The sequence below is a fragment of the Streptomyces sp. NRRL S-340 genome (genome assembly GCF_000720185.1).
GTDB lineage: Bacteria > Actinomycetota > Actinomycetes > Streptomycetales > Streptomycetaceae > Streptomyces.
The window spans coordinates 55,470-109,537 of sequence record NZ_JOIY01000031.1 but is presented as its reverse complement, the minus strand read 5'-3'; the positions used below and the strand labels follow the sequence as shown (position 1 = coordinate 109,537).

45 protein-coding genes and 1 pseudogene are annotated in these 54,068 nt (G+C 72.0%); 10 read left to right on the top strand and 36 right to left on the bottom strand.

All coding sequences use genetic code 11. From position 1 onward, the window contains the following. Nucleotides 1–335 precede the first annotated feature (335 nt). Nucleotides 336–1,538, top strand: a complete 1,203-nt coding sequence (locus IG64_RS23925) for an amino acid deaminase/aldolase (RefSeq protein WP_037859668.1) — start codon at nucleotides 336–338, stop codon at nucleotides 1,536–1,538. 110 nt (nucleotides 1,539–1,648) lie between these two features. Here IG64_RS23925 and IG64_RS23920 read toward each other — a convergent pair whose 3' ends face one another. From IG64_RS23920 to IG64_RS23910, 3 genes are all read right to left on the bottom strand, one after another. Continuing rightward, the gene (locus IG64_RS23920; protein WP_037859666.1) at nucleotides 1,649–2,461 is read right to left on the bottom strand and encodes a 3-oxoacyl-ACP reductase; all 813 of its coding nucleotides are present in this window, start codon (nucleotides 2,459–2,461) and stop codon (nucleotides 1,649–1,651) included. 80 nt (nucleotides 2,462–2,541) lie between these two features. Next, nucleotides 2,542–3,933, bottom strand: a complete 1,392-nt coding sequence (locus tag IG64_RS23915) for an aldehyde dehydrogenase family protein (protein WP_037859664.1) — start codon at nucleotides 3,931–3,933, stop codon at nucleotides 2,542–2,544. 11 nt (nucleotides 3,934–3,944) lie between these two features. Then, complete coding sequence (locus IG64_RS23910; RefSeq protein WP_037859661.1) at nucleotides 3,945–5,309, bottom strand: glutamine synthetase family protein; 1,365 nt, start codon at nucleotides 5,307–5,309, stop codon at nucleotides 3,945–3,947. Between the two features lie 147 nt (nucleotides 5,310–5,456). On the opposite strand from IG64_RS23910, the gene IG64_RS23905 reads away from it, so the two are divergent. Beyond that, nucleotides 5,457–6,197: a FadR/GntR family transcriptional regulator gene (locus IG64_RS23905; protein WP_037859658.1), complete on the top strand. Its 741-nt coding sequence runs from the start codon at nucleotides 5,457–5,459 to the stop codon at nucleotides 6,195–6,197. A gap of 193 nt (nucleotides 6,198–6,390) precedes the next feature. After that, entirely contained in the window at nucleotides 6,391–7,149 is a 759-nt protein-coding gene (locus tag IG64_RS23900; protein ID WP_051813289.1) for a gamma-glutamyl-gamma-aminobutyrate hydrolase family protein, read from the top strand. Between the two features lie 257 nt (nucleotides 7,150–7,406). On the opposite strand, the gene IG64_RS23895 is transcribed toward IG64_RS23900, so the two are convergent. From IG64_RS23895 to IG64_RS23875, 5 genes are all read right to left on the bottom strand, one after another. Beyond that, entirely contained in the window at nucleotides 7,407–8,360 is a 954-nt protein-coding gene (locus IG64_RS23895; RefSeq protein WP_037859656.1) for a LysR family transcriptional regulator, read from the bottom strand. Nucleotides 8,361–8,540: 180 nt separating this feature from the next. Next, nucleotides 8,541–9,263, bottom strand: coding sequence for a helical backbone metal receptor (locus IG64_RS23890; protein WP_037859653.1), 723 nt, complete (start codon nucleotides 9,261–9,263; stop codon nucleotides 8,541–8,543). Next, on the bottom strand, nucleotides 9,263–9,838 hold the full coding sequence (locus tag IG64_RS23885) for a helix-turn-helix domain-containing protein (RefSeq protein WP_037859651.1): 576 nt from the start codon (nucleotides 9,836–9,838) through the stop codon (nucleotides 9,263–9,265). The genes IG64_RS23890 and IG64_RS23885 overlap by 1 nt, the downstream gene beginning before the upstream one ends. Nucleotides 9,839–10,239: 401 nt before the next feature. Beyond that, the gene (locus IG64_RS23880; RefSeq protein ID WP_037859649.1) at nucleotides 10,240–12,858 is read right to left on the bottom strand and encodes an ABC transporter permease/substrate binding protein; all 2,619 of its coding nucleotides are present in this window, start codon (nucleotides 12,856–12,858) and stop codon (nucleotides 10,240–10,242) included. Then, the gene (locus IG64_RS23875; protein ID WP_037859685.1) at nucleotides 12,851–13,942 is read right to left on the bottom strand and encodes a quaternary amine ABC transporter ATP-binding protein; all 1,092 of its coding nucleotides are present in this window, start codon (nucleotides 13,940–13,942) and stop codon (nucleotides 12,851–12,853) included. The genes IG64_RS23880 and IG64_RS23875 overlap by 8 nt, the downstream gene beginning before the upstream one ends. Before the next feature lie 189 nt (nucleotides 13,943–14,131). On the opposite strand from IG64_RS23875, the gene IG64_RS23870 reads away from it, so the two are divergent. The 3 genes from IG64_RS23870 to IG64_RS23860 all read left to right on the top strand — a co-directional run bounded on the left by IG64_RS23870 (nucleotide 14,132) and on the right by IG64_RS23860 (nucleotide 17,233). Further along, complete coding sequence (locus IG64_RS23870) at nucleotides 14,132–15,037, top strand: 5'-3' exonuclease (RefSeq protein WP_037859683.1); 906 nt, start codon at nucleotides 14,132–14,134, stop codon at nucleotides 15,035–15,037. Between the two features lie 77 nt (nucleotides 15,038–15,114). Continuing rightward, complete coding sequence (locus IG64_RS23865; protein ID WP_037859646.1) at nucleotides 15,115–15,960, top strand: siderophore-interacting protein; 846 nt, start codon at nucleotides 15,115–15,117, stop codon at nucleotides 15,958–15,960. Between the two features lie 319 nt (nucleotides 15,961–16,279). Beyond that, nucleotides 16,280–17,233 carry an RluA family pseudouridine synthase gene (locus IG64_RS23860; RefSeq protein ID WP_078884187.1) on the top strand — a complete coding sequence of 318 codons (954 nt, stop codon included), beginning with the start codon at nucleotides 16,280–16,282 and terminating at the stop codon, nucleotides 17,231–17,233. Here IG64_RS23860 and IG64_RS23855 read toward each other — a convergent pair. From IG64_RS23855 to IG64_RS23780, 16 genes are all read right to left on the bottom strand, one after another. Beyond that, a complete protein-coding gene (locus IG64_RS23855) occupies nucleotides 17,227–18,828 on the bottom strand; it encodes a cytochrome P450 (RefSeq protein WP_037859642.1) in 1,602 nt (533 codons plus the stop codon). The genes IG64_RS23860 and IG64_RS23855 overlap by 7 nt on opposite strands. Before the next feature lie 96 nt (nucleotides 18,829–18,924). Further along, on the bottom strand, nucleotides 18,925–19,545 hold the full coding sequence (locus IG64_RS23850) for a GTP-binding protein (protein ID WP_037859639.1): 621 nt from the start codon (nucleotides 19,543–19,545) through the stop codon (nucleotides 18,925–18,927). Then, a complete protein-coding gene (locus IG64_RS23845) occupies nucleotides 19,526–19,933 on the bottom strand; it encodes a DUF742 domain-containing protein (RefSeq protein WP_037859636.1) in 408 nt (135 codons plus the stop codon). Before IG64_RS23845 ends, IG64_RS23850 begins: the two co-directional genes overlap by 20 nt. After that, entirely contained in the window at nucleotides 19,930–20,337 is a 408-nt protein-coding gene (locus tag IG64_RS23840; RefSeq protein WP_037859634.1) for a roadblock/LC7 domain-containing protein, read from the bottom strand. The genes IG64_RS23845 and IG64_RS23840 overlap by 4 nt, the downstream gene beginning before the upstream one ends. Beyond that, the gene (locus IG64_RS23835; RefSeq protein ID WP_199811648.1) at nucleotides 20,334–21,950 is read right to left on the bottom strand and encodes a sensor histidine kinase; all 1,617 of its coding nucleotides are present in this window, start codon (nucleotides 21,948–21,950) and stop codon (nucleotides 20,334–20,336) included. The genes IG64_RS23840 and IG64_RS23835 overlap by 4 nt, the downstream gene beginning before the upstream one ends. Before the next feature lie 363 nt (nucleotides 21,951–22,313). Beyond that, nucleotides 22,314–25,166, bottom strand: a complete 2,853-nt coding sequence (locus tag IG64_RS23830) for a DEAD/DEAH box helicase (protein WP_037859630.1) — start codon at nucleotides 25,164–25,166, stop codon at nucleotides 22,314–22,316. Nucleotides 25,167–25,364: 198 nt separating this feature from the next. Continuing rightward, nucleotides 25,365–26,309 carry a twin-arginine translocase subunit TatC gene (tatC, locus tag IG64_RS23825; RefSeq protein WP_199811647.1) on the bottom strand — a complete coding sequence of 315 codons (945 nt, stop codon included), beginning with the start codon at nucleotides 26,307–26,309 and terminating at the stop codon, nucleotides 25,365–25,367. Between the two features lie 49 nt (nucleotides 26,310–26,358). Next, on the bottom strand, nucleotides 26,359–26,652 hold the full coding sequence (gene tatA, locus IG64_RS23820; protein ID WP_037859629.1) for a Sec-independent protein translocase subunit TatA: 294 nt from the start codon (nucleotides 26,650–26,652) through the stop codon (nucleotides 26,359–26,361). 278 nt (nucleotides 26,653–26,930) lie between these two features. After that, nucleotides 26,931–27,125, bottom strand: coding sequence for a hypothetical protein (locus IG64_RS23815; RefSeq protein ID WP_037859627.1), 195 nt, complete (start codon nucleotides 27,123–27,125; stop codon nucleotides 26,931–26,933). Between the two features lie 309 nt (nucleotides 27,126–27,434). Further along, entirely contained in the window at nucleotides 27,435–27,695 is a 261-nt protein-coding gene (locus IG64_RS23810) for a hypothetical protein (RefSeq protein ID WP_051813287.1), read from the bottom strand. Nucleotides 27,696–27,724: 29 nt separating this feature from the next. Continuing rightward, a complete protein-coding gene (locus tag IG64_RS23805) occupies nucleotides 27,725–28,846 on the bottom strand; it encodes a helix-turn-helix transcriptional regulator (protein ID WP_078884186.1) in 1,122 nt (373 codons plus the stop codon). Between the two features lie 18 nt (nucleotides 28,847–28,864). Beyond that, nucleotides 28,865–29,866 (bottom strand): helix-turn-helix transcriptional regulator, encoded by a 1,002-nt coding sequence (locus tag IG64_RS23800; protein ID WP_037859623.1) that lies wholly within the window; start codon nucleotides 29,864–29,866, stop codon nucleotides 28,865–28,867. Between the two features lie 161 nt (nucleotides 29,867–30,027). After that, entirely contained in the window at nucleotides 30,028–30,399 is a 372-nt protein-coding gene (locus tag IG64_RS23795; RefSeq protein ID WP_037859621.1) for an FKBP-type peptidyl-prolyl cis-trans isomerase, read from the bottom strand. A gap of 60 nt (nucleotides 30,400–30,459) precedes the next feature. Then, nucleotides 30,460–31,473, bottom strand: a complete 1,014-nt coding sequence (locus tag IG64_RS23790) for an FKBP-type peptidyl-prolyl cis-trans isomerase (protein ID WP_037859618.1) — start codon at nucleotides 31,471–31,473, stop codon at nucleotides 30,460–30,462. A gap of 173 nt (nucleotides 31,474–31,646) precedes the next feature. Then, on the bottom strand, nucleotides 31,647–33,008 hold the full coding sequence (gene pafA, locus IG64_RS23785) for a Pup--protein ligase (RefSeq protein ID WP_037859616.1): 1,362 nt from the start codon (nucleotides 33,006–33,008) through the stop codon (nucleotides 31,647–31,649). A gap of 9 nt (nucleotides 33,009–33,017) precedes the next feature. Then, on the bottom strand, nucleotides 33,018–34,286 hold the full coding sequence (locus tag IG64_RS23780; protein WP_037859613.1) for an MFS transporter: 1,269 nt from the start codon (nucleotides 34,284–34,286) through the stop codon (nucleotides 33,018–33,020). A 145-nt stretch (nucleotides 34,287–34,431) separates the two neighbouring features. On the opposite strand from IG64_RS23780, the gene IG64_RS23775 reads away from it, so the two are divergent. Continuing rightward, on the top strand, nucleotides 34,432–35,448 hold the full coding sequence (locus IG64_RS23775; RefSeq protein WP_037859612.1) for a LacI family DNA-binding transcriptional regulator: 1,017 nt from the start codon (nucleotides 34,432–34,434) through the stop codon (nucleotides 35,446–35,448). A 67-nt stretch (nucleotides 35,449–35,515) separates the two neighbouring features. On the opposite strand, the gene prcA is transcribed toward IG64_RS23775, so the two are convergent. From prcA to arc, 6 genes and pseudogenes are all read right to left on the bottom strand, one after another. Further along, complete coding sequence (gene prcA / locus IG64_RS23770) at nucleotides 35,516–36,283, bottom strand: proteasome subunit alpha (protein ID WP_037859610.1); 768 nt, start codon at nucleotides 36,281–36,283, stop codon at nucleotides 35,516–35,518. A gap of 60 nt (nucleotides 36,284–36,343) precedes the next feature. After that, nucleotides 36,344–37,189, bottom strand: a complete 846-nt coding sequence (prcB, locus tag IG64_RS23765) for a proteasome subunit beta (RefSeq protein WP_037859608.1) — start codon at nucleotides 37,187–37,189, stop codon at nucleotides 36,344–36,346. Further along, a pseudogene (locus IG64_RS43305) lies at nucleotides 37,141–37,332 on the bottom strand (endonuclease domain-containing protein); the annotation flags it as partial. The gene prcB and the pseudogene IG64_RS43305, both read right to left, overlap by 49 nt. Nucleotides 37,333–37,588: 256 nt before the next feature. Next, complete coding sequence (locus IG64_RS23755) at nucleotides 37,589–37,807, bottom strand: ubiquitin-like protein Pup (protein WP_037859605.1); 219 nt, start codon at nucleotides 37,805–37,807, stop codon at nucleotides 37,589–37,591. Nucleotides 37,808–37,988: 181 nt separating this feature from the next. Next, nucleotides 37,989–39,500 carry a depupylase/deamidase Dop gene (gene dop, locus IG64_RS23750; protein WP_420709968.1) on the bottom strand — a complete coding sequence of 504 codons (1,512 nt, stop codon included), beginning with the start codon at nucleotides 39,498–39,500 and terminating at the stop codon, nucleotides 37,989–37,991. A 234-nt stretch (nucleotides 39,501–39,734) separates the two neighbouring features. Next, the gene (arc, locus tag IG64_RS23745; RefSeq protein WP_037859600.1) at nucleotides 39,735–41,501 is read right to left on the bottom strand and encodes a proteasome ATPase; all 1,767 of its coding nucleotides are present in this window, start codon (nucleotides 41,499–41,501) and stop codon (nucleotides 39,735–39,737) included. A 247-nt stretch (nucleotides 41,502–41,748) separates the two neighbouring features. On the opposite strand from arc, the gene IG64_RS23740 reads away from it, so the two are divergent. Beyond that, the gene (locus IG64_RS23740) at nucleotides 41,749–42,048 is read left to right on the top strand and encodes a ferredoxin (protein ID WP_107474336.1); all 300 of its coding nucleotides are present in this window, start codon (nucleotides 41,749–41,751) and stop codon (nucleotides 42,046–42,048) included. Nucleotides 42,049–42,209: 161 nt separating this feature from the next. On the opposite strand, the gene IG64_RS23735 is transcribed toward IG64_RS23740, so the two are convergent. The 3 genes from IG64_RS23735 to IG64_RS23725 form a co-directional block, all read right to left on the bottom strand. Beyond that, the gene (locus IG64_RS23735) at nucleotides 42,210–42,791 is read right to left on the bottom strand and encodes a hypothetical protein (protein ID WP_037859596.1); all 582 of its coding nucleotides are present in this window, start codon (nucleotides 42,789–42,791) and stop codon (nucleotides 42,210–42,212) included. A 213-nt stretch (nucleotides 42,792–43,004) separates the two neighbouring features. After that, on the bottom strand, nucleotides 43,005–43,907 hold the full coding sequence (locus tag IG64_RS23730) for a tRNA (adenine-N1)-methyltransferase (protein ID WP_030179604.1): 903 nt from the start codon (nucleotides 43,905–43,907) through the stop codon (nucleotides 43,005–43,007). A gap of 57 nt (nucleotides 43,908–43,964) precedes the next feature. Next, on the bottom strand, nucleotides 43,965–45,443 hold the full coding sequence (locus IG64_RS23725) for a site-2 protease family protein (protein WP_037859595.1): 1,479 nt from the start codon (nucleotides 45,441–45,443) through the stop codon (nucleotides 43,965–43,967). Nucleotides 45,444–45,618: 175 nt separating this feature from the next. Between IG64_RS23725 and IG64_RS23720 the strand changes: the two genes are divergently transcribed. Together IG64_RS23720 and IG64_RS23715 are read left to right on the top strand one after the other, a co-directional pair. Next, nucleotides 45,619–46,698 carry a RecB family exonuclease gene (locus IG64_RS23720; protein WP_107474335.1) on the top strand — a complete coding sequence of 360 codons (1,080 nt, stop codon included), beginning with the start codon at nucleotides 45,619–45,621 and terminating at the stop codon, nucleotides 46,696–46,698. Between the two features lie 22 nt (nucleotides 46,699–46,720). Further along, the gene (locus IG64_RS23715; protein ID WP_004990257.1) at nucleotides 46,721–47,392 is read left to right on the top strand and encodes a response regulator; all 672 of its coding nucleotides are present in this window, start codon (nucleotides 46,721–46,723) and stop codon (nucleotides 47,390–47,392) included. A 194-nt stretch (nucleotides 47,393–47,586) separates the two neighbouring features. Here IG64_RS23715 and IG64_RS23710 read toward each other — a convergent pair whose 3' ends face one another. The 3 genes from IG64_RS23710 to metH form a co-directional block, all read right to left on the bottom strand. Continuing rightward, complete coding sequence (locus tag IG64_RS23710; protein WP_037859591.1) at nucleotides 47,587–49,194, bottom strand: ABC transporter substrate-binding protein; 1,608 nt, start codon at nucleotides 49,192–49,194, stop codon at nucleotides 47,587–47,589. 450 nt (nucleotides 49,195–49,644) lie between these two features. Continuing rightward, the gene (locus IG64_RS23705; RefSeq protein WP_037859589.1) at nucleotides 49,645–50,361 is read right to left on the bottom strand and encodes an HAD family hydrolase; all 717 of its coding nucleotides are present in this window, start codon (nucleotides 50,359–50,361) and stop codon (nucleotides 49,645–49,647) included. A gap of 161 nt (nucleotides 50,362–50,522) precedes the next feature. After that, nucleotides 50,523–54,035, bottom strand: coding sequence for a methionine synthase (gene metH, locus IG64_RS23700; protein WP_037859586.1), 3,513 nt, complete (start codon nucleotides 54,033–54,035; stop codon nucleotides 50,523–50,525). Between the last annotated feature and the right edge of the window lie 33 nt (nucleotides 54,036–54,068).

Here is a 54,068-nt window from a genome sequence, read left to right as displayed (position 1 = left end):
GGGTGGTCTCGAGGGGCGCGGGGGTATCGGAGCGTGGCGCGCGTCCGTACTCATGCACCCCCCGTTTCGCCGTGCCCGGGCCGTGCCCTCGCGCTCGGCCTTCGTCCTCGCCGCCCGGCCCGGCGCCGACTGGTCGTCACCGGACACGCATACCCGTACGCACGAAGGGCCATCCCGGCTCGGGCCAACGGCCGGGAACGTGCCGCCGTCGCGCCGTACGTGCGCGTCACTCTACGGGCTGAGCGCGCGCCGGCGGGAACCGGTCCGGGCGGGCGGAGGCATCTGCCCGGAACGTCCCCCTACCCCGCGGTAATCCTGTCTGGCAGGCTGCGTCCATGACCGCACGCGCCGCAGACCGGGCCCGTTACGACCGGGCCACCGCCCATCTCGACGCCCCCGTCGCGATCGTCGACCTGGAGGCCTTCGACGCCAACGCCGACGACCTCCTGCGCCGGGCCGCAGGCAAGCCGGTACGGGTCGCCAGCAAGTCCGTGCGCTGCCGGGCGCTGCTCGAACGGGCCCTGGCGAAGGACGGTTTCGCGGGTCTCATGTCCTTCACGCTCGCCGAATCGCTGTGGCTGGCCCGTTCCGGGTTCGACGACGTCCTGCTGGCCTACCCGTCCGCCGACCGCGCCGGCTACGCCGAGCTGGCCGCCGACCCCAAGCTGGCCGCCGCCGTCACGGTGATGGTCGACGACCCGGCGCAGCTCGACCTCATCGACGCCGCCCGGGACGGCGGGGGCGAAGTGGTGCGCGTCTGCCTGGAGCTGGACACGTCGTTGAGGCTGCTGGGCGGGCGGGTCCGGGTCGGCGCGCGCCGTTCCCCGCTGTACTCCCCCGCCCAGGTCGCCGAGATGGCCCGTACGGTGGCCCGGCGGCCGGGGTTCCGGCTCGTCGGGATCATGGCGTACGAGGGGCACGTCGCGGGGGTGGGTGACGCGGTGGCCGGGCGGCCGGTGCGGTCGCGGGCGATCCGGCTGATGCAGGCGGCGGCGCGGCGGGAACTGGCCGAGCGGCGGGCCGCGGTGGTGCGGGCGGTCCGGGCCGTGGCACCGGAGCTGGAGTTCGTGAACGGCGGCGGCACCGGCAGTGTCCAGCACACCGCGGCGGAGGCGGCGGTGACCGAGATCGCCGCGGGGTCGGGGCTGTACGTCCCGCGTCTGTTCGACAACTACACGTCCTTCCGGGGCCGTCCGGCCGCGCTGTTCGCGCAGCCCGTCGTACGGCGTCCGGGAGTCGGGGTCGTCACGGTGCTGGGCGGCGGCTATCCGGCCTCCGGCGTGGCCGGTCAGGACCGGCTCCCGGTGCCGTACCTGCCCGAGGGCCTGCGGTACGACCCGCAGGAGGGGCCCGGCGAGGTGCAGACCCCGCTGCTCGGCTCGCCGGCCGACGACCTGCTGATCGGGGACAAGGTGTGGTTCCGGCACGCCAAGGCCGGTGAGCTGTGCGAGCGGTTCGACGCGCTGCACCTCGTCGAGGGCGACCGGGTGACGGCGACCGTGCCGACGTACCGGGGCGAGGGCCGCACCTTCCTCTGACGCCCGGCCGGACCGGGGGGCTCACCCGGACGGGCCGGTGCCCCTTCCGGCCCAGGTGGGAGCATGCCCCCGGGCACTCAGGAGGGATCGCCGGGCGGCCGCAGAGGTGCCTACAGCGGGGTGACGTACGCCCCCGAGATGCCGCCGTCCACCAGGAAGTCCGTGGCGTTGACGAAGGAGGAGTCGTCGCTGGCGAGGAAGGCGACGGCGGCGGCGATCTCCTCGGCCTCCGCGAAGCGCCCGAGGGGGATGTGGACGAGACGGCGCGCCGCGCGCTCGGGGTCCTTCGCGAACAGCTCCTGGAGCAGCGGGGTGTTGACCGGGCCCGGGCACAGGGCGTTGACGCGGATGCCCTCGCGGGCGAACTGCACGCCCAGCTCGCGGGACATGGCCAGCACGCCGCCCTTGGACGCGGTGTAGGAGATCTGGGAGGTGGCCGCGCCCATGCGGGCCACGAAGGAGGCGGTGTTGATGATGGAGCCGCGGCGCTGGCGCCGCATGTAGGGCAGGGCCGCCTTGCAGCACAGGTAGACGGAGGTGAGGTTGACGTCCTGGACGCGTTTCCAGGCCTCCAGGCCGGTCTCCAGGATGGAGTCGTCCTCGGGCGGCGAGATGCCGGCGTTGTTGAAGGCCACGTCGACGCTGCCGTAGGTGTCGTACGCGGCCCGGAACAGCGCCTCGACCTGGCCGGGATCGGTGACGTCGGTCCGGACGAACAGGCCGCCCATCTCCTCGGCCGCCGCCTTGCCGCTCCTCTCGTCGATGTCGCCGCAGACGACGTGCGCGCCCTCCGCGGCGAGGCGGCGCGCGGCGGCGAGGCCGATGCCGCTGCCCGCGCCGGTGACGACGGCGGTCCGGCCGGCCAGGCGGCGGCAGACGGCCGCGGGTGCCCCTTCGGGCCCGGTCCGTGCGGTGGCTGCCATGTCAGCCGCTGTCCCTTCGGTCGCCGTGGCGCGGGTCCCTGTCTCTGCGGTCGCCGTCTCTCCGGTCCCTGTCTCTGCGGTCACTGGGCGGGCCCCTCCGTGCTGATGAAGACGTTCTTGGTCTCGGTGAAGGCGGTCAGGGCGTCGGGACCGAGTTCGCGGCCGATCCCGGACTGCTTGGCCCCGCCGAACGGGGTCCAGTAGCGGACGCTGGCGTGCGAGTTGACGGACAGGTTCCCGGCCCGGACGGCCTGGGCGACGCGCAGGGCGCGGCCCACGTCCCGGGTCCAGACGGAGCCGGACAGGCCGTAGGGCGTGTCGTTCGCGAGGCGGACCGCGTCCTGCTCGTCGGTGAAGGGCAGCAGGACGGCCACGGGCCCGAAGATCTCCTCGCGGGCGGCGGCGGAGTCCGGCCGCTCCCCGGTGAGCACGGTCGGCGGGAACCAGAAACCGGGCCCGTCGGGCGCGGTGCCGCGCAGGGCCGGTGCCTCCGGGCGGACGTAGGACCGTACGCGGTCGCGTTGCCGGCGGGAGATCAGCGGGCCCATACGGGTCTTCTGGTCGGCCGGGTCGCCGACCACGACGGCGGCCAGGGCCTCGGCGAGCAGCGCCTCGACCTCGTCGTACACGGATTCCTGGACGAGGACGCGGGTGCGGGCGCAGCAGTCCTGGCCGGCGTTGTCCAGGAAGGAGAACGGGTCGGCGGCGGCCTTGAGGTCGGCGTCCGCGAAGACGATGTTCGGGCTCTTGCCGCCCAGTTCGAGGGTGACCGGCTTGAGGTTGCGGGCGCAGCGTTCCATGATCTCGCGGCCGGTCCGGGTGGAGCCGGTGAAGACGATCTTCGCGACGCCGGGGTGGTCGGTCAGGGCGCGGCCCGCGGTGCGGCCGTGGCCCGGCAGTACCTGGAAGAGGTGCTCGGGCAGGCCGGCCTGAAGGCCCAGCTCGGCCAGGCGCAGCGCGGTGAGCGGGGTGGTCTCGGCCGGTTTGAGCAGGACCGCGTTGCCGGAGGCGAGGGCCGGGAAGGAGCCCCAGGCGGCGATCGGCATGGGGAAGTTCCACGGGGCGATGACGCCGACGACACCGAGCGGTTCGAGGAAGGTGACGTCCCAGCCGCCGGGGGCCGGGATCTGCCGGCCGAGCAGCCGTTCGGCACCGCCGGCCGCGTACAGCAGCAGGTCGCGGGCGTTGCCGGCCTCCCAGCGGGCGTCGCCGACGAGATGGCCGGCCTCGCGGACCTCCAGCTGGGCCAGTTCCTCGAGGTGGCTGTCGACGACGTCGGCGAAGCGGCGCAGCAGGCGGGCCCGGTCGGCGGGGGCGGCGGCCGCCCAGGCCTGCTGGGCCCGGGCCGCGCGGGTGACGGCGCGGTCGACGTCGGCCGCGCCGGCGGCGGGGACGGTGGCCACGGTCTCTTCGGTGGCGGGGTTCAGGACGAGCAGTTCGTGCTCGTCCCCGGGCTCGGGCTCGTTCGGCACGGCGGGGCCTCTCACATGCGTTCGAAGGAGCGGCGCAGCTCCCAGTCGGTGACCGCGGCGTCGAACGCGTCGAGTTCGACGCGCGCCATGTTGCGGTAGTGCGCGACGACCTCGTCGCCGAAGGCGGCCTTGGCGATCGGGCTGTTCTCCCACAGCTCGGCGGCCTCGCGCCGGGTCGTGGGCACGTGCTCGTGGCCGGCGGTGTACGCGTTGCCCGGGCACGGCTCGGGCAGGGGCAGGCGCTGCTCGACGCCGTACAGCCCGGCCGCGACCAGTCCGGCGACGGCCAGGTACGGGTTGACGTCGCCGCCGGGCAGCCGGTTCTCGAAGCGCAGGGAGCGGCCGTGGCCGACGACGCGCAGCGCGCAGGTGCGGTTGTCGTGGCCCCAGGCGACGGCGGTCGGGGCGAAGGAACCGGGCTGGAACCGCTTGTAGGAGTTGATGCCCGGCGCGTGGAGCAGCGAGAAGTCGCGCAGCGCGGCGAGCTGTCCGGCCAGGAAGTACCGCATGACCTCGGACATCTCCCCCGGCCGGTCACCGGCCATGACGTTGGTGCCGTCGGCGTCGCAGAGCGAGAGGTGGATGTGGCAGGAGTTGCCCTCGCGTTCGTTGTACTTGGCCATGAAGGTGAGCGAGACGCCCTCCTGGGAGGCGATCTCCTTGGCGCCGGTCTTGTAGACGGCGTGCTGGTCGCAGGTGACGAGGGCCTCGTCGTAGCGGAAGGCGATCTCGTGCTGGCCGGGGTTGCACTCGCCCTTGGCCGACTCGACGGTGAGGCCGGCGCCGGCCATGTCGTTGCGCAGGCGGCGCAGCAGGGGCTCGATACGGCCGGTGCCGAGGATCGAGTAGTCGATGTTGTACCGGTTGGCCGGGGTGAGCCCGCGGTAGCCGGTGTCCCAGGCCTGTTCGTAGGTGTCCTGGAAGACGATGAACTCCAGCTCGGTGCCGACCTGGGCCGTCCAGCCGTGTTCGGCGAGGCGGGCGAGCTGGCGGCGCAGGATCTGCCGGGGTGCCGCCACCACCGGGGAGCCGTCGTTCCAGGCGAGGTCGGCGACGGCCAGGGCGGTGCCCGGGTGCCAGGGCAGGCGGCGCAGGGTGCCGAGGTCGGGGTGCATGGCGAAGTCGCCGTAGCCGCGGTCCCAGGAGGACATGGCGTAGCCGTCGACGGTGTTCATGTCGGTGTCGACGGCGAGGAGGTAGGAACAGCCCTCGGTGCCGTGCCGCAGGACCTCGTCGAGGAAGAAGCGGGCGGCGAAGCGCTTGCCCTGGAGCCGTCCCTGCATGTCGGGGAAGGCCAGGACGACGGTGTCGATCTCTCCGCTCGCGACGCCTGCCCGCAGTTCCTCGACGGTGAGCGGGGGTGTGCGGTCTGCCACGGGCGAGCCTCCTCGGCTGCGTCGGCGTCCTCGGCGTACGTGCCTGTTCGGCGTCTCGGCCCGGCGTCCGTGCCCGGCCTCGTGGGCCGGTGCCGGGAGCCATAAGGTATGACCGAGAACCATTGTCTGGGAAGGGGGCGCGGCCGGATGGCTCGGGACACGGGGCCGGCGGGGGCGGCCGGGGACCGGCTCTCGGCGGTGCTGCGGCCGGTGCGCGCGGGCAACGGCTTCGAGGAGGCGCTGGAGCAGATCCTCCAGGTGGTGCGGCTCGGCCTGGTCCCGGCGGGTGAGCGGCTGCCCGCCGAGCGCGAGCTGGCCCAGCGGCTGGGGATCAGCCGGGTGACGCTGCGTGAGGTGCTGAAGGTGCTCCAGGACCAGGGTCTCGTGGAGGCGCGGCGGGGGCGCTACGGCGGTACGTTCGTGCGCCCGCGTGCGGACGGAGGCGGCGGGGACGAGCTGCGGCGCCGGCTCGCCGGCGTCGACATCGACGACGTACTGCGCTTCCGCGAGGTGCTGGAGGTGGGGGCGGCCGGCCTGTGCGCGGCGCAGGGGCTGACGGACGGGCAGGCGCGGCGGCTGCGCGAGGCGCTGGAGCACACGCGCGACGCGCCGCCCGCGGACTACCGGCGCCGGGACACGCTGCTGCACCTGACCCTCGCCGAGTCGTGCGGCTCCCCGACGCTGACCGGGCAGTACGCGGCGGTCCGCGCCGCGGTGAACGACCTGCTCGACTGCATACCCCTGCTGGTGCGCAACCTGGAGCACTCGCAGCGGCAGCACGCGGCGCTGGTGACGGCGGTGCTGGAGGGGGACTCGGACGGCGCGCGGGAGACGATGCGCGAGCACTGCGCGGGGACGGCGGCGCTGCTGCGGGGTTTCCTGACGTGAGGAGCCCCGGGAAGATCCCCGTGAAGAAGCCGCGACAAGAACCTTGCGAAGAGCCGCGCGAGAGGCGTGCCAAGGGCCGCCTGGAGCGGCATCGGCAGAGGTATCGGCGTACACCATTGCGAGCGAGGACCGGGAGGGCCGGATGGCCGCGGCGGAGACGACGGACGCTGCCGACTCGACGGACGCGACAGGCATGACGGACACGGCCGACACGGCGGACACGGCGGACGTGGCCGGTCCCGGGCGGCCGCTGATCGGCGTCAGCACCTATCTGGAGTCCGGGGCACGGTGGGGCGTGTGGGAACTGGAGGCGGCGTTGCTGCCCGCCGGTTACCCTCGGCTGGTGCAGCGGGCGGGCGGGCTCGCCGCACTGCTGCCGCCGGACGCGCCGCGGCGGGCGGCGGCGACCGTGGCCCGGCTGGACGGGCTGGTCATCGCGGGCGGCCCTGACGTGGAACCGGTGCGCTACGGAGCCGAGCCGGACCCGCGTACGGGACCGCCCGCCCGGGCCCGGGACGCCTGGGAACTCGCCCTGATCGAGGCCGCGCTGGCCGCCCGGGTGCCACTGCTGGGCATCTGCCGGGGCATGCAGCTGCTGAACGTCGCGCTGGGCGGCACCCTGGTCCAGCACCTGGACGGGCACGCCGGGACGGTCGGGGTCTTCGGCACCCACCCGGTCACTCCGGTGCCCGGCACCCGGTACGCGGCGGCCGTCCCGGAGACGGCGTCCGTCCCCGCCTACCACCACCAGGCCGTCGACCGCCTCGGCAGCGGTCTCCTCGCCTCGGCCCACGCGCCGGACGGCACGGTCGAGGCGGTCGAGCCCTCGCCCGCCGCCCACTGGGTCCTCGGGGTGCAGTGGCACCCCGAGATGGGCGAGGACGTACGGGTGATGCGGGCCCTGGTCGAGGCGGCGACCGCGCACCCGGCCGGACCGGTGCGAACGGCCTGAACCGCCCACCGCACCGCACGGCGCGAACGGCCGGGAGGACCGCGCGAACCGCGTGCACCCCCGCGTGCACCGCTCACGCGGCCGGGACCGAACGCCCCGCGTGCACTGCACACGCGAGGCCGGAGCGCGTGACCCGCGTGCACTGCACACGCGAGACCGGACCGCCCGCACCGCATGCACCACACACGCGGGCAGCCTCGCGGGAACGGCCGGGACCGGGGACGGCCTCCGGCCGCGTCCGGGTGATCCAGCGGTTCTCAGCCCGTCTCGGAGCGGGTCAGGGACAGCAGGTCACGGGCCGGGCCCGTGGGGCGGTGACCCGTGGGCCAGACCGCGCGCAGGTCGCGCCGCAGGGCGACCCCCTCGACCGGAACGGTGACCAGGCGGCGCAGGGACAGTTCGTCGCCCACGGCGAGTTCGCTCAGCACCGCCGGGCCCGCCCCGCTGACCGCCGCCGCCTTCACCGCCGTCGTCGAGGACAGCTCGATCAGCGGCCGGGCCAGGCCGCCCAGCGCCGCGTCCAGGACCTGCCGGGTCCCGGAGCCGGTCTCCCGAAGGATCAGTGGGGTGGCCGCGAGTTCCGCCGCCTCCAGCGGGCGCCGTCTCCTGGCCCACGGGTGGGCGGGGGCGGTCACCACGATCAGGCGGTCGTGGGCGATCACCACGGAGTCCAGCCCGGCGGGGACCGACAGTCCCTCCACGAAGCCGAGGTCCGCCTCGCCCGTCAGCAGCCGCTCGGCCACCGTCGCCGAGTTCCCGGCGAGCAGCGAGACGGCGGTGTCCGGGCGCCGCGTGCGCAGCGCGATCAGCCAGCCGGGGAGCAGGTACTCGGCGATGGTCATGCTCGCCGCCACCCGCAGCCGCGAGTCCCGCCGGTCCCGCAGCGCCTGCGCGCCGGCGTCGAAGGCCTCGGCCGCCTCGACGACCCGCCGCGCCCAGTCGGTGACCAGCGCGCCCGCGTCGGTCAGCCGTGAGCCGCGCGGCGAGCGGTCCACCAGCGCCAGCCCCAGCTGCCGTTCCATGGAGCGGATCCGGCTGCTCGCCGCCGGCTGGGTGATGCCCAGGTCGCGGGCGGCCCCGCCCAGGCTGCCCAGCCGCGCCACCGCCAGCAGCAGCTCGAGGGCGCCCAGGTCCGGCACCCGGTGGGCCAGCGGCGCCGCCCCGGGCGGCCGCCCCGCGCCGTTGGCTGCGTCCACCTCCGGCCTTCTCATAAGCCCAGCTTATGTCTCAAGGGGAACAGACCCCGGGGCGGGGCAAAGAGCCCGCGCGGACCTCACGTCATGCCCCGCCCGCGGCCCGCTTCCCTCCTGCGCCACGCTCCCCCGGCCGCGTACGCCGGGCCGCCCACCGGCCGGGGCCGCCGCGGCCGTGCGCGCCGTGCGCGGGTCCGGTCAGCGGTGCGCCGCTCGCAGCGCCTCGCCCAGCACCCGGGGAGCCTCGGCCAGGGAGGGTCCGTACCAGGTCAGATGCCGTCCGCTGACCAGTGCGCAGGGCAGGCCGGCGAAGGCCTTTGGACCGTCGGCGGCGGTGAAGCGGTACGGCTCGTCCGGCAGGACGACGACGTCCGGGGCCGCCGCCCGCAGTTCCTCCACCGGGACGCGCGGGTACCGCTCGGCGTGGCGGGCGTACAGGTGGTCGACTCCGAGGCGTGCCAGGACGTCCCCGGCGAAGGTGTCCCGGCCCAGCACCATCCAGGGCCGGCGCCACACGGGGACGACGGCGGTCGTACGGCGTTCGGGCACGGGCAGCGCCGACCAGGCGGCCTCCGCCTCGTCCAGCCAGCGCGGCCGGCCCACAGCCCCGCAGGCCGCCAGGACGCGTGCCAGCTCCCGGAAGGCCTGCGGCACGTCGCGCACCTCGGTGACCAGCACCTCCACACCCGCGGCGCGCAGGGCGTCGAGGTCGGCCGCGCGGTTCTCCTCCTCGTTGGCGATCACCAGGTCGGGGGCGAGGGCGGCGATCTCGCCTGTCCTCGGGTTCTTGGTGCCGCCGACGCGCACCACGTCCAGACCGACCGGGCGGGCGCACCAGTCGGTGGCGCCGGCCAGGGCGCCGGGCAGTGTCACGGCGACGGCCTCGGTGAGCGAGGGGACCAGGGAGACGACCCGGGCCATCAGCGCGTGCGGTCCTGGACGGCCTCGATGTGCTCGGCCACCGCGACCACGATCACCCGGGTCTCCGGCACGGTGGCCCGCCAGCGGTGGCGCACCCCGCCGGTCAGGTACATGGTGTCGCCGCGGACGAGCCGGTAGGCGCGGCCCTCCGCCTCGATCTCGACCGCGCCGTCGGCGACGTACATCAGCTCGTCGTTGCGGTGCTGGAACTCGCGGCCCGCGTCGTGGTCGCCGGTGAACTCGGAGGCGTGCAGCTGGTGGTGGCCGCGCACCAGGGCGCGTACCCGCGGCGCGTCCTGCGGCCCGGCCGTCTCGGGGACCTCGGCGCGCACCACGTCGACGCTGCACGCGGGGTCGGCCGCGGCCAGCAGTTCCACGGCGGTGGTGCGCAGCGCGTCGGCGACCTTCTCCAGGGAGCTTCTGCTGGGGCGGGCCCGGTCGTTCTCGATCTGGCTCAGGAAGGGCACCGACAGGCCGCTGCGCCCGGCCACGACGGCGAGGGTGAGGTTCAGCGCCCGGCGCCGCCGTCGCACGGCCGCGCCCACCCGAAGGGGCTGTTCTTTGTGGTCGCCCATCGCTCCGGCTCCCTCCTTCGCTCGTCGGTCCGCTGCCCGTCTTCCCATGCCGGGGCGCGTGCGCCCCGATGGGTTCTCTGCACCCTACGCATGTCCGGCAAACCGTTTCCTGCCGCCGTCACTTCCCCGTGCGGTGAGCGCACCGGCGGCTTCACGGTCCGCCGCGGCGGACCGGCCGTGCTCAAGCCCACGGTACGGGTTCGGGCGGGACGGCGGGGTGACTGCGCGTGGTTGGCCGGATTCCTGCCGTGGGACGGCCCGAGGGGCGGACCCCCGCACGGCGTCAGGACCGTGCGGGGGCCCGCCCCTCGGGCGGTGTGCGGCGGCGGTGGCCGCGGGGTCGTCGTCCGCGTGGTCACCCGGAGGTGGCCCCGCGGGCTGCTACCGGGTCGTCCGCCGGTTCACTGCGGGGTCATCCGCCGGACGACGTCCGGGTGCTGTTTGATCCAGGCGTCGACCGCCTCGTCCTCGTGCGCCTTGCCGCGCGCGTTGATCTCGCTCTCCAGGCTGCCCAGCTCCTCCTCGCTCATCCTGAAGTTCTTGATCCACTCGGTGAGCTGCGGGTACTGCCCGGGGAACTTCTCGCTGGAGATGGTGCGGACGGTGTTGCCCTCGCCGAAGAGCTTCTTGTCGTCCTTGAGCTTGGTGAGGCCGTAGCGGCTGTACGCCCAGTGCGGCGACCACAGCACGACGGCGACGGGCTGCTTCCTGGCGTACGCGCGCTTCAGCTCGGCGAGCATCGCGGGCGTGGAGCCGTCGACGACCTTGTACTCCTTGTCCAGGCCGTAGCCCGGCAGGACCTTGCTCTTGAGGAGGTTCATCTCGCCGGTGCCCGGTTCGATGCCGATGATCTTCCCGCCGAACAGCGACGACCTGCCCTTGAGGTCTTCGAGGGACTTGACGTCCTTGACGTAGGAGGGGACGGCGATCTCCAGGGAGGTCGGCTGGTACCAGGTGCCGAGGTCCTTGAGCTTGTCCTTGCTCTTGTCCCAGTAGTTCTTCTGGGCGTAGGGCAGCCAGGCGTCGAAGTTGAGGTCGATGTCTCCGCCGGCCAGGCCGGTGTAGACGGGGCCGACGTCCATCTGCTTCAGGTTCAGCTTGTAGCCGCGGCCTTCCAGGACGTGCTTCCACAGGTGGGTGACGGCGACGTCCTCGTCCCAGGGGAACCAGGCGACGTTCAGGGGCCGCTTCGCCTCGGCCGGGGCGGAGCCGGAGCCGCCGGGTACCGGGGCCAGCTTGTCGACGAGGCCGGGGTTGGCCTTGAGCCAGGTGCGGACGGCGTCCTGCTGCCGGCCCTTGCCGGCCTTGTTGATCTCGGCCTCCAGGCTGGTGAGCTGCTTCTCGTCCAGCTTGAAGTTCTTCAGCCAGTCGCCGACGACGGGGTTGGCGGCGGTGAAGCCCTTGCGGGCCAGCGTGTGCACGCCGTCGCCCTTGCCCCAGGCGCCCTTGGGGTCCTTCAGCTTCTTCAGGTCGTAGTCGTTGTACGCCCAGTGCGGCGACCACAGGGTGACGAGGACCGGTTGCTTCCTGGCGTAGGCGCGCTTCAGCTCGGCCAGCATGGCCGGGGTGGAGCTGTCGACGACCTTGTACTCCTTGTCCAGGCCGTAGTCCTTGAGGACCTTGCTCTTGAGCAGGGCCATCTCGCCCGCGCTGGACTCGATGCCGGTGATCTTCCCGCCGAACAGGGAGGCCTTGCCCTTGAGGTCGTCCAGCGAGTCGATGCCCTTCATGTACGACGGGACGCTCAGCTCCAGCGACGTCGGCCCGTACCAGGAGCCGAGGTCGTCGAGCTGCTTGCCGTACTTCTTCCAGTACTGGGCGTGGGTCGTGGGCAGCCAGGAGTCCGTCTCGAAGTCGACGCTGCCCTGCGCGAGGGAGGTGTAGAGCGGTCCGGCGTCGAACTGCTTGGCCTGCACGTCGTAGCCGCGCTGTTCGAGGATCTCCTTCCACAGGAAGGTGGAGGCGACGCCCTCGTCCCAGGGGATGTAGCCGAGGGTGAGCTTCTTGCCCTTGCCGACGTTCTGTCCGTCGGCGGCGGCCGTGGCACTGCCGCCGCCACCGCCGAAGATGCCCATGCCGCCGGCGACGAGCGCGAGGACGACCACGCCGACCACGGCGATCTGCGGGCTCGGCCGGTAGGACCAGATCTTCAGGCCCTGCACGGACCGCGCCCGGGCGGCGGCGCGCCGGCCGAGCGGCGAGACCTGGGTGCCCAGGGCGCTGGTCATGCGGTCCAGGTAGATCGCGAGGATCACGATGGCGACACCGGCCTCGGAACCGAGGCCGACGTCGAGCTGGCCGATGGCCTCGTTGACGTCGCCGCCGAGGCCGCCGGTGCCGACCATGCCGGCGATCGCGGCCATGGACAGGCCGAGCATGATCACCTGGTTGACGCCGGCCATCACGGTGGGCAGGGCGAGCGGCAGCTGGACGCGCAGCAGGGTGCTGCGGGGGGTGGTGCCGAACGCCTCGGCGGCCTCCACCAGCTCCTTGTCGACCTGGCGGATGCCCAGCTCCGTCATGCGCACCCCGGGGGCGAGCGCGAAGATCAGGGTGGCGACGATGCCCGCGGGGCCGCCCGTGCCGAAGAACAGGATGGCCGGGATGAGGTAGATCATCGCGGGCAGCGTCTGCATGAAGTCCAGGAACGGCCGTACCACGGCGCTGACCCGGTCCGAGCGCGCCGCCCAGACACCGACCGGCACGGAGATCACCAGCGCGATGATCGTCGCGACCAGGACGAGCGCCAGGGTGACCATCGCGTCGTCCCACAGTTCGAGGGAGTCGATGAAGGCGAATCCGACGAAGGTGAGGACACCGGCGAGGGTGCCGCGCAGCCAGAAGGCGAGCACCGCGAAGATGCCGGCGAGCAGCAGCGGCTGGGGTGCCTGGAGGACGGCGTCGATGCCGTCGTAGGCGCCGGTGAAGACGGTCTTGAAGAAGTCGAAGAGCCAGGACACGTGGTCGAGCAGCCAGTCGACCGCGGAGTTGACCCAGTCGCCGAGCGGGATCCTAGGCACGGGCCACCGCCTTCCTGCCGCCCTTGTCGCGCGGTGCGTCGCAGGTCACGGGTGTGGTGTCGCGTTCGTCGCCGAGGAAGCCGACGAGCCGCTGCCGCGGGACCACGCCCACGAGGTCGCGGTGCTCGTTCAGCACGGCGACCGGGTGGGGAAGCCGGGCGCTGATGGCGCACAGCTCGGTGAACGGGGTGTCCGGTGCGGCCGTCTCGCAGTCGCAGTCGGCCTCGTCGCCGCGCACCTGGCGGTCCATGACGGCTTCCGCGGTCAGGACGCGGGAGCGGTCGACGTCCTGGATGAAGGAGGCGACGTAGTCGCCCTCCGGGCGCAGCAGGATGTCCTCGGCGGTGCCGTTCTGCACGATCCGGCCGTCGCGCATGACGGCGATGCGGTCGCCCAGGCGCATGGCCTCGTTGAGGTCGTGGGTGATGAAGACGATGGTCTTCTTCAGCGTCTTCTGCAGCTGGAGCAGCTGGTCCTGCATGTCGCGGCGGATCAGTGGGTCCAGGGCGCTGAAGGACTCGTCCATCAGCAGCAGGTCGGCGTCGGTGGCGAGCGCGCGGGCGAGGCCGACGCGCTGCTGCATGCCGCCGGACAGCTCGTCGGGCCAGGAGTTCTCCCAGCCGGCCAGGCCGCACAGGGCGAGCGCCTCGTCGGCGCGGCGACCGCGCTCGGCGCGGGGCACGCCCTGCACTTCCAGGCCGTAGGCGGCGTTGTCGCGGACGCTGCGGTGCGGGAAGAGCGCGAAGTGCTGGAAGACCATGCTGATCTTCTTCGAGCGGACCTCGCGCAGCTCGCGGTCGGTGAGCGCGGTCAGGTCCTGGCCGTCGAAGCACACCTGCCCCGCGGTGGGCTCCAGCAGCCCGTTGAGCATCCGCAGGAGTGTGGACTTGCCGGAACCGGACAGTCCCATCACGACGAAGATCTGTCCGGGGTCCACGGTGAAGGAGGCGTCGATCACGGCGGCGGTGGTGCCGCTCGCACGCAGTTCGTCGCGGTCGGCATCCTGCCGGAGTTTCTCCACTGCCTCGTCGGGTCGTCTGCCGAACACCTTGTACAGGTGTCGGGCCTCAAGCCTGGATGCCACGCGCACCTCTCGTCATAGGGGACAGGGACAGCGCGAAGGATCAGTAACAGTTGAATAACGCAACTACCTTCGCTCGGGCGCGCGCCTGCCCAAGCGCATGCGGGGCAAACAGGAAAGTGACCCGCCTCACATCCTGGCCGGTGACTGTCAGAGGCGTACGGCATGATGCGAGACGTGACCGGACGACTGATGCTCCTCGACACCGCCTCCCTGTACTTCCGCGCCTACTTCGGCGTCCCGGAGTCGGTCAGGGCCCCGGACGGCACGCCGGTGAACGCCGTGCGCGGGCTGCTCGACTTCATCGACCGCCTGGTCAAGGACCACCGGCCCGAGCACCTGGTGGCCTGCATGGACGCGGACTGGCGCCCGCACTGGCGGGTGGAGCTGATCCCCTCCTACAAGGCGCACCGCGTCGCCGAGGAACACCCGGGCGGCCCCGACGAGGAAGAGGTGCCGGACACCCTCTCCCCGCAGGTCCCCGTCATCGAGGCGGTCCTGGACGCCGTCGGCATCGCCCGCGTCGGCGTCCCGGAGTACGAGGCGGACGACGTGATCGGCACGTTCACGGCCCGCGCCACCGGCCCGGTCGACATCGTCACCGGCGACCGCGACCTGTACCAGCTGGTGGACGACGCCCGCGGGGTGCGCGTGCTGTACCCGGTCAAGGGCGTCGGAACGCTGCAGAGCACCGACGAGGCGCTGCTGCGCGAGAAGTACGGGGTCGGCGGCAGTGGGTACGCGGACCTGGCGCTGCTGCGCGGCGACCCGAGCGACGGGCTGCCGGGCGTACCCGGCATCGGGGAGAAGACGGCGGCCAGGCTGCTCGCCGACTTCGGCGACCTGGCCGGGATCATGGCCGCCGTCGAGGACCCGAAGGCGAAGCTCACTCCCTCGCAGCGCCGGCGTCTCGACGAGGCGCGGCCCTACCTCGCGGTGGCGCCGAAGGTCGTCCAGGTCGCCCGGGACGTCCCCCTGCCGGACGTCGGCACCGCCCTGCCGCGCACCCCGCGCGACCCGGCGGCCCTGGAGGAACTGGCCGCCCGCTGGGGCCTGGGCGGCTCCCTGCAGCGTCTGCTCGGCACCCTGGCGGCCTGAAGTGGCCGCGAAGGAGGTGCCACCGGAGGGAAGGTGCTAACTTAGGTAAGCCTAAGCAAGGGAACTGGGAGGCCGTCATGGCAGAACGTCCGGCGCGCAAGCCGCGGAGGACCCACACCGCCCGGGTGATCCGCACCGAACGGCTCACCCCGCACATGCAGCGTGTGGTGCTCGGCGGGGAGGAACTCGCCGGCTTCCCGGCCGACACGTGCACGGACCACTACGTGAAGCTGCTGTTCCCGGCCGCGGGCGTCACCTACCCCGAACCCTTCGACATGCAGCGGATCCGGGAGGAGTTCCCGCCCGAGCAGTGGCCGGTGACCCGTACCTACACCGTGCGCGCCTGGGACCCCGAGCACTTGGAGCTGACGCTGGACTTCGTGGTCCACGGCGACGAGGGCCTGGCCGGCCCCTGGTCGCTGCTGGTGCGGCCCGGCGAGACCGTGCGCTTCATGGGCCCCGGCGGCGCCTACGCCCCCGACCCGAGCGCCGACTGGCACCTGCTGGCCGGTGACGAGAGCGCCCTGCCCGCCATCGCCCGGTCCCTGGAGGCGCTGCCCCCGGGCACCACCGCCCACGCCTTCGTGGAGGTCTCGGGGCCCGAGGAGGAGCAGAAGATCGACTCCGACGTGGAGGTCGTCTGGCTGCACCGCGGCGAGAGGCCCGTCGGCGCGGCCCTGGTGGAGGCCGTACGGGCGCTGGACTTCCCCGAGGGCCGGGTGCACGCGTTCGTGCACGGCGAGGCCGGCTTCGTGAAGGAACTGCGGCGGCTGCTGCGCGTGGAGCACGCGATCCCGCGCGAGGACCTGTCGATCTCCGGCTACTGGCGCCTGGGCCACAACGAGGACGGCTGGCAGGCCTCCAAGCGCGAGTGGAACGCCCGGATCGAGGCCGAGCAGGAGGGCGCGGCGAGCGCCGCCTGAGCCGACGGCACACCCCGAGGGGCGGCACCCGCGCACGCGGCTGCCGCCCCTTGCCGCGCGGCGGGTGCGCCCGGCGCTCGGTCGCCCGCCACCCGCGCGCGCAGACGCATGCCGTACCGGCCCTCCGCGTGCGGACCCGAGCGCCGCTCGGTGCCTCCCGGGACGAAGCCGGTCGGGACGGCGGCCCGGCAGGACGCCACGTCGGCCACGGCGTGCAGCGGCGTGCAGCGGCGAGGTCAGGCATACCGCGCATCCTGTGGCCCGGGCGGGCCGGTCCAGTGGTTTTCCACCGGGTGCGGCGGCTCGTAGGCTTCGACGGATGAGACGCCGAGCCCGCACCGCACCGCCCGCACCGCTGCCCCAGTTGCGGGGCGTGGACCCGGTGCGGGTGCGGCTGCCCGCCGGGGGGACGTGGGCCACCGTGCGCGAACACCTGGTGGAACGGCTGTCGGGGGCGGCGCCGGGGGCGGTCGCTCAGATGTTCGACGAAGGACGGATCGTCGCCGCCGACGGACGGCCGGTGGCGCCCGACGCGCCGTACGAAGCCGGGATGTTCGTCTGGTTCCACCGGGAGCTGCCCGAGGAGGCGGCGGTGCCCTTCCCGCTGGAGGTGGTCCACCGCGACGATCACCTGGTCGTCGCGGACAAGCCGCACTTCCTCGCCACCACCCCGCGCGGCACCCACGTCACCGAGACGGCGCTGGCACGGCTCCGCCGCGAGCTGGGCATCCCCACGCTGGGCGCCGCCCACCGCCTGGACCGGCTCACCGCGGGACTGGTGCTGTTCACGGTGCGCCCCGAGGAGCGCGGCGCCTACCAGACGCTCTTCCGCGACCGTCTGGTGCGCAAGGTGTACGAGGCCGTGGCGCCGTACGATCCCGCGCTCGCCCTGCCCCGGACCGTGCGCAGCCGGATCGTGAAGGAACGCGGGGTGCTCGCCGCCCGCGAGGTGCCCGGCGAGCCGAACGCGGTCACGCTCGTGGAAGCGGTCGAGCACCGTGCGGACGGCCTCGCCCGCTACCGGCTCACCCCCGCCACCGGTCAGACGCACCAGCTCCGGGTGCACATGTCCGCGCTGGGCGTGCCGATCCTCGGCGATCCGCTCTACCCGGTGGTGACCGGCCCCGGCCCGGCCGGTGACTTCCGGCGCCCGCTGCAACTGCTGGCCCGGGAGCTGGAGTTCACCGACCCGGTCACCGGGACCGAGCACCGGTTCCGCAGCGGACGGGTGCTGCGGGCCTGGGCGTCGTACCCGCAGTGGGCGGGTCAGTAGCCGCGCCACCACCGCAGGAAGCGCTGCCAGGCCCCGCGCGGACGGCCCTGCCCCGGGCCTGCCGCGGCTGCGGCCACCGGAGCCGTCGCCACCGGTGCGGACGGCGCCGGGGCGGGCGCGGTGCCGGCCACCGCGGTCCGTGTGCGGGCCGGCGGGACGGCGGAGGCCCGGGGTGCCCCACCGGCACCGGCCGGTGCCGGGACCGGCTCCGCGGACAGCTCGGGGACCGGCTCCGGGGTGGGCCGTGCCGTGGTGATCTCCCAGGCCACGCGGGGCTGCGGCACCGGCATGGGGGTGTGGCTCGGCTGGGCCCGCACGTCCTGCTGCGGCCGCGGTGTGAACCGCACCGGCAGCTCGACCAGGTGCTGCGAGGCGATCGACTCGGTCCAGCGCAGCTCCTCCTCGGCGCAGTCCAGCTGGATGTCCGGCAGCCGCATCAGCAGGTTGTCGACCCCCACGTCGGCGATGGCGCGGCCGATGTCCTGGCCCGGACACTCGTGCGGCCCGCCGCTGAAGGCCAGGTGGGAACGGTTGCCCTGCATGTCCGCGTCCAGGTCGGGCCGGACCCGGGGGTCGACGTTGCCCGGCGCGATGCCGAGCAGCAGGCCGTCGCCGCGGCGGATGCGCCGGCCGCCCAGCTCCGTGTCCTGCTTGGCGAAGTAGGCGAAGATGGTGCTGAAGGGCGGCTCGTCCCACAGGGACTGCTCGACCGCCTCCGGCACCGTCATCTGGCCGCCGTTGAGCTGGGCGCGGAAGCCGGGGTCGGTGAGCACCCGGCGGATGGTGTTGGCCAGGAGGTTCGCGGTGGCCTCGTAGGAGGCGATGAGCACGAGCCGCAGGTGCTGCTCGACCTCGTCGTCGTTCAGGTCCGCCGGGTCGGCGATGAGGTGGCTGGTGAAGTCGTCCGCCGCCTGCGCGCGGCGGCGGGCGGCGAGCCGCCGCAGACAGCCCATGATGTACTCGTTGCTGGCGATCGCGGTGTCGGTGCCCTTGAGCATGTCGCGGGCGCACTGCACGAGCCGGTCGTTGTACTCCTCGGGCATGCCGAGGACCTCGCACATCACCGCCATCGGCAGGTGCTCGGCGAACTGGTCGACGAGGTCGGCCCGGCCGGTCTCGCAGAAGCGGTTGACCAGGCGCTGGGTGGCACGGCCGATGTGGCGGCGCAGTCCGCGGTGGTCGATGGTGGCCATGGCGGCGGTGACCGCGCCGCGCAGCCGCTTGTGCTCGTCGCCCTCGGCGTGCGAGCAGATGGGCTGCCAGGCGATGTGGGGCATGAGGGGGTGGTCGGGCTTGACCATGCCCTCCTTGAGCGGTGTCCAGATACGGCTGTCCCGGGTGAACTGCGACGGCGTGCGCACCATGTGCAGGTTCTCGGCGTGGCCGAGGACCACCCACATGGGGACGTCGTCGTGCAGCAGCACGGGCGCCACCGGGCCGTGCTGCTCGCGCAGTTGCTCGTAGAGGTCGCCGAGGTCCGGCGCCTCGTGGAGCCGGTGCAGCCCGCCGGCGCCGATGCCGTGCGCGGGGCAGCCGGGGGGCGGGGCGGGGGTGCGGTCGTCCGGACCGGTCGGGGGCTGGTGTTCAGGCGTCACAGCGGTCGCTTTCGGAACGGAAAGGACGGAAGGGGATGGAGTACGGGCAAGGAGTGGAGGGGTGCCGGAGCCGGCCGGTTCGGGCGCGGTGCCCGCTCAGGTGCGGGAGCCGGCCATGGTGAGGGAGTGCAGGAAGCGCATGAGCGTCATCAGCACGTCCCGGCTGGAGGCCCGGCGCCGTACGTCGCACTCGACCATCGGGATGTCCTCGGACAGGTCGAGCGCGGTGCGCAGCTCGGCGACGGGGTAACGGGGGGCGTCGGGGAAGGAGTTGATGGCCACCACGAAGGGCACGCCGCGCTCCTCCAGCCGCCCCATGACGTCGAAGCTCACCTCCAGGCGGCGGGTGTCGACGAGGACGACCGCGCCGAGCGCCCCCTCGAACAGCCCGTTCCACAGGAACCAGAAGCGCTCCTGGCCGGGGGTGCCGAAGAGGTACAGGACCAGCTGGTCGGTGATGCTGATGCGGCCGAAGTCCATCGCCACGGTGGTGGCCGTCTTGGAGTCGGAGCCGTAGTTGTCGTCGACCCCGATACCGGCCTGGGTCATGGTCTCCTCGGTGGTCAGCGGCCTGATCTCACTGACCGAGCCGACCATCGTCGTCTTGCCGACCCCGAAGCCGCCGACGATGACGATCTTCACCGCGGCCTGGGCCGTGTGCGGAAGATGGTCCTCGGTGCGCGGGCCGGGGAGCGTGTCAGAGCCGTTGAAGTCCATGCATCACCGCTTCGAGGAGGGAACGGTCGGGGACCGCCTGACGCACGATCGGGGCGCGCGCCTGTACCAGTTCGGCCGTCAGCAGCTCGGTGATCAGGACCGTCATCGCGCTGAACGGCAGGTTGAGGTAGGCCGACAGCTCGGCCACGGACAGCGGGGCGGCGCACAGCCGCAGCAGTGCCGCCTGCTCGGGGGTGGCGGACGGCGGTGGTTCGGCGCGCGCCACCACGAGGGTGACCAGGTCGAGGGCGGCACGGGCGCCGTCCTCACCGGCCCCGGCGACGACGTACAGCCGCTCCGGGTTCTTCTCCTCGCCCTGCTTGGCGGGCTTGGGGTGCGGCGGCGGCTCGTGCGCGGGGAAGCGCCTCTGGCGTCGCGGAGGTGTCATACGGTCTGCCCACCCCGCCGGGGCGGACTGGTCAGATGGGCGCCGATGCGCACCACGAGGTCGCGCATGCGGGCGCTCATCATGCCGGGTTCGGTGCGGATGTCGGCGAGCACCGCGAGGTAGGCATTGGCCCCTGCGGACATCAGGTAGAAGTAGCCGCCGTCGATCTCGATGACCACCAGCTTCATCCGGCCGTCGCTGTCGGGGATCTCGACGGCGACGGCGCTCGCCAGGCTCTGCAGGCCCGCGCAGGCCGCCGCGACCCGGTCGGCCGCGTCCGGGTCGCCGCCGTAGCGGGCGATGCGCAGACCGTCGGCCGAGAGCACCACGATCATCTCGATGCCCGGTACGCCGTCGTTCAGCTCCTTGAGCATCCAGTCGAAGTTGGCGCGCTGCTGGATCACTTGAGGTCCCCCTCGTCGTCGGCCCCGTCCCGGGCCGGCTTCTCGATCAGGTGCAGGAATGCGGTCGGGTCCTGGGTGAAGGCGGTCGGGTCCGGGCCGGGGTTGTCCTTCTTCAGGCCGTCCCAGAACGCCTCGACCCACAGGCCCGGTTCGGGTTCCTTCTCGGCGGGCTCGGGGGCGGCGGGACGGGGCGTGCTCCACACGGAGCCGCCCTCCTGCTCGGCGCGCTCGGCGGCGACCTGTTCGGCGATGCGCCGGCTGAGCGGGATCTTGACCCGGCTGCGGCGCTGCGGCAGGCCGTTCGGGGTCCACTCCGTCACCTCGGGGACCTCGTCCTCCATCGGCACGGAGGCGGGGATGCGCGGGCTGGTGGGGCGGCGCTTCTTGGGGACGCGCTTGGGGCCCTCCACCGCGTCCTCGCCGGGCCGCGGGATGGAGGTGGCACCGATGCCGTGGGCGAGGCCCGGTGCGGGGTCGGTGGTCATCATGTCGCTGGGCACGACGAGGACGGCGCGCACCCCGCCGTACGCGGAGGCCCGCAGCGAGACCTGCATCTTGTACGCCGTGCACAGGCGGCCCACGACGGCGAGGCCCAGGCGCGGGCTCTCCCCCAACTCCTGGAGGTCGACCCCGGCCTTGGCGGCCTCGACCATCTTCTCGATCCGGTCGCGGGACTCCTCGTTGAGGCTGACGCCGCCGTCCTCGATCTCGATGGCGACGCCGGTCTGCACCTCGACGGCGGTGACGTGCACCTTGGTCTGGGGCGGCGAGTAGCGGGTGGCGTTGTCGAGGAGTTCGGCCGCGGCGTGGATGACCGGCTCGACGTCGGTGCCCTTGATGTTGACCTTGGCGATGGAGTGCAGCTCGATCCGGCGGTACTCCAGGATCCGGGACATGGCGCCGCGCAGCACGCTGTACAGGGTGACCGGGTTGGGCCACTGGCGGCCGGGGCGGCCGCCGCCGAGGACGGAGATGGAGTCGGCGAGGCGGCCGATGAGCGCGGTGCCGTGGTCGATGCGCAGCAGGTCGTCGAAGACCTCCGGGCTGCGGCCGTGGTCCTCCTCCATCTCCCGCAGTTCCTTGGCCTGCTGGTGCACGATCGCCTGGACGCGGCGGGCGATGCTGACGAAGGAGCGCTGCGTGGAGTCACGCATCGACTCCTCCTGGTCCACGATCTTGAGGATCATGCGGACCACCGCGCGCTGCGGCTCGGAGATCCGGCACCACTCCGGGTCCCCGTCGATCAGGTCGCGCATGACCTCGCGCGGGGTGTGGCTGGCGCGCAGGTGGTCGACGGCGGCCGGGAGGATCTCCGAGGCGAGGTAGGAGATCTGCTCGTCGTGGCCGGCGATGCGCTGCTGGAGGTATTCGGTGTGCCGGGCGTGTTCCGCCCGCTGCTCGCGGATGGTGCGGCCGCGGCGCACCGCTTCGGCGCCGGTGAGGAGCACGAGCAGGGTGGCGACGGCGCCGCAGCAGCCGACGGCGAGGCGGGCCGGGTCCGTCACCAGGGCGACGGCGGCCCCGGTGGCCGCCGCCATCAGTATGACCGGCAGCAACAGCACGCGTGCGTAGGGAAGTTCGCGGCCGCCAGGAGGCGATTGGACACTCACCATGTAAGCCCTCTGTGACGAATCGGCTGGGGTTCGGGGCAGCTTCCAGTGGGGTATGCCATGGAACAGTCGGACCTTTGAGATGTTTGGGAACAAACGCACGAATACATCTCAACTCGGTGCGCTGCGGGCGAGCTTAGTCCGAGCGGATCATCGGCGTGTCATATTCGGCAAGCACCTGAAACAGGGCCGGGGACAGGAGTACCCTCGGCCGTTTCGCACGCCGCGCGATCACTCGAACACCGACCGTCACGGCGTACGGGCATGCGAAAACCCCTCACCGGGACGGGTGAGAGAACGCCAAGGGGGCGTGACCGTGCGCGGGTCGGCCGCACACCGTCACGCCCCCTGCCGGCAGGGTGAAGCTCACCCGACCGACGAGTAGGCGACCACTCCCCTCAGCAGGCCGTCGACCGCCTTGCGCGCGTTCTTCGCCACCGTGGAGTTCTCCGGCGGGGCCGCCGCCGAGATCTGGCCCAGGACGTCGATGACCTGCTTGCACCAGCGCACGAAGTCACCGGCCGGCATCTCCGCCTCCCGCAGCACCTCGTCCAGGCCCTTGCCGGAGGCCCACATGTACGCGGCCCAGGCGAAGCCGAGGTCGGGCTCGCGCTGGCCGACGCCCTCGGTCTGGCTGATGCGGAACTCCTCCTCCAGGGCGTCGAGCCGGCCCCAGATGCGCACCATCTCCCCGAGCGCGGCCTTCGCCTTGCCCGAGGGCAGCTTGGGCGCCATGGCGTCGTCACCGACGCGGGCCTCGTAGACCAACGCCGAGACGCACGCGGCGAGTTCGGCGGGGCCCAGGCCCTCCCAGACGTGCTCGCGCAGGCATTCACTGGCCAGCAGGTCGAGTTCGCCGTACAGCCGGGCGAGCCGCTTGCCGTGCTCGGTGACCTCGTCGCCGCGCAGGTAGTCCAGCTCGGTGAGGAGGGCGACGATCCGGTCGAAGGTGCGCGCGATCGTGTTCGTACGGCCCTCGATGCGGTGCTCCAGCTGCTTGGTGTCGCGCAGCAGCCGGTGGTAGCGCTCGGCCCAGCGGGCGTGGTCCTCACGGTCGTTGCAGCCGTGGCAGGGGTGGGCGCGCAGCTCGGTGCGCAGCCGCGCGATCTCCCGGTCGTCGACCGCCTGCGAGCGCCGCTTGCGGTGCCGGTCGGGCGGGATGTGCCCGGCCTTGGTGCGCAGCGCGGAGGCCAGGTCGCGCCGGGACTGCGGGGAGCGCGGGTTGAAGGACTTCGGGATCCGCATCCGCTCCAGCGGCTCCACGGGCACCGGGAAGTCGATGGCCGCCAGCCGCTTGACCTGCCGCTCGGCGGTCAGCACGAGCGGGCGCGGGCCGTCCTGGTGCTCGAATCCGCGGTGGCCGCCCGCCCGGCCGGCCGGCAGGCCCGGGTCCAGGACCAGGGCGAGGCCGGCGAACTTGCCGGTGGGGACGTGGATGATGTCGCCCGGCTTGAGCTTCTCCAGGGCGACGGCGGCCTCGGCCCGCCGCTGGACGGCGCCCTGCCGGGCCAGTTCGTTCTCCCGGTCCTTCAGCTCGCGGCGCAGCCGCGCGTACTCCGTGAAGTCCCCGAGGTGGCAGGTCATCGACTCCTTGTAGCCCGCCAGGCCCTCCTCGTTGCGCTGCACCTGCCGGGAGATGCCGACGACCGACTTGTCGGCCTGGAACTGCGCGAAGGAGGTCTCCAGCAGCTCCCGGGAGCGGTGCCGGCCGAACTGCTCGACCAGGTTGACCGCCATGTTGTACGACGGCCGGAAGCTGGAGCGCAGCGGATAGGTGCGGGTGCCCGCGAGGCCCGCGAGGTGCTCGGGGTTCATGGCGCGCTGCCACAGCACCACCGCGTGCCCCTCGACGTCGATGCCGCGGCGGCCGGCCCGGCCGGTCAGCTGCGTGTACTCGCCGGGGGTGATGTCGGCGTGCTGCTCGCCGTTCCACTTGACGAGCTTCTCCAGGACCACCGAGCGGGCGGGCATGTTGATGCCCAGGGCGAGGGTCTCGGTGGCGAAGACCGCCTTGACCAGGCCGCGCACGAAGAGTTCTTCGACGACCTCCTTGAAGGTCGGGAGCATGCCGGCGTGGTGGGCGGCGATGCCGCGCTCCAGGCCCTCCAGCCACTCGTAGTACCCGAGGACGTGCAGGTCCTCGCGCGGGATCGCGGCGGTGCGCTCCTCGACGAGGGCGCGGACCCGCTCCCGCGCCTCCTCGTCGTTCAGTCTCAGGCCCGCGTACAGGCACTGCTGGACGGCGGCCTCGCAGGCGGCGCGGCTGAAGATGAACGTGATGGCGGGCAGCAGGCCCTCGGCGTCCAGCCGCTCGATGACCTCGGGGCGGCTCGGCGTCCAGATCCGGGAGCGCTGGCGGCGCTCGCGCTCGCGGTCGGCCTCGCGCATGTTCCGGCCGCGTCTGCGGTCCTGGTACGACGGGCGGCTGGCCTCCATGCGGGCCATCCGTGTCAGGTCGGGGTTGACGGCCTTCTTGTGGCCCTCGCCCTCCTCGAAGAGGTCGTACATCCGGCGGCCGGCCAGCACGTGCTGGAAGAGCGGGACGGGGCGGTGCTCGGAGACGATCACCTCGGTGTCACCCCGGACCGTGTCCAGCCAGTCGCCGAACTCCTCGGCGTTGGACACGGTCGCCGACAGTGACACCAGGGTCACCGACTCGGGCAGGTGGATGATCACTTCCTCCCAGACGGCGCCGCGGAAGCGGTCGGAGAGGTAGTGCACCTCGTCCATGACCACGTAGCCGAGGCCGCGCAGGGTCTGGGAGCCCGCGTACAGCATGTTCCGCAGCACCTCGGTGGTCATCACGACCACCGGGGCGTCGGAGTTGAGGCTGTTGTCGCCGGTGAGGAGGCCGACCTTGCCGCTGCCGTAGCGGCGGCACAGGTCGGAGTACTTCTGGTTGGACAGCGCCTTGATGGGCGTCGTGTAGAAGCACTTCTTGCCCTGCTGGAGGGCGAGGTGGACGGCGAACTCGCCCACGATCGTCTTGCCGGAGCCGGTGGGCGCGGCGACCAGTACGCCCTTGCCGGCCTCAAGGGCCCGGCAGGCCTCGATCTGGAACGGGTCGAGGCCGAAGTCGTACATCTCGCGGAAACCCGCGAGTGCGGTGGCCTGCTCGGCAGCTCGCCTGCGCGCTGCCGCGTACCGCTCGGCCGGTGAGAGGTCCTGAGTCATCGTGCTTTCGAGCGTACCGGGCCGCACTGACAACAGGACGATCATTATCCCGATCGGCCCGGCAGCGGGCGGGTTCCCGCGGCCCGGCGGCAGGTGACCGCCCCGGGAGCGAGTGGGCGCCCGGGAAGCGGATGGGCGCCCGGGGAGCGGGTGGGCGCGACGCCGTCCCGGACGCGTGCGGCCCCGGACGCACGCAGGCCGGCCGCTCGCGGGGCGGGCGGCCGGCCAGGTGCGCGCTATGGCTCAGGTCACGTCGTCGTAGCCGTTGACCCGCTCGGTGCCGGACTGCTCGGGCAGGGCCCGGGGGGCGGGAACGGGCTCGACCTCGCCAATGTCCTCGGGGGTGAGGTCGAGGTCGGAGGCCTCGTCGTCGGACGGGCCCCCCGCCGCGCGCCGGAGCTTGCGGCGGTCGTTGAACAGGGCGAATCCCACGGCGATGAAGAACAGACCCCAGATCGGCGCCGCCAGGGACAGCATCGTCCCCGGGTCGGGGCTGGGCGTGGCCACGGCGGCGAAGGCGGCGATACCGACGATCATGCCGCGCCACCACCCGAGCATGCGCCGCCCGGACAGCACGCCGGTGACGTTGAGCATGATCAGCAGCAGCGGCATCTCGAAGGCCAGGCCGAAGACGACGACCATGCGGATGCTCAGGTCGAGCAGGTCGTCCAGGGGCAGCAGGTTCTCCGCACCGCTGGGCGTCAGGTCGATCAGGAACTTCGCCGTCGTCGGCAGCACGTTGTAGGCGAGGTAGCCGCCGGCCAGGAAGAGCGGGAAGCCGAACGCCACGAAGGAGTAGGCGTACTTCTTCTCGTGCCGGTGCAGGCCCGGCGCGACGAAGGCCCACAGCTGGTAGAGCCACACCGGCGCGGCCAGCACGATACCCGTCGTCAGCGCGACTTTCAGGGCCAGGGTGAAGGGCGCCAGCAGACCGCTGACCGTGAGGTGCGCGCAGTGGTTGTCCTTGGCCTTCGCCAGCTGCCCGAACGTCTGCGGGCACCCGATGGAGTCCAGCACCGGCTTCGTGATGAAGTTGGTGATGTCCTTGTAGTAGAAGGCCGCCACCACCGTCACGACGAGGATCGCGAGGACACCCTTCGCGAGCCGGTTGCGCAGCTCACGCAAGTGGTCCGCGAGCGGCATGCGCCCCTCGGGATCCCTCTCCTTCTTCTGGGCCGGCTTGAGCAACCCACATCCTCATCTCGTGCAGTGGACCGGAGAGGTCCCGGTCCTCGCGTCAGCGCTGGGTCGTCGTGTCCGTCGGCTCGGCGACCGGGCGGGAGCTGGTCACATCACCGGGGGCCGCCTGGATGGTGCGCTGAGCCTGCGCGGACTGCTCCTCCTCGGCCGGCTGGGCCGACGTGGAGGACGCCTTGCCGTCGCCCTTCATCGCCTTGGCCTCGCTCTTGAGGATGCGCGCCGACTTGCCGAGCGAGCGCGCCATGTCCGGAAGCTTCTTCGAGCCGAACACGAGGACGATCACGAGAATCAACAGCACCAGGTGCCACGGCTCGAGTGCGTTGCGGAACATCTGTCTTCACCTTCTCACTGAGGCGGGGCGGCGGGTCCTGACCGACCGGACGGACAGGGGTCTGACCATCGTGCTGACAGCGATCGTATCGCCCGGGGATGAACTCGGGACCATCCCCACGTGTACTCGTGCCGTGCGGACCGCGCCTCGTTTTTCGGACCGCGCGTAGAGCGTACCCAGCCGCAAGAGCATTGGGTACAGGCCACAGCACTCCACCCGACGTGACGTTCAGAACCTCACAGAAGTTCCCGGGACCGCGCACGGGTTCCCGGGAGCGCTCACCGGGGGTCGGCCGCCCGCGCCGCGCTCACGGCGGCCCGCTCCAGGTCCTCGGCCGCCCTGTTGATACGCCGCGCCGAGTCCGAGACCTGCCTGCCGAGGCGTTGCGCCTCGAGGAAGACCCGGATCCCCAGCACACCGAGGACGGCGAGTCCCAGAAATCCCGCAGCTACCGCGAACATCGGCCACACCATGGCCCTGAGCCTAGACGGTCCGCGGAGCGGTTCCGTCCAGGCCTGCGGCCGGCGGCCGGCCGTCGCACCCGCAACGGTCCCGGAGCCGGGAACCGCCGGCCGCCGCCGGACCGGTCGAGCGCTGTCTCGCACGGACGGACGGGCGTGCGACCTCGGGCGGGACCGGCGCTCAGCGGGGCCGGGCGGCTCCTCCGCCGACGGCTGCCGGGACGCCCGCTTCCCGGGGGCGAACCTTCACCGGACAGCGGCGCGGGCCGCACGCGGGCCCCCGTCCGCGCCCGGCCCGCGCCGGAACCGCACGCATCGGCCTCAGACGGCGCTGTGCAACCGCAGGGCCCTGACGCCGCCGCTGGTGAGCAGTTCGACGATGCGTTCCCCGGCCGGCTTGCGGGCCGAGACACCGCACTCGGGGCAGGTGAACGAGTAGAAGGTGGTGCGGCTGCTGGCGCCGACCACCAGCCGCAGCGCGCTCGCGGCGAGTTCGAAACGGGCCCGGCAGTCGGGGCAGCACGCGCGGAACACCGCGGGCGACACGTTGCGCATCCCGGCGAAGGCCGCCGCCACCGACATGGCCGCCCCGGCGGGCGGCGTCGACTCGCTCACAGCGCCTGCTCCTGCCTGCCGTAGGCCCACACCGGCCCGGACGGGCCGCCGGGCGCGGTGGGCCCGGTCGCGTCGCGGTCGCCGGCCGGCGCTCCCCCGCCGGTGCCCCGGCCGCCGCCCTCGCCGGACGCCGCCTCGATCCCGTCGTACGCCGCGAGGGCCTCCCGGGCCGCCTGCCGGGCGCTGTCGGCCAGGGCGCCCGGCGCGACGATCCTGCCGTCCTGCCCCAGGCGCAGCGCCAGACGCCTGAGCGAGGCCGGGTCGGGGGTGCGCAGCGTGATGCGCAGCCCGCCGTCGGGCAGCTCCTCGGCGCTGTCGTGCGGGTAGTACTCGGCGACCCAGCGGCCGCCGGGGCCGACCTCGACGACGACCTCGGGGTCCTCCGCGGCGGGCTGCACCAGCGCCTCGGACAGGTCGCGCAGCTCTATCTCCGGGGGCGCGGACGGCTCGTCGAGGATCTTGATCTCGGCGACCCGGTCGAGCCGGAAGGTGCGGCGCGCCTCGGAGCGGCGGCACCAGGCCTCCACGTACGTGTGTCCGACGCTGACCAGGCGGATGGGGTCGATCTCGCGCTCGGTGACCTCGTCGCGCGCCGGCGAGTAGTAGCGGATCCACAGGCGGCGCCGCTCGGAGATGGCCCGGTCGACGTCGGCGAAGACGCCGCCCTCGGACTCGAAGGTCACCGAGAGGCGGGAGCTGGCGCCCGCCGCCTCGCCGGCCGCGGTCTCCACCTTGGCGGTCGCCCGCAGCAGCGCCTGCCGGTCGCTCTCGCGCAGGCCCGGCAGGGTGGCCACCGCGCGGGCCGCGACGAGCAGGGCGGTCGCCTCGTCGGCGGCCAGCCTGAGCGGCTCGGCGGCGTCCGCGCCGAGCGCGGCGGGGTTGTGCCACCAGATCCGCTCCCCGTCGGTGTCGATGTCGAGCAGGTCGCCGCCGCGGAAGCTGGTGCCGCACATGGGCAGCACGTCGAGGTCGGAGACCAGCTCGTCCTCGCTGATGCCGAAGGCGCGCGCCACGTCCTCGATCCGGGCGCCGGGCCGCTCCCTCAGATAGGTCACGAGGGAGAGCATCCGCCGGGTCTGGTCGATGGCGTTCGCGGGCCTGACCGGTTTGCCTGCCACGGTGTTCCTCGATCCCCCTCAGCCCTTGGCCACGGCACGCAGCCGGTCCACCACGTCAGCCCGCAGTTCGGCGGGTTCCAGGACCACCACGTCCGGTCCGAACTCCACCAGCCAGGCGTCCAGCCCGTGTCCGTACGGGATGTCCAACTCGTCCCAGCCGTCACCGAGCTCCCGGACGGCGGTGGCCTTCGCCCGGAGGGGGTAGCCCGACCCCGAGCGCAGCCGGATCCGCGCCGAGCGGTCGGCGATCTCGCCGGCCCAGCTCGCGACGGTCTCCCGGACGGTGACGACGTCCGGCACGGGAGCGGTGAAGCGGGCGCCGCGCGAACGCACCTTGCCGGTGATCCGGGACAGCCGGAAGACCCGCTCGGCACCGCGGTCGCGGTCGAAGCCTGCCAGGTACCAGTGACCACGCCAGCACTCCAGCGCCCACGGCTCCACGTGCCGGGGCTCGGGGCGGGCGGCGCTGGCCTTGCGGTAGTCGAAGAGCACCGGACGGCGGTCGCGGCAGGCCAGCATCAGCGGTTCGAAGGCGGCCTCGTGCACCGGGATGCGCGGCTCCAGGGCGCTGTGCGCCTCGTACGGGTCGACGTCCTCGGGCAGACCGGCCGCGCGCAGCTTCTGCAGGGCGCCGCTGGCGGCCCCGGCGAGCCGGGCCTGCTGCCAGACCTTGGCGGCCAGGCCCAGGGCTGCGGCCTCCTCGGCGTCCAGGGTGATGGGCGGCAGCCGGTTGCTGTCCCGGCGGGCGAGGTAGCCGACCTCTCCCTCCAGGCTCTCCACGGTCTCGATGACCAGCCCCAGCTCGCGCAGGTCGTCCTTGTCACGCTCGAACATGCGGTTGAAGGAGTCGTCGGACGCCGGCGCGCTCCTGTCCGGCCCGGGAGCCGTGCCCCGGCCCGGCCCGAAGGCCTCCACGTACGCCTCGATGGACTCGCGCAGCTCGCGCTTGCTGAGCGGCCGCCGTGTCCCGAGCAGGCACAGCGCGAGGTTCATCAGCCGCTCCGCCTTGGCAATGGCCATCGACGCCCGTCACCTTCCTCATGGTGCTTACTGCCGACGACCGTACCGCCCCGCGGCACGGTGGCAAAAGCCGAGGGCCCACGCCCGGTCAGGCATGGGCCCCAGGTGATCGGATCCCGCGCGGATCCCCCGGCTTCCCGGACGGATCCGCGCGGCGGCGATCAGACCCCGAGCAGGTCGACGACGAAGATCAGCGTCTCGCCGGGCTTGATCGCCGGGGTCGGGCTCTGGTCGCCGTAGGCGAGGTGGGCCGGGATGGTCAGCTGGCGACGGCCGCCGACCTTCATGCCCTGCACGCCCTGGTCCCAGCCCTTGATGACCCGGCCGCCGCCGAGCGGGAAGCGGAAGGGAGTGCCCCGGTTCCAGCTGGCGTCGAACTCCTCGCCGGTGCTGAAGGCGACACCCACGTAGTGGACGGTGACGGTCTGGCCCGCCGTCGCCACCTCGCCGTCGCCCTCCCAGATGTCCTTGATCTCCAGGTCCGCCGGGGGCTCGCCGCCCGGGAAGTCGATCTCGGGCTTGTCGATGCTCACGTCTCTAGCTCCTGCTTGTCTGCGAAAAGGCAACATCCACAGTCTTACATCCCGGGCGGCTCACATCGCGGCCAGGATGTCCACGGAGAACACCAGCGTGGAGTCCTTCTTGATGCCGCTGTCCGGCGGCGGGTTGTCGCCGTAGCCCAGGGAGGGCGGGATGACGATCAGGACGCGGCTGCCGACCTTCTTGCCGGTCAGCCCCTGCGCCCAGCCCTTGACGACCTGCTGCAGCGAGAACGACGTCAGCTGGTTCCTCTTGTACGTCGAGTCGAACTCCTTGCCGCCGTCCCACAGCACGCCCTTGTACTGCACCAGCACGGTGCTCTCCGCCTTGACCGCCGGGCCGTCGCCCTCGATGACGTACTCCGCGACCAGCTTCTTGGGCGCCGCCGTCTTCGGCACGTCGACGGAGGGGGCCGCGCCGTCGGTGTTGGTGCCCACCTTCGGCAGGTTCGCGTCGTTCAGGCCGGCCGTCTTCCCCTTGGCCGAGCTCTTGGAGTTGAAGGCGTCCTGCACATCGACCACGAAGACCAGCGTGTCGGTGCCCTTGATGCCCGCCTGCGCGTTGCCCTGCGTGCCGTAGCCCCAGGTGGGGGGCACCGAGAACGCCACCCTGCTGCCGACCTTCTTCCCGGCCAGCGCATAGCGCCAGCCGTCGATGATCGTGCCCTGGGCGAGCTGGATGAGCAGGGGCGTCTTGCGGTCGTAGGAGTTGTCGAAGACCTTCGCCGTGTCCCAGACCTGGCCGAGGTAGTGGGCCTGGACGTAGTCGTTCTCCGCCACCGTACGGCCGCCGCCGGCGATGACGGTCTTCACCGCCAGGTCCTTGGACGGGGTGCCGGTGCCCTTGGCGACGGTCGGCTTCTCACCGAACTTCGTGCCCGCCGTGATCGCCGGCAGCGGCCCGGAGACGATCTTCGGCGGCGGCGCGGCGGACGTCGCCGGGGCGGTGGGCGACGGAGACTTCGAGGAGGTGTCACCGGCACTGCCCGAGCCGGACTTGTCGTTGCCGCAGGCGGCCAGGGTGACCAGTCCCGCGGGGGCGGAAAGGAGCAGAGAGCGTCGGCGCACGGTGGGCCTCGTAATCGGTCGATCTTGTGGATGGCGTGCGCGCAACTCTACGGGGCGAGAAGGGCGCCGCACGTGAAACGTACGGCGCCCGTGTGGCGTTCCGCGGGGTCACCCCCCGCGCGAGCGAACCGGGGACCGGGGAATCGCGCGGAACGCGCCCCGCCCCCGGCGGATCACATTCCGGCGATCAGCTTCTCCACCCTGTCGTCCACCGAACGGAACGGGTCCTTGCACAACACCGTGCGCTGCGCCTGGTCGTTGAGCTTCAGGTGCACCCAGTCGACCGTGAAGTCACGGCGCTGTTCCTGCGCCCGCCGGATGAAGTCGCCGCGCAGCCGCGCCCGAGTGGTCTGCGGCGGCACCGACTTGCCCTCGAAGATCTTCAAGTCGTTGCAGATCCGGGTGGCTTGGCCCTTCTTCTCCAGCAGGTAGTACAGACCGCGGCGGCGGTGGATGTCGTGGTACGCGAGGTCTATCTGGGCGACCCGCGGATGCGACATGGTCATGTTGTGCTTGGCCCGGTACCGCTCGATGAGCTTGTACTTCATCACCCAGTCGATCTCGGTGCCGATCCGGTCGAGATCCTCGCTCTCGATCGCGTCCAGCGTGCGGCCCCACAGCTCCAGCACCTGCTCCACGGTGCCGGTGCGGATGCCGCGGCGCTCGCAGAAGTCCACGGCCTTCTCGTAGTACTCGCGCTGCACCTCCAGCGCGGACGCCTCCCGGCCGCTGGCCAGGCGCACCTTGCGGCGGCCCGTGATGTCGTGGCTGACCTCGCGGATCGCCCGGATCGGGTTCTCCAGGGTCAGGTCCCGCATCACCGTGCCCGCCTCGATCATGCGCAGCACGAGGTCGGTGGCGCCGACCTTCAGCAGCATCGTCGTCTCGGACATGTTCGAGTCGCCCACGATGACGTGCAGCCGGCGGTAGCGCTCGGCGTCCGCGTGCGGTTCGTCGCGCGTGTTGATGATCGGCCGGGAGCGGGTGGTCGCCGAGGAGACGCCCTCCCAGATGTGCTCGGCCCGCTGGCTCACGCAGTACACGGCCCCGCGCGGCGTCTGCAGGACCTTTCCCGCGCCGCACAGCAGCTGCCGTGTGACCAGGAACGGAATGAGGATGTCCGCGAGCCGTGAGAACTCCCCGTGCCGTGCCACCAGATAGTTCTCGTGACAGCCGTAGGAGTTGCCCGCCGAGTCCGTGTTGTTCTTGAAGAGGTAGACGTCGCCCGCGATTCCCTCCTCGTGCAGGCGTCGTTCCGCGTCTACCAGGAGTCCCTCGAGAATGCGCTCGCCGGCCTTGTCGTGGGTGACCAGTTCGGTCACATTGTCACACTCGGGTGTCGCGTATTCCGGATGTGACCCCACGTCGAGATAGAGCCGGGCGCCGTTTCGCAGAAACACATTGCTGCTGCGGCCCCATGACACGACACGGCGGAAGAGGTACCGCGCCACCTCGTCAGGCGACAGGCGGCGCTGTCCCCTGAACGTGCACGTGACGCCGTACTCGTTCTCCAGCCCGAAAATGCGGCGGTCCATGACTGAACATTACGCCCGATCCCCCGAGCTGAAACGGGGTTCGACAGCACGATTTGGATCATTTTCCGATGAAGCCGCAACGACCGCCCGCCCGGCGGGAGCTGCGAGGACCGATCCGGTGGCCAGCAGCACCAGCAGCGACACCGCCCCGGCCACGGCCGGCACCGCGAAACCCCACAGCGCGCCGCCCGCCTCGACCACCGGGCCCGCGACCCCCGTGCCCACCGACGCACCCACCGTGAACATCGTCACCAGCCAGGAGAACGCCTCCGTCACCGTCCCACTCGGCGCGTGCCGGTCCACGATGATGAACGCGCAGGCGATGCACGGCGCCAGGAACACCCCGGACACCGCCGTCAGCAGCACCATCGCCACCACCCCCGGCATCAGCGTCAGCGGCAGGTAACACACCGCCAGAAGCGCCACCAGCACCCGCAGTCGCCGCTCCGGCGCACCCGGCCACTGCCGCGCCCCGTAGACGGCCCCGCCGGCCAGCGCCCCCAGCCCCAGCGCCGCCATCAGCCAGCCGTACACCGCGTCGCCGCCGTGACCGTCCGCGTAGGACACCGCCGCCACGGTGATGGACCCCAGCGCGACCCCGACGAACAGGAACGCCCCCAGCATGGCCAGCAGGCCCGGCGAGCGCAGGGCCCCCAGCCAGTGCGCCTCGCGCGGCGCCGAACGCCACGCCCGGGACGGCGGCGAGACGACCACCGACAGCGCGCCCAGCACCCCGACGGCGTTCAGCACCACCAGGGCGGCCCGGGCCGACCACAGCGACACGCACAGCGTCACCAGCAACGGTCCGACGGTGAACATGACTTCCTGGGCCACCGCGTCCATCGCGTACGCCGTGTGCACCCGCTCCTGCCCGCGCAGGACCGTGGGCCACAGGGCACGCAGGCCGCCCTCCAGCGGCGGTGTGCAGAGCCCGGCCGCGGCCACCGCCGCCCAGGCGAGCACCGGCGGCTCGGTGCCGGTGAAGGCGAACAGGGTCATCGCCAGGGCGGCCGCCAGCGCCGCGGGCAGCTGGACGCGCGGCTGCCCGTACAGGTCCACCAGGCGTCCGAGCACCGGCTGGCCCACCGCGTTGGCGACCCCGTACACCGCCGCCAGCACGCCGGCGAGGCTGTACGTGCCGCCCTCGGCGCGGACGAACAGCACGATCGCGATCGCCGCGGTCGCGTTCGGCAGCCGGCCCACGAGCGTGCCCGCCAGCAGCCGGGCGGCGTGCCGCGCCCTGAGTATCTCCAGGTATCCGGCGAATCCCGCGGTCATCGCGCGCCCTCCCAGGCATGAGTGCAGCATGAGTGTTACGTATAACGTCCGTGGCCATACGTACCATGTGCGCTGTTCACCAGTCCAGACGACCGCGAACGGCCGCGGGAGCACCCACGGCCGGAAGAAGAGGGGCAGCACCACGGTGGCACGAGGAAGCACCCGGCCCACCAGCCGCGACGTCGCCCAGGCCGCCGGGGTCTCCCAGGCCGCCGTCTCCCTCGTCCTCGGCGACAAGTGGCGCGGCCGGGTCGCCGAGACGACCGCACAGCGCGTCCGGCAGGCCGCCCGTGACCTCGGCTACCGGCCCAACCTCGCCGCCCGCAACCTGCGCCTCGGCCACACCCGCACCGTGCTGCTGGTCGTCCCCGCCCTGACCACCGAGTTCTTCGCCGGCGTCTACACCGGCGCCGCCCGGGTGGCCGCCGACCACGGCTTCGGCGTCGTCCTGTACCCCTCCCCCGAGGGCATCGGCCCCGCCAGGAACCCCTTCGCCTCCGCCCAGGCCGCCCTCGACGGCGTCCTCGCCTCCTCCATGGCCGCCGACGCCCTCACCGCCATCCGCGGCGACCAGCTCCCGCTCGTCATGCTCGACAGCGACCCCGCCGGCAGCCTCGGCGCCGCCACGGTCAACCTCGACATCGCCGACGGCGTGCGCCAGGTCGCCGACCACCTGCTCGGCCTCGGCCACCGGCGCTTCCTCCACCTCGCGGCCGACGTGCCCTCCTGGACCTTCGAGGCACGGGCCCGGGAACTGGCCGCGCGTCTGGACGCCGTCCCGGGCACCACCCTGCGCACCGCCCGCGCCCCGATCTCCATCGAGGACGCCCGCGCCGCCACCGAAGCCGCGCTGGGTGCGCCCGGCCCCCGGCCCACCGCCCTGGTCTGCGACGACGACAAGCTGGCCGCGGGCGCCTACAAGGGACTGCGCCGGCTAGGGCTGCGCGTCCCCGACGACCTCTCCGTCACCGGCCTCGACGACCTCGCCCTGGCCACCGCCATCGACCCCGAGCTGACCACCGTGCGCCTGGACGCGGAACTCTTCGGCGAACGCGGCATGCACGCCCTCCTGGCCGTCCTGGAGGGCCGTGTGCCGGACGGCGGCGACATCCCGGTGGAACTGGTGGTCCGGGGCTCCACGGCCGCGCCCCGGGCCTTCTGAGACGCCGGTGCCCCGGCCGTGACGTCGAGGAGACGCCGGCCGGGGCACCCGGTACACGCGCGGTGGGCTACTTCCCGCTCTCCTCGGACCCGGAGGACTCCTCCGGCTCGTCGTCGTCCTTGGAGGTGTCGGTGCTGCCGCCCTGCAGCAGCCGGGCCAGCTGCGGCCCCACGATCCGCTTGAACTTGCGCTGCTGCGGCCGCGTGCGGTCCAGCACCGCCACCTCCAGGCGCTCGGCGGGGATCTCCCGCTCGCTGCCGTTGGTGTCCCGGGACAGCGCCTGCACCGCCAGCTTCAGCGCCTCGGCCAGCGTCATCCCGTCCCGGTGGCGCTGGTCCAGGTAGCCGCTGATCTGCTCCGCGTTGCCACCGACCGCGACCGAGCCGTGCTCGTCCACGATCGACCCGTCGTGCGGCAGCCGGTAGATCTGGTCGCCCTCGGGGGTCTCCCCCACCTCGGCGACCACCAGCTCCACCTCGTACGGCTTCTCCGCCGCGCTGGAGAAGATCGTGCCCAGCGTCTGCGCGTAGACGTTGGCCAGGCCGCGCGCGGTCACGTCGTCCCGGTCGTAGGTGTAACCGCGCAGGTCGGCGTAGCGGACGCCGCCGATGCGCAGGTTCTCGTACTCGTTGTACTTCCCGGCCGCGGCGAACCCGATCCGGTCGTAGATCTCGCTGAACTTGTGCAGCGCGCGGGACGGATTCTCACCGACGAACACGATTCCGTCGGCGTACTGCAGCACCACCAGGCTGCGGCCACGGGCGATGCCCTTGCGGGCGTACTCCGCCCGGTCGGCCATCGCCTGCTGAGGTGAGACATAGAACGGCGTCGACACCGGTTATCCGTCCCTTTCTGTAGAGGTCACTCGATCACCCTGGGCAAGAACCGGCCGCCGCTACAGCAGCGCGGCCCTCGGGCCGTCCGGCTGCTCCAGCCGCCGCTGCAGCACCGAGCGGGCGATCTCGGAGGACTCGTCGTCGGTGAGCCGGCGGAAGCCGTCATCGGTGATCACGGTGACGATCGGATAGATCCGGCGGGCGACGTCGGGACCACCGGTCGCCGAGTCGTCGTCTGCCGCGTCGTACAGGGCCTGCACCACCAGTGTGGTCGCCTCGGCCTCGGTCAGGTCGGCACGGAAGAGCTTCTTCATGGCACCGCGCGCGAAGACCGAACCGGAGCCCGTCGCCGCGTAGCCGTGCTCCTCGCTGCGGCCGCCGGTCACGTCGTAGGAGAAGATGCGGCCCTTGCCGCGGTCCACGTCGTACCCCGCGAAGAGCGGCACCACGGCCAGACCCTGCATCGCCATGCCGAGGTTGGAACGGATCATGGTCGACAGCCGGTTCGCCTTGCCCTCCAGCGACAGCTGCGCGCCCTCGACCTTCTCGAAGTGCTCCAGCTCCAGCTGGAACAGCTTGACCATCTCCACGGCCAGGCCGGCCGTGCCGGCGATGCCCACGGCCGAGTACTCGTCCGCGGGGAACACCTTCTCGATGTCCCGCTGCGCGATGACGTTGCCCATCGTCGCCCGCCGGTCACCGGCCAGCACGACGCCCCCCGGGAAGCTCACGGCCACGATCGTCGTGCCGTGCGGCGCCTCCAGCACCCCCTGCGCGGGCGGCAGCTGCCGCTTGCCGGGCAGCAGCTCGGGCTGGTGCTCGGAGAGGAAGTCCATGAAGGACGAGGACCCAGGCGTCAGGAAGGCAGCTGGTAGACGCCCGGTGCTACGAGTGTTGGCTTCCACGCGATTCCTTCCACATAAGCAGCAGCCCGCCTCATGACATCGGGCCGATCCTTGAACTGCCCCAGTGCGGCGTTGCAGCTGAAGCACAGTACGCCACGGACCCTACCCGTCCCATGGCAGTGATCCACATGCTCCGGCGAAGCCGGCGACAGGAACGGCGGGCACCGGCGAAAGCGGCGCCCGACTGCTCGTCTCCCGGTTTCGCGAGGCCCTGCGCGCCCCCGGGCCGGCGAGAGCCGGCCCGTCCGGCCCCGGGCGGCGCCGACGGGGTCCGCGGGGCCGGACGCCGGGGCGCGAAGGCTGCGCGCGGACCGGTCCCGCCGACCGCGCACAGCGCTGCACCCCCTGTTCGACCCACCCCTAAGCCCCGGGCACCTTCGAGACGAAGGGAACGGCGGCCTACTGCCCGCCCTTCTGGACGAAGGACCTGACGAAGTCCTCGGCGTTGGACTCGAGTACATCATCGATCTCGTCGAGGACGTCGTCCACGTCGTCGCTCAGCTTCTCGTGGCGTTCCTTGAGGTCTTCGGCCGCCTGCGCGTCCTGCGCCTGCTCCTCGACCTCCTCGGTCGCGCGCGTGGCCTTCTGCTGGCCGCCACCGGTGTCCTTCGTTGCCATGACCCTCACCCCGCTCAGTTCGCCCGACATGGTCGGCATTACCGCCGATCGGTGATGATCAGACCCTACAAGCCGGGTCCGACATCGGCCCCGCAGTTTCCGCAACGTCCGGGGGCCACCTCGATGATTCCCGGACGGGGGGATTTCCACCCTGCCCCCGCCGCCCGGACCGGGTACCCGCTCAGCCGCCGGACAGGACCCTGACCAGGTCCTCGGCCGTGCGGCAGCGGTCCAGCAGCTCCTTGACGTGATTACGCGTTCCGCGAAGCGGTTCCAGGGTTGGGACGCGCTGCAGGGAGTCGCGGCCGGGCAGGTCGAAGATGACCGAGTCCCAGGAGGCCGCGGCGACGTCGTCGGCGTACTGCTCCAGGCAGCGGCCCCGGAAGTACGCGCGGGTGTCCTCCGGCGGCTTCCTGCGGGCCCGGTCCACCTCGGACTCCTCCAGCAGCCGCTTCATGCGCCCGCGGGCCACCAGGCGGTTGTACAGGCCCTTCTCGGGGCGTACGTCGGCGTACTGGAGGTCCACGAGGTGCAGGCGGGCGGCGTCCCAGTCGAGGCCGTCGCGGCGCCGGTAGCCCTCCATCAGCTCCCGCTTGGCGACCCAGTCCAGCTCGCCGGCCAGGCTCATCGGGTCGTTCTCCAGCCGGTTCAGGGTGTCCTCCCAGCGGGCCAGGACGTCCTTGGTCTGCTCGTCGGCGTCGGCGCCGAAGCGTTCCTCGACGTACTTGCGCGACAGCTCGAAGTACTCCATCTGGAGCTGCACCGCGGTGAGCGTCCGGCCGCTGCGCAGGGTGATGAGCCGTTTGAGTGACGGGTCGTGCGAGACCTGGTGCAGAGTGCGTACGGGCTGGTCGACGGCCAGGTCGACGGCGATGAAGCCGTCCTCGATCATGGACAGGACCAGGGAGGTCGTGCCCAGCTTGAGGTACGTGGAGATCTCGGAGAGGTTGGCGTCGCCGATGATCACGTGCAGCCGGCGGTACTTCTCGGCGTCGGCATGCGGTTCGTCGCGGGTGTTGATGATCGGCCGCTTCAGCGTCGTCTCCAGACCCACCTCGACCTCGAAGTAGTCCGCGCGCTGACTGAGCTGGAAACCGTGCTCGTGGCCGTCCTGGCCGATGCCGACGCGGCCGGCGCCGGTGACCACCTGACGGGAGACGAAGAAGGGCGTGAGGTGGCGCACGATGTCGGAGAAGGCGGTCTCCCGCCGCATCAGGTAGTTCTCGTGCGTGCCGTAGGAGGCGCCCTTGTTGTCGGTGTTGTTCTTGTAGAGGTGGATCGGCTGGGCCCCGGGCAGCTGGGCGGCCCGCTCGGCGGCCTCGGCCATGATCCGTTCGCCCGCCTTGTCCCACAGGACGGCGTCGCGCGGGTTGGTGACCTCGGGGGCGCTGTACTCGGGGTGGGCGTGGTCGACGTAGAGCCGTGCTCCGTTGGTGAGGATCACGTTGGCCAGGCCGATGTCCTCGTCGGTGAGCTGGGTGGAGTCGGCGGCCTCGCGGGCGAGGTCGAAGCCGCGGGCGTCCCGCAGCGGGTTCTCCTCCTCGAAGTCCCAGCGGGCCCGGCGGGCCCGGTGCATCGCCGCCGCGTAGGCGTTGACGATCTGGGACGAGGTGAGCATGGCATTGGCGTTGGGGTGACCGGGGACGGAGATCCCGTACTCCGTCTCGATGCCCATCACTCGCCGTACGGTCATGCGGCCCTCCTTGCCCGGCGGCGCCCTCGGTCGAGGGCGGCGCTCAAGTACCGCTGGTGCCCGGGTGCCTGTGCGGTGCCCGTCCCCGCACTGCGCGACCCGGCGGTACGAAAGAGCCTAGAACGCCTTTGCGCTGGTGGGGAGATCATTTGCGTCATTGGCTGCTCCATGCGGTGACCCCGGAAAGCAGTCGGCTGCGGGTACCCGGTGAGGGCACCCGCAGCCGCCCTGCTTTTACAGGTACTGACCGGTGTTCGCCACCGTGTCGATGGAGCGTCCGGTGTCCGCGCCCTGCTTTCCGGTGATCAGGGTGCGGATGTACACGATCCGCTCGCCCTTCTTTCCGGAGATCCGGGCCCAGTCGTCCGGGTTGGTGGTGTTCGGCAGGTCCTCGTTCTCCTTGAACTCGTCCACACACGCCTGGAGCAGGTGGGAGACGCGGAGACCTTTCTGGTTCTTCTCCAGGAAGTCCTTGATCGCCATTTTCTTGGCTCGGCCCACGATGTTCTCGATCATGGCGCCGGAATTGAAGTCCTTGAAGTAGAGGACTTCCTTGTCGCCATTGGCGTAGGTGACCTCCAGGAAGCGGTTCTCCTCGGATTCGGCGTACATCTGCTCGACCGCGGTCTGGATCATGGCTCCGACCGTGGCGCCCTTGTCGCCGCCGTGCTCCGAGAGGTCGTCGCCGTGCAGCGGGAGGCGCTCGGTGAGGTACTTCGCGAAGATGTCCTTGGCCGCCTCGGCGTCGGGACGCTCGATCTTGATCTTCACGTCGAGCCGGCCGGGCCGCAGGATGGCGGGGTCGATCATGTCCTCGCGGTTCGAGGCGCCGATCACCACCACGTTCTGCAGGCCTTCCACCCCGTCGATCTCGGCGAGCAGCTGCGGGACGATGGTGTTCTCCACGTCCGAGCTGACGCCGGAGCCGCGGGTGCGGAAGAGGGACTCCATCTCGTCGAAGAAGACGATGACGGGGGTGCCCTCGCTGGCCTTCTCCCGGGCCCGCTGGAAGACCAGGCGGATCTGCCGCTCGGTCTCGCCGACGTACTTGTTCAGCAGCTCGGGGCCCTTGATGTTGAGGAAGAAGCTCTTGCCCGCGGCCTGGCCGGTGACCTCGGCGACCTTCTTGGCCAGCGAGTTGGCGACGGCCTTGGCGATGAGCGTCTTGCCGCATCCGGGCGGCCCGTAGAGCAGCACACCCTTGGGCGGGCGCAGTTCGTGCTCCTTGAACAGGTCCGGGTACAGGTAGGGCAGCTCGACCGCGTCGCGGATCATCTCGATCTGGTTGCCGAGGCCGCCGATCTGCTCGTAACCGATGTCGGGGACCTCTTCGAGGACGAGTTCCTCGACCTCGCTCTTGGGCACGACCTCGTAGACGTAGCCGGACCTGGGTTCGAGCAGCAGGGCGTCGCCGGGACGGATGGTGACGTCCAGCAGCGGCTCGGCGAGCCGTACCACCCGTTCCTCGTCGGTGTGCCCGAGGACGAGGGCGCGCTCGCCGTCCTCGAGGATCTCCTTGAGGGTGACGATGTCGCCGACGCGCTCGAACTCCATGGCGTCGACCACGTTGAGTGCTTCGTTGAGCATCACTTCCTGGCCGCGCCGCAGCTCGTCGAGGTCGACGCTGGGGCTGACGTTCACCCGCAGCTTGCGGCCGCCGGTGAAGATGTCTGCGGTGCCGTCCTCGTTGGACTGCAGGAAGACGCCGAAGCCGGCGGGCGGCTGGGCGAGCCGGTCGACCTCTTCCTTGAGGGCCACGATCTGGTCGCGGGCCTCGCGGAGCGTGTTCGCGAGCCGTTCGTTCTGCGCGGACACGCCGGCCAGATTGGTCTGCAGCTCGACGATCCGCTCTTCGAGAATCCTCGTGTGCCGCGGAGAGTCGGCGAGCTTGCGTCGCAGGACGGCGATCTCCTGCTCAAGGTAGGCGATCTGCCCGGCCGGGTCGTCGGACCCTCGTCCCGGGCGGATGCCGCGGTTCATGTCGTCGTCGTGGGCTGCCACGGTCCTCACCTCCTCCAAGGGGAGCTGGACGCTTCCAGACCCTACCTGGGTGGGTGTCGATTGAAACCCCTAGATCACAAAGACTGTCGGGGTGTGTCCGATCTTCACCCTTGCGCTCTCCCTCACGCCAGGGGAATACCCACCGAACAAGATTGGAAAGCCGACGGAGGTAGGGTCGAGACGTTCAACACCCGTCGGAGCTGGCCTGATTCCCGCCCGGTCCGACGTGAAACGGCAGGAGAGAAGCGTGCAGCAGCGGACCGCGGACGGCGGCGAGGAGCTGGAGGTCTGGATCGACCAGGACCTGTGCACCGGTGACGGCATCTGCGCGCAGTACGCGCCGGAGGTCTTCGAGCTGGACATCGACGGTCTGGCCTACGTGAAGGGCCCGCAGGACGAGCTGCTCCAGGCCCCGGGGGCGGCAACGCCCGTGCCGCTGCCGCTTCTCACGGACGTGGTGGACTCGGCGAAGGAGTGTCCCGGCGAGTGCATCCATGTGCGCCGGGTTTCGGACCGGGTCGAGGTGTACGGACCGGACGCGGAGTGACGGTACGGTCGCCGTTCGTGGCCGCCGTCAGGCTCCCCGGCGTGGTGGCCGGCCGGTTCCGTGCCGTGGCCGCTGTCTGATTCCTCACACCGGCGGCGGTCGCCGGCCCGGTGGCCGCAGGGCGGGCGCCCCGCTCGGGTGCCGGGCCGGGTGGCGCCCGCTCAGACGCTGCGGGGCCGGTCCGGCCCGGAGCGCACGAACGCGCCGTTCGCCCACTGCCACTTCGCGCTGTCCTTGAGGTCGGGGCAGCAATTCGGCACGTCGGGCGAGGAGTAGCCGAGCAGGGTGGCGCTGACCTCTCCCGCGCGTACGGCGAAGTCGGTGACGGTGTACCGGTCCTTGGGGTCGACGAGGGTGGCCACGACGCGGGGCGCGGGGGTGCCTTCGGCGCGGGTGAGGACGTAGACGGCGTCGGGCGGGGTGCCCATGGAGGCGTCGCAGTGCACGACGGCGACGGTCTCGGGGCGGCCGTCGTGGTCCAGGTCCCCGGCGGCCTTCTTGGCGACCACCGCCTTCAGGGGCCCGCACTGGATCGGGAAGGTGACACCGGTGGTGGGGGGCGCGGTGGTCAGGGGGGCGCTCTGGGTCCGGGTGCCGGGGCCGGTGTGCTGGGCGGCGGTGGCGGAGCCCGGCTGGAGGGCCGGGGAGAGGGCGACCACGCCGGCGACGGCCGCGGCGGTGGCGACCCAGTGGATGGGGCGGGTGCGGGTGTGTGCCAGGTCCGGGACGGCGGAGTGCTGCACTAGGAGTGTCTCCCGTGAGGGCTGTGCCGGTGGGGTGGCCAGCATCGTGCCACACGTCACAGTGCGGGGGAACGGTGGGGTGGGTACTCGACCGGGCCGCTGACCGCGTGTTTCCGGTATGGGCTCAACGTGTGAGCGCCGTGGCGCAGTTCCCGGCCGGCGCGGGGAACTGCGCCACGGCGCCTGTTCGTTGCGGGTGGGGGCGGGGCCGGGTCAGCGGCCGGTGCCTCCGTCGGCGTTGGGCCCCTCGTAGTCCTCGCCGTAGGCGCCCTTGGCGGGGCGGCGGCGGCGCATGGGCGGCTCGACGCCGTCGGCGAGGCGGCGGGCGGTGAGCAGGAACCCGGTGTGACCGATCATGCGGTGGTCGGGCCGGACGGCCAGGCCCTCGATGTGCCAGTTGCGGATCATCGTCTCCCAGGCGGTCGGCTCGTTGAAGCAGCCGATCTCGCGGATGGACTCGACGGTCCGCGCGAGCTGGGTGGTGGTGGCGACGTAGCAGCACAGGATGCCGCCGGGGACGAGTGCCTTGGAGACGGCCTCCAGGCATTCCCAGGGGGCGAGCATGTCGAGGATGACACGGTCGACGTCGGTGTCGGACAGGTTGTCCTGGAGGTCGCCGACGGTGAGCTGCCAGGCGGGGTGCGGGCCGCCGAAGTAGCGCTCGACGTTGGCCTGGGCGATCTCGGCGAAGTCGGCGCGGCGCTCGTAGCTGTGCAGCATGCCCTGGTCGCCGATGGCGCGCAGCAGGAAGCTGCTGAGCGAGCCGGAGCCGACGCCGGCCTCGACGACGCGGGCGCCGGGGAAGATGTCGGCGAAGGCGAGGATCTGTCCCGCGTCCTTGGGGTAGACGACGGCCGCCCCTCGGGGCATGGACAGGACGTAGTCGGGGAGCAGGGGACGCAGCGCGAGGTAGGCCACGTTGCCGGTGGTGCGGACAACGCTGCCCTCGGGTGCGCCGATCAGTTCGTCGTGCGGGAAGGAACCCTTGTGGGTGTGGAAGTTCTTCCCGGCCTCGAGCGTGAACGTGTAGTGGCGGCCCTTGGGGTCGGTCAGCTGTACCTGGTCCCCGACCTTGAAGGGCCCGCGGCGGCGGGCGGCACCGGTCGGTTCGGACATGTGACCAGCCTACCGGCCCCCGGGAGGGCCGCCGACCACCGCTTCGGGAAGCGGTGCTCAGCTGGGCCGGGCCATGGCCTTCACGAAGGCGCGCTCGACGTCGGCGGCGGACAGCACGCCGTAGATCTCGCCGGTGTCCTCCACGACGAGGTACTCGGTGGCGGGGGTGGCGCGCAGGACGTCCAGGAGGTCCTCCCCGGCCAGCTCGGCGGAGACCCGCATGCCCTCGGTGAGGTCCTGGGCGAGTGCGCCGGCGGCGACCCAGGGGCGGCGGTGTTCGGGCACGCCCGCGATGGCGGACTCGCGCACCAGGGAGAGGGGCTCGCCGTGGCCGTCGACGACCACCAGGGCACGCGCCCCGGCCGCGTTGGCCCGGCGCAGGGCCTCGGCCAGGGAGGTGGTGGTCTCCACCGGGACGGCGCGGCGGGTGAGGGTGCGGGCGCGCAGTTCGGGGAGGTGTTCGCGCAGCCGGGCCATGCGCAGGCTGTTGCCGGCGCCGGTCCAGATGATCGCGGCGACGATCGCGGCGAGCAGGGCGTCGGTGACGGTGCCCATGCCGGCGCTGTCCTCGGCGGTGGTGCCGAGCGCCCCGGACTGGCTGAGCAGCGGCAGGCCGATGAGGACGGAGACGGCGAGGGCGCGGCCGACCCAGGCCGCGGCGACGGTGCCGCTCATGGGGCGGCCGGTGATCTTCCAGACGACGGCGCGCAGCATGCGGCCGCCGTCCAGGGGCAGGCCGGGCAGCAGGTTGAACGCGGCGACGATGAGGTTGGAGATCATCAGGGAGGCCAGCAGGACCCCGGGGACCGTGCCGCGCTCGACGGGCTGGAGGGCGAGGTAGAAGACGCCGGACAGGACCAGGGAGAGCAGCGGCCCGACGAAGGCGAGGACGAACTCGCGGCCGGGGGTCTCGGCCTCCTTCTCGATCTCGGAGACCCCGCCCAGGAACTGGAGCTGGATGCGGCGCACCGGGAGCTTGAAGCGCAGGGCCGCCACGGTGTGGGCCAGCTCGTGGACGAGTACGGAGCCGTAGAAGGCGACCGCGAAGAAGAGGGAGACCAGGTAGCGGGCGGCCCCCAGCTCGGGCAGGACGCGGTCGAGCTGGCCGCCGAAGACCCAGGTGATCAGGGCGGCGACCAGGAACCAGCTGGGTGCGACGTACACGGGCACGCCGAAGGGGCGGCCCATGAGCAGTCCGCCGCCGGGGCCGCGGGGCCGCCGGGGCGGGGGCGGGGGCGGGGGCGGCTGACCGTGTCCGTGGCCGGATGCCGCCAGGGCGCGGTCGGGGTGGGTGTCGGGGGCGGGGCCGTGGGGGGGGGGGTGGGGGGCGGGGGGCTGGGTGCCGTCGCCGCGCCCGGGAGCGGTGTCGTGGTCCGGGTCCCGCGGGTCCGGGGCCTGGTGCGCGGCGGGAGGCCGCGGGGGGTTCAGCGGGCGGGCGGTGCTGTCGTGGGGCGCCGGGGCCGCGGGGCCCGTGGCGGGCTCGGTCGGCTCGTCGTTGCCGGAACGCGGCTGCCCGCTCCCGCCGCTCACGTCCACGGTGTCCCCTCGTTCGAAGCGCCGCCTCCCGGCCTGGTGGCCGGAAGGTCTCGGGTCGATGGTATGCGGCCGTGGCGAACGGTTCCGCCCGGCACCCCAGTGTCGTACCCGCTGCGGTGCACTTCACCGGGGCAGGAGGGAGTCACTGTCAGTGGCGGGCCGTAGGGTTCTGTGCATGGAGACGACGAGCACGCAGGACGGAGCGGCGGACGGCGCGGAGGGCACCGAGGGACCGGCCGCCCGGGGCGCGGCGGCGGTCCCGGAGCCGGCGGCGGAGGCCCCGGTCGGGCCGGCGGCCCCCGTCGTCGCGGTGAGCGCCGCCGCGCCGGCCGCCCCGGCCGTCACGGAGGGTTCGGCCGGGGGCTCGGCCGAGGCCGCGGCCGTCACCGTGCGGGCCGCCGCGCCGCCCTCCTCGTTGTCGCCGTCGCGCGCCGGGGACTTCATGCAGTGCCCGTTGCTGTACCGCTTCCGGGTGATCGACCGGCTGCCGGAGAAGCCGAGCGAGGCCGCCACCCGGGGCACGCTGGTGCACGCCGTGCTGGAGCGGCTCTTCGACGCCCCGGCGGGCGAGCGGACCGCGCCCCGTGCCAAGGCCCTGATCCCGGGGCAGTGGGACCGGCTGCGCCAGTCGCGCCCGGAGCTGGTGGAGCTGTTCGCCGACGACGCGGACGGCGCCCGGCTGGCGCGCTGGCTGACGGAGGCGGAGCGGCTGGTGGAGCGCTGGTTCACGCTGGAGGACCCGACACGGCTGGAGCCGGCCGAGCGGGAGCTGTTCGTCGAGGCGGAGCTGGAGTCCGGGCTCAGACTGCGCGGCATCATCGACCGGGTGGACGTGGCGCCCACCGGTGAGGTGCGCATCGTCGACTACAAGACGGGCAAGGCGCCCCGGCCCGAGTACGCCGAGGGCGCGCTGTTCCAGATGAAGTTCTACGCCCTGGTGGTGTGGCGGCTGAAGCGGGTGGTGCCCCGGCGGCTGCAGCTGGTGTACCTGGGCAGCGGCGACGTGCTGACGTACGACCCGGTCATGGCGGATCTTGAGCGGATGGAGCGCAAGCTGCTGGCGCTGTGGGAGGCGATCCGGCTGGCCACGGAGACGGGTGACTGGCGGCCGCGGCCCACGAAGCTGTGCGGCTGGTGCGACCACCGGGCGCACTGCCCGGAGTTCGGGGGCACTCCCCCGCCGTACCCGCTGCCCGTGGCCCGGACCGAGCCGCCGGTACCCGTGCAGGTACAGGGCACAATGGGCCGGGACTAGGGTCCCAGCGAAGGAGACTTACGTGGCCATCCGCGTCCTACTGGTCGACGACCAGCCACTGCTGCGCACCGGGTTCCGGATGATCCTGGAGGCGGAGCAGGACATCGCGGTCGTGGGCGAGGCCGGAGACGGTCTGCAGGCCCTGGACCAGGTGCGTGCCCTGCAGCCCGACGTGGTGCTGATGGACATTCGCATGCCGCGGATGGACGGGGTGGAGGCCACTCGGCAGATCACCGGTCCGGAGCGCGACGGCCCGGCGAAGGTTCTGGTGCTGACCACCTTCGATCTCGACGAGTACGTGGTGGAGGCGCTGCGCGCGGGCGCGAGCGGCTTCCTGCTGAAGGACGCCCCGGCCAACGAGCTGGTGCAGGCGATCCGCGTGGTGGCGGCCGGTGAGGCGATGCTGGCGCCGAGCATCACGCGCAGGCTGCTGGACAAGTACGCCACGCATCTGCCCTCCGGTGACGAGCCGGTCCCGGACACGCTGCACACCCTCACCGAGCGTGAGGTGGAGGTGCTGAAGCTGGTGGCGCGCGGACTGTCGAACGCGGAGATCGCCGCGGATCTGTTCGTCAGCGAGACGACGGTCAAGACGCACGTGGGGCATGTGCTGACCAAGCTGGGTCTGCGCGACCGCGTGCAGGCGGCGGTGTACGCCTACGAGAGCGGTCTGGTGCGGCCCGGCGCGCAGTGACGGCGCGGCGCCGGCGACGCCGGAGTGCCGACGGCAGCCGACCGCCGGAACCGGCCGCGGCGGGCCGCCGGTGACAGCCGGCCGCCGGTGCCGGCGACCGCGTGCCCATGAGGAAGGCGCCCCTCTCCGGACTTCCGGAGAGGGGCGCCTTCCTCGTGTCTGCTTCGGTGCGGCCGAGCGGCCTGGCCGGGGGGTCAGCTGCTGACGCCGCGTCCCAGCTCCCACAGCTGCAGCGTGGCGGAGGAGTTGATGACGTAGGCGGCGCCCGTGATGTCGTCGCGGGCGGCGACGTACTGCTTGCCCTGCCACAGCGGCAGCAGCGGGACGTCCTTGGCGACGATGTCCTGGATGCCGGTCAGGCTGGAGGAGGCGGTGAGCCGGTCGGCCTGGCGGCGGGACTCGGGGAGCAGGTTCTTGCGGATGTCGTTGCTGACGTACGGCGTGTTCAGCGTGTTGTCGGCGTCGAGGAACGGCGCGATGAAGCTGTCCGCGTCCGGGAAGTCGGGGAACCAGCCCATGCCGAAGACGTCGTACTGACGCTTCTGCATCGTCGGGTGGAAGACCTTCCACGGGGTGCCCTGGATGCTGACGTCGAACAGGCCGCTGGAGTTGAGCTGCTGCTGGAGCACCTCGAACTCCTTCTTGGTGGCCGGGCCGTAGTGGTCGGTCGTGTAGTGCATCGTGAACTTGACCGGCGTCGTGACGCCGGCCTTGTTCAGCAGCGACTTGGCCGCGCTGACGCTGGGGTCGCCGTACTTGTTGAAGAACGAGTTGGAGTGGCCGGTGATGGTCGCCGGGACCATCGAGTACAGCGCCTCGGCCTGGGTTCCGTAGACCTTCGCGACGAGGTCGCTGCGGTTGACGACCTGGGCGATCGCCCGCCGTACGGCCTTGTTCTTCACGCTCGGGGCGTCGGTGTTGAAGGCCAGGTAGCGGATTTCCAGACCGGGCATCTCGACCAGGTCGACCTTGCCGTCGCCGGAGGAGTTGGAGAGCTTGCGGATCTGCTCCGGCGACATCGCGCGGGTCATGACGTCGATGTCACCCTTGTCGATGGCGGCGCCCATGGCGTCGGCGTCGGGGAAGGTCCGCACCTCCACCTTGTCGTTGTTGACCTTCAACGTCCCCTGGTAATGGGGGTTCTTGGTGAAGACGGCGTCGACGAGTTCGTTGTTCTTGACGTCGGCCTTCATGGTGTACGGGCCGGATCCGTCGACGCTGAAGCCGGCGCGCAGCTTGTTCTTGTCGTAGTCCTTGGGATTGACGATGCCCGCGACCGGCGTCGACAGCTTGAACGGGAAGGTGGCGTCGGCGGTGTTGAGGTGGAAGATGACCTCGCGGTCGCCCTGGGTCTCCACCGTGTCGACGGTGGACAGCAGGGCGAAGACGCCGGTGTCCGCCTTGATGGTGCGGGCGCGGTCGATGGAGAACTTCACGTCGGCGGCGGTGACGGGGTCGCCGTTGGCGAACTTGAGGCCCTCGCGCAGCGTGCAGGCGTAGCGCTCGTTGCCGCTGTCGGTGAAGCCGCACTTCTCGGCGGCCTCGGGGACCGGCTGTCCCTCGCCCTTGGGCGTGATCATCAGCGTCTGCACGGTCTGGCGCAGCAGGTTCCAGGGGCCGATGTCGTAGGCGTACGCCGGGTCCAGCGGAGCGGGGGCCAGCTTGGTGGCGGTGAACCGGTCCGTGGTGCCGACGACGATGGCGTCGCCGCTCTTGCTCCCGCTGTCGGAACCGCCGCATGCGGCGAGCGCCGGCGCGAGCAGGCCGACCAGGGCCGGCAACACCAAAGTCTTGCGGTTCATGCTCGAGTTTCTCCAGAGCTGTCATGTCCGTGTACCCGGCATGCAGGGGGGTGGTGCGGCCGATCACGGGGTAAGGACGATGTTCTCGCGATGAGACTAGTCCGCACCCGTCGGGCGGCTCACTGCCGTGGGAGCCGGGCCGCCATCACGCAGTGGAACCGGGCGCGGACGGTCCGAAAACGCGCCAGTGGAAGGATTCGTGCAGCGTTTCATCAATCAGGACACAAAGGCGCCCGGCTCACCCCGGACCGGGGGCGAGCTGTATGTCCATGTCTCTCTGTCGACATTGAATTCTGTGGCGAACGTCACATTGCCAACTCGTGTGGCGGGTACCGGAATTCAGCCATCCGGCAGGATTCGAATTCATTCGCACGGCCGTCAGCGGGATTATCCCGTACGGCATCACGGACCGGGGCAATTCTCCCCGGCTCCCGCCCGGCGCCCGCCCCGCTACCCCGCGCTCGGCGGGGCCGGGTAGGTCATCAGCGACTGCAGGAACGGCAGGTCGACCTCTTCGAGCGAGGAGACGACGGTGCGCCGGGGTGCCGGGGCGATGGGGGCGATGGAGGGCACGGCGATGACCCGGCAGCCGGCCGCCTCCGCCGCCGCGACCCCGGTGGCGGTGTCCTCGACGACCGCGCAGCGCGCCGGGTCCGCGCCCAGCCGGGAGGCCGCCAGCAGATAGGGGTCGGGGTGGGGCTTGGTGCGCGCCACCTCGTCACCGGCGACCGAGAGGGCGAAATGGTGGGGGCCGAGCGAGGCCAGGACGCGGTCGATGATGCGCCGGTGGGAGGCGGAGACCAGGGCGGTGGGGATCTCGTGCGCGGAGAGTTCGGCCAGCAGCCGTGCGGCGCCCGGCATCAGCGGCAGGGCGCGGTCGATACGGTCCTCGAAGCCCTCGTTGAGCAGCACCGACAGCTCGGCGAGGGTGATGGCGGCGCCGGTGGCCTCGATGAGGAAACCGGCGCTGCGGGTCATGGGGCCGCCGACGACGACATGTCTCCAGGCCTCGTCGAGGGTGTGTCCCAGGGCGGCGAAGACCTCGACCTCCACGTCCCACCAGAAGCCCTCGGTGTCCACCAGGGTGCCGTCCATGTCGAGGAGCACGGCCTGCAGGGCTGAGCCTTCGGCCGTCGCGGTGCCGAGCGCGGGGACCGTACTGGTCATCCGGCGTACCTCCTTGAGGGACGATCAGGCCGGCTCCCGCGCGGGAACCGGCCTGCAGTGGACCGACCAGTGTACGTCGTGAACGGGACGAACGCCTCGTTCGGCACATCCGTGTCCGCCTCCCCGGCACTCTCCGGGGAGACGGACACGCGCGGGACGTCTCAGCGGGCGTTGAAGTACTTCGCCTCGGGGTGGTGGATCACGATGGCGTCGGTGGACTGTTCCGGGTGCAGCTGGAACTCCTCGGAGAGGTGCACCCCGATCCGCTCGGGCCGCAGGAGATCCGCGATCTTGGCGCGGTCCTCCAGGTCGGGGCAGGCCCCGTAGCCCAGGGAGAAGCGGGCGCCCCGGTACTTCAGGGCGAACATGTCCTCCATGGCGTCCGGGTCCTCGCCGGCGAAGCCCAGTTCGGAGCGGACCCGGGCGTGCCAGTACTCGGCCAGCGCCTCGGCCAGCTGCACGGACAGGCCGTGCAGCTCCAGGTAGTCGCGGTAGGAGTCGGAGGCGAACAGGCGGGCGGTCTCCTCGCCGATCCGCGAGCCGACGGTGACCACCTGGAAGCCGACCACGTCGGTCTGCCCGGACTCCTCGGGGCGGAAGAAGTCGGCCAGGCACAGCCGGCGGCCGCGGCGCTGGCGCGGGAAGGTGAACCGGGTGCGTTCGTTGCCCTGCTCGTCCAGGACGATCAGGTCGTCGTCCTTGGAGACGCACGGGAAGTAGCCGTGCACGACGGCCGCCTCCAGAAGGTTCTCCGTCTGGAGCCGGTCGAGCAGGCCGCGCAGCCGGGGCCTGCCCTCGCGCTCCACCAGCTCCTCGTAGGTGGGCCCGTCGCCGGTGCGGGCCTGCCTCAGACCCCACTGGCCCTTGAACAGGGCGTCCTCGTCCAGCCAGGACGCGTACTCCTTGAGCTGGATGCCCTTGCTGACCCGGGTGCCCCAGAACGGCGGCTCGGGCACCGGGTTGTCGGTGGCCACGTCGGAGCGGACGTGACCCTCCTGCGGGCGTTCCTCGACCTCGACGGTGGCGGCCCGCACCCGGCGCTGCCGCAGCTCGGGCAGCACGGCCCCGGGCACGCCCCGCTTGACGCCGATCAGGGCGTCCATCAGACGCAGCCCCTCGAAGGCGTCGCGGGCGTAGCGGACCTCGCCGTGGTAGATGTCGTGCAGGTCCTGTTCGACGTAGGCGCGGGTCAGTGCGGCGCCGCCGAGGATGACCGGGTAGGTGGCGGCGAGGCCGCGGGCGTTCAGCTCCTCCAGGTTCTCCTTCATGATCACCGTGGACTTGACCAGGAGCCCGGACATGCCGATGACGTCGGCCCTGTGCTCGTCGGCGGCTTCCAGGATGGCCGAGACGGGCTGCTTGATGCCGAGGTTGACGACGTTGTAGCCGTTGTTGGACAGGATGATGTCGACGAGGTTCTTGCCGATGTCGTGGACGTCGCCGCGCACGGTGGCGAGCACGATGGTGCCCTTGCCGGCCTCGTCGGTCTTCTCCATGTGCGGCTCCAGGTGAGCCACCGCGACCTTCATGACCTCGGCGGACTGCAGGACGAAGGGCAGCTGCATCTGGCCGGAGCCGAACAGTTCGCCCACCACCTTCATGCCGTCCAGCAGGGTGTCGTTGACGATGTCGAGTGCCTTGCGGGACTCCAGGGCCTCGTCGAGGTCGGCTTCGAGGCCGTTCTTCTCGCCGTCGATGATCCGCCGCTTGAGGCGCTCGTCCAGCGGGAGCGCGGCCAGTTCCTCGGCCTTGCCCGCCTTCAGGGACTTCGCGGTGGCGCCCTCGAACAGCTGCATGAGCTTCTGCAGCGGGTCGTAGCCCTCGCGGCGCCGGTCGTAGATCAGGTCGAGGGCGGTGGTGACCTGCTCCTCGTCGAACCGGGCGATCGGCAGGATCTTGGAGGCGTGCACGATCGCCGAGTCCAGGCCCGCCTTGACGCACTCGTCCAGGAAGACGGAGTTCAGCAGGATCCGCGCGGCCGGGTTCAGCCCGAAGGAGATGTTGGACAGGCCGAGGGTGGTCTGCACCTTGGGACGGCGGCGCTTCAGCTCCCGGATGCCCTCGATGGTGGCCACACCGTCCTTGCGGGACTCCTCCTGGCCGGTGCAGACGGTGAAGGTCAGGCAGTCCACGAGGATGTCCTCCTCGCGGATGCCCCAGTTGCCGGTGAGGTCATCGATCAGCCGTTCGGCGATCTCCACCTTCTTCTCCGGCGTACGTGCCTGGCCCTGCTCGTCGATGGTCAGCGCGACGAGCGCGGCGCCGTGCTCCCGGGCCAGCTCGGCGACCCGGGCGAACCGCGAGCCGGGGCCGGCGCCGTCCTCGTAGTTCACCGAGTTGATCACCGCGCGGCCGCCCAGCTTCTCCAGCCCGGCCTCCAGGACGTCCACCTCGGTGGAGTCCAGCACGATCGGCAGGGTGGAGGCGGTCGCGAAACGGCCGGCCAGCTCCGCCATGTCGGCCACGCCGTCCCGGCCGACGTAGTCCACGCACAGGTCGAGCATGTGCGCGCCCTCGCGGATCTGCTCGCGGGCCATCTCCACGCAGTCGTCCCAGCGGCCCTCCAGCATCGCCTCGCGGAACTTCTTGGACCCGTTGGCATTGGTGCGCTCACCGATGGCCAGGTACGACGTGTCCTGCCGGAAAGGCACCGTCTGGTACAGGGAGGCGGCACCCGGTTCGGGGCGCGGGTCGCGCGGGGGCGGGGTCAGGCCGCGCACCCGCTCGACGACCTGCCGCAGGTGCTCGGGGGTGGTGCCGCAGCAGCCGCCGACGAGGGACAGGCCGTAGTCGCGCACGAAGTGCTCCTGCGCGTTGGCCAGCTCGGGCGCGGTCAGCGGGTAGTGCGCGCCGTCCTTCGTCAGGACGGGCAGGCCGGCGTTCGGCATGCAGGACAGGGGGACGCGCGCGTGGCGGGAGAGATAGCGCAGGTGCTCGCTCATCTCGGCCGGACCGGTCGCGCAGTTCAGGCCGATCATGTCGATGCCGAGCGGCTCCAGCGCGGTCAGCGCCGCGCCGATCTCCGAGCCCAGCAGCATGGTGCCGGTCGTCTCGACGGTCACGGACACGATGAGCGGGACGTCGTGGCCGGCCCTCTCCATGGCGCGGCGGGCGGCGATCACGGAGGCCTTGGTCTGCAGCAGGTCCTGCGTGGTCTCCACGAGCAGCGCGTCGGCGCCGCCCGCGAGCAGCCCTTCGGCGCTCTGCTGGTAGGCGTCGCGGATGGCGGTGAACGTGGTGTGGCCGAGGGTGGGCAGCTTGGTGCCCGGTCCCATGGAACCGAGGACCCAGCGCTGCCGGCCGTCGCGGGCGGCGAAGTCGTCCGCCGTCTCGCGGGCGATGCGGGCGCCCGCCTCGGACAGCTCGGCGACCCGCTCGGGGATGTCGTACTCGCCGAGGGCGGTCAGGTTGGCGCCGAACGTGTTGGTCTCCACGCAGTCGACCCCGGCGTCGAAGTACGCCGAGTGGACCGAGCGGACGATGTCCGGGCGGGTGACGTTCAGGACCTCGTTGCAGCCCTCCAGCTGCTGGAAGTCGTCCAGCGAGGGCTCCTGGGCCTGGAGCATGGTGCCCATCGCTCCGTCGGCGACCACCACACGGGTGGCGAGCGCCTCGCGGAGGGCGGACACACGGGTCCGGCTGTCGGCGGAAGGGGTCGGCGGCAACGAGGCCATGAAGGGGCTCCCTGGAGGTGCGACGGCTGTCGG

Excerpts from the sequence above, each read along its gene's own strand:
- IG64_RS23925 (WP_037859668.1), top strand. The coding sequence starts at position 336 with ATGACCGCACGCGCCGCAGACCGGGCCCGTTACGACCGGGCCACCGCC.
- IG64_RS23920 (WP_037859666.1), bottom strand. The coding sequence starts at position 2,461 with ATGGCAGCCACCGCACGGACCGGGCCCGAAGGGGCACCCGCGGCCGTC.
- IG64_RS23905 (WP_037859658.1), top strand. The coding sequence starts at position 5,457 with ATGGCTCGGGACACGGGGCCGGCGGGGGCGGCCGGGGACCGGCTCTCG.
- IG64_RS23900 (WP_051813289.1), top strand. The coding sequence starts at position 6,391 with ATGACGGACACGGCCGACACGGCGGACACGGCGGACGTGGCCGGTCCC.
- IG64_RS23895 (WP_037859656.1), bottom strand. The coding sequence starts at position 8,360 with ATGAGAAGGCCGGAGGTGGACGCAGCCAACGGCGCGGGGCGGCCGCCC.
- IG64_RS23890 (WP_037859653.1), bottom strand. The coding sequence starts at position 9,263 with ATGGCCCGGGTCGTCTCCCTGGTCCCCTCGCTCACCGAGGCCGTCGCC.
- IG64_RS23885 (WP_037859651.1), bottom strand. The coding sequence starts at position 9,838 with ATGGGCGACCACAAAGAACAGCCCCTTCGGGTGGGCGCGGCCGTGCGA.
- IG64_RS23870 (WP_037859683.1), top strand. The coding sequence starts at position 14,132 with ATGCTCCTCGACACCGCCTCCCTGTACTTCCGCGCCTACTTCGGCGTC.
- IG64_RS23865 (WP_037859646.1), top strand. The coding sequence starts at position 15,115 with ATGGCAGAACGTCCGGCGCGCAAGCCGCGGAGGACCCACACCGCCCGG.
- IG64_RS23860 (WP_078884187.1), top strand. The coding sequence starts at position 16,280 with ATGAGACGCCGAGCCCGCACCGCACCGCCCGCACCGCTGCCCCAGTTG.
- IG64_RS23850 (WP_037859639.1), bottom strand. The coding sequence starts at position 19,545 with ATGGACTTCAACGGCTCTGACACGCTCCCCGGCCCGCGCACCGAGGAC.
- IG64_RS23845 (WP_037859636.1), bottom strand. The coding sequence starts at position 19,933 with ATGACACCTCCGCGACGCCAGAGGCGCTTCCCCGCGCACGAGCCGCCG.
- IG64_RS23835 (WP_199811648.1), bottom strand. The coding sequence starts at position 21,950 with ATGGTGAGTGTCCAATCGCCTCCTGGCGGCCGCGAACTTCCCTACGCA.
- IG64_RS23830 (WP_037859630.1), bottom strand. The coding sequence starts at position 25,166 with ATGATCGTCCTGTTGTCAGTGCGGCCCGGTACGCTCGAAAGCACGATG.
- tatA (WP_037859629.1), bottom strand. The coding sequence starts at position 26,652 with ATGTTCCGCAACGCACTCGAGCCGTGGCACCTGGTGCTGTTGATTCTC.
- IG64_RS23815 (WP_037859627.1), bottom strand. The coding sequence starts at position 27,125 with ATGGTGTGGCCGATGTTCGCGGTAGCTGCGGGATTTCTGGGACTCGCC.
- IG64_RS23810 (WP_051813287.1), bottom strand. The coding sequence starts at position 27,695 with ATGTCGGTGGCGGCGGCCTTCGCCGGGATGCGCAACGTGTCGCCCGCG.
- IG64_RS23800 (WP_037859623.1), bottom strand. The coding sequence starts at position 29,866 with ATGGCCATTGCCAAGGCGGAGCGGCTGATGAACCTCGCGCTGTGCCTG.
- pafA (WP_037859616.1), bottom strand. The coding sequence starts at position 33,008 with ATGGACCGCCGCATTTTCGGGCTGGAGAACGAGTACGGCGTCACGTGC.
- IG64_RS23780 (WP_037859613.1), bottom strand. The coding sequence starts at position 34,286 with ATGACCGCGGGATTCGCCGGATACCTGGAGATACTCAGGGCGCGGCAC.
- IG64_RS23755 (WP_037859605.1), bottom strand. The coding sequence starts at position 37,807 with ATGGCAACGAAGGACACCGGTGGCGGCCAGCAGAAGGCCACGCGCGCG.
- dop (WP_420709968.1), bottom strand. The coding sequence starts at position 39,500 with ATGACCGTACGGCGAGTGATGGGCATCGAGACGGAGTACGGGATCTCC.
- IG64_RS23730 (WP_030179604.1), bottom strand. The coding sequence starts at position 43,907 with ATGTCCGAACCGACCGGTGCCGCCCGCCGCCGCGGGCCCTTCAAGGTC.
- IG64_RS23720 (WP_107474335.1), top strand. The coding sequence starts at position 45,619 with ATGGAGACGACGAGCACGCAGGACGGAGCGGCGGACGGCGCGGAGGGC.
- IG64_RS23710 (WP_037859591.1), bottom strand. The coding sequence starts at position 49,194 with ATGAACCGCAAGACTTTGGTGTTGCCGGCCCTGGTCGGCCTGCTCGCG.
- IG64_RS23705 (WP_037859589.1), bottom strand. The coding sequence starts at position 50,361 with ATGACCAGTACGGTCCCCGCGCTCGGCACCGCGACGGCCGAAGGCTCA.
- metH (WP_037859586.1), bottom strand. The coding sequence starts at position 54,035 with ATGGCCTCGTTGCCGCCGACCCCTTCCGCCGACAGCCGGACCCGTGTG.